41 protein-coding genes, 3 rRNA genes and 1 pseudogene (2 of these 45 only partly in view) are annotated in these 57,671 nt (G+C 67.9%); 29 read left to right on the top strand and 16 right to left on the bottom strand.

The window, feature by feature from the left end; all coding sequences use genetic code 11:
• On the top strand, positions 1-161 hold the 3' portion of the coding sequence (dapF, locus tag KFLA_RS23350; protein ID WP_041290421.1) for a diaminopimelate epimerase. 712 nt of this gene lie to the left of the window's left edge; 161 of the gene's 873 nt are visible here — the last part of the coding sequence; the start codon falls outside the window, past its left edge; the stop codon is at positions 159-161.
• 52 nt (positions 162-213) lie between these two features.
• The gene (hflX, locus tag KFLA_RS23345) at positions 214-1,704 is read left to right on the top strand and encodes a GTPase HflX (RefSeq protein WP_012922283.1); all 1,491 of its coding nucleotides are present in this window, start codon (positions 214-216) and stop codon (positions 1,702-1,704) included.
• Positions 1,705-1,773: 69 nt separating this feature from the next.
• On the opposite strand, the gene KFLA_RS23340 is transcribed toward hflX, so the two are convergent.
• A complete protein-coding gene (locus KFLA_RS23340; RefSeq protein ID WP_012922282.1) occupies positions 1,774-4,131 on the bottom strand; it encodes an immune inhibitor A domain-containing protein in 2,358 nt (785 codons plus the stop codon).
• Between the two features lie 249 nt (positions 4,132-4,380).
• Between KFLA_RS23340 and macS the strand changes: the two genes are divergently transcribed.
• Together macS and KFLA_RS23330 are read left to right on the top strand one after the other, a co-directional pair.
• A complete protein-coding gene (macS, locus tag KFLA_RS23335; RefSeq protein ID WP_012922281.1) occupies positions 4,381-5,520 on the top strand; it encodes a MacS family sensor histidine kinase in 1,140 nt (379 codons plus the stop codon).
• A gap of 121 nt (positions 5,521-5,641) precedes the next feature.
• A complete protein-coding gene (locus tag KFLA_RS23330) occupies positions 5,642-6,280 on the top strand; it encodes a response regulator (RefSeq protein WP_012922280.1) in 639 nt (212 codons plus the stop codon).
• Positions 6,281-6,391: 111 nt separating this feature from the next.
• On the opposite strand, the gene KFLA_RS23325 is transcribed toward KFLA_RS23330, so the two are convergent.
• On the bottom strand, positions 6,392-7,576 hold the full coding sequence (locus KFLA_RS23325; protein WP_012922279.1) for a S8 family peptidase: 1,185 nt from the start codon (positions 7,574-7,576) through the stop codon (positions 6,392-6,394).
• A gap of 281 nt (positions 7,577-7,857) precedes the next feature.
• Between KFLA_RS23325 and secD the strand changes: the two genes are divergently transcribed.
• From secD to ligD, 3 genes are all read left to right on the top strand, one after another.
• On the top strand, positions 7,858-10,155 hold the full coding sequence (gene secD / locus KFLA_RS23320) for a protein translocase subunit SecD (protein ID WP_012922278.1): 2,298 nt from the start codon (positions 7,858-7,860) through the stop codon (positions 10,153-10,155).
• Positions 10,156-10,440: 285 nt separating this feature from the next.
• Positions 10,441-12,435 carry an ATP-dependent DNA helicase gene (locus tag KFLA_RS23315; RefSeq protein WP_012922277.1) on the top strand — a complete coding sequence of 665 codons (1,995 nt, stop codon included), beginning with the start codon at positions 10,441-10,443 and terminating at the stop codon, positions 12,433-12,435.
• A gap of 63 nt (positions 12,436-12,498) precedes the next feature.
• A complete protein-coding gene (ligD, locus tag KFLA_RS23310; RefSeq protein WP_237706580.1) occupies positions 12,499-13,470 on the top strand; it encodes a non-homologous end-joining DNA ligase in 972 nt (323 codons plus the stop codon).
• Positions 13,471-13,558: 88 nt separating this feature from the next.
• Here ligD and KFLA_RS23305 read toward each other — a convergent pair whose 3' ends face one another.
• The 3 genes from KFLA_RS23305 to lexA form a co-directional block, all read right to left on the bottom strand.
• Positions 13,559-15,343, bottom strand: a complete 1,785-nt coding sequence (locus KFLA_RS23305) for a thiamine pyrophosphate-requiring protein (RefSeq protein ID WP_012922275.1) — start codon at positions 15,341-15,343, stop codon at positions 13,559-13,561.
• 179 nt (positions 15,344-15,522) lie between these two features.
• Positions 15,523-16,035, bottom strand: coding sequence for a glutathione peroxidase (locus tag KFLA_RS23300; RefSeq protein ID WP_012922274.1), 513 nt, complete (start codon positions 16,033-16,035; stop codon positions 15,523-15,525).
• A gap of 48 nt (positions 16,036-16,083) precedes the next feature.
• The gene (gene lexA / locus KFLA_RS23295) at positions 16,084-16,872 is read right to left on the bottom strand and encodes a transcriptional repressor LexA (protein WP_012922273.1); all 789 of its coding nucleotides are present in this window, start codon (positions 16,870-16,872) and stop codon (positions 16,084-16,086) included.
• A 470-nt stretch (positions 16,873-17,342) separates the two neighbouring features.
• On the opposite strand from lexA, the gene KFLA_RS23290 reads away from it, so the two are divergent.
• Complete coding sequence (locus KFLA_RS23290) at positions 17,343-17,822, top strand: LysM peptidoglycan-binding domain-containing protein (protein WP_237706579.1); 480 nt, start codon at positions 17,343-17,345, stop codon at positions 17,820-17,822.
• Between the two features lie 89 nt (positions 17,823-17,911).
• Here the strand turns inward: KFLA_RS23290 and KFLA_RS23285 are convergent, their stop codons facing one another.
• The gene (locus KFLA_RS23285) at positions 17,912-18,862 is read right to left on the bottom strand and encodes a nucleoside hydrolase (protein WP_012922271.1); all 951 of its coding nucleotides are present in this window, start codon (positions 18,860-18,862) and stop codon (positions 17,912-17,914) included.
• Between the two features lie 111 nt (positions 18,863-18,973).
• Here KFLA_RS23285 and KFLA_RS23280 point away from each other — a divergent pair, with 111 nt between their 5' ends.
• From KFLA_RS23280 to KFLA_RS23265, 4 genes are all read left to right on the top strand, one after another.
• Positions 18,974-20,863, top strand: a complete 1,890-nt coding sequence (locus KFLA_RS23280; RefSeq protein ID WP_237706578.1) for a glycerophosphodiester phosphodiesterase — start codon at positions 18,974-18,976, stop codon at positions 20,861-20,863.
• Positions 20,864-21,224: 361 nt separating this feature from the next.
• Positions 21,225-21,719, top strand: a complete 495-nt coding sequence (nrdR, locus tag KFLA_RS23275; RefSeq protein WP_012922269.1) for a transcriptional regulator NrdR — start codon at positions 21,225-21,227, stop codon at positions 21,717-21,719.
• Between the two features lie 115 nt (positions 21,720-21,834).
• On the top strand, positions 21,835-24,717 hold the full coding sequence (locus KFLA_RS23270) for a vitamin B12-dependent ribonucleotide reductase (protein WP_012922268.1): 2,883 nt from the start codon (positions 21,835-21,837) through the stop codon (positions 24,715-24,717).
• A gap of 215 nt (positions 24,718-24,932) precedes the next feature.
• Positions 24,933-25,394 carry a VOC family protein gene (locus KFLA_RS23265; RefSeq protein ID WP_012922267.1) on the top strand — a complete coding sequence of 154 codons (462 nt, stop codon included), beginning with the start codon at positions 24,933-24,935 and terminating at the stop codon, positions 25,392-25,394.
• A gap of 247 nt (positions 25,395-25,641) precedes the next feature.
• On the opposite strand, the gene KFLA_RS23260 is transcribed toward KFLA_RS23265, so the two are convergent.
• On the bottom strand, positions 25,642-27,102 hold the full coding sequence (locus KFLA_RS23260) for a P-loop ATPase, Sll1717 family (protein ID WP_041289457.1): 1,461 nt from the start codon (positions 27,100-27,102) through the stop codon (positions 25,642-25,644).
• A gap of 771 nt (positions 27,103-27,873) precedes the next feature.
• Here KFLA_RS23260 and KFLA_RS23255 point away from each other — a divergent pair.
• Together KFLA_RS23255 and KFLA_RS23250 are read left to right on the top strand one after the other, a co-directional pair.
• Positions 27,874-28,107, top strand: coding sequence for a hypothetical protein (locus KFLA_RS23255; protein ID WP_012922265.1), 234 nt, complete (start codon positions 27,874-27,876; stop codon positions 28,105-28,107).
• 117 nt (positions 28,108-28,224) lie between these two features.
• A complete protein-coding gene (locus KFLA_RS23250; protein ID WP_012922264.1) occupies positions 28,225-30,306 on the top strand; it encodes a glycoside hydrolase family 3 protein in 2,082 nt (693 codons plus the stop codon).
• 175 nt (positions 30,307-30,481) lie between these two features.
• Here the strand turns inward: KFLA_RS23250 and KFLA_RS23245 are convergent, their stop codons facing one another.
• The gene (locus KFLA_RS23245) at positions 30,482-31,306 is read right to left on the bottom strand and encodes an aldo/keto reductase (RefSeq protein ID WP_012922263.1); all 825 of its coding nucleotides are present in this window, start codon (positions 31,304-31,306) and stop codon (positions 30,482-30,484) included.
• A gap of 131 nt (positions 31,307-31,437) precedes the next feature.
• Here KFLA_RS23245 and KFLA_RS23240 point away from each other — a divergent pair, with 131 nt between their 5' ends.
• A complete protein-coding gene (locus tag KFLA_RS23240; protein WP_012922262.1) occupies positions 31,438-32,067 on the top strand; it encodes a hypothetical protein in 630 nt (209 codons plus the stop codon).
• Positions 32,068-32,150: 83 nt separating this feature from the next.
• Here the strand turns inward: KFLA_RS23240 and KFLA_RS23235 are convergent, their stop codons facing one another.
• Positions 32,151-32,561, bottom strand: coding sequence for a hypothetical protein (locus KFLA_RS23235; protein ID WP_148256715.1), 411 nt, complete (start codon positions 32,559-32,561; stop codon positions 32,151-32,153).
• A 263-nt stretch (positions 32,562-32,824) separates the two neighbouring features.
• Between KFLA_RS23235 and KFLA_RS35885 the strand changes: the two genes are divergently transcribed.
• Entirely contained in the window at positions 32,825-33,772 is a 948-nt protein-coding gene (locus KFLA_RS35885; RefSeq protein WP_012922260.1) for a hypothetical protein, read from the top strand.
• A gap of 150 nt (positions 33,773-33,922) precedes the next feature.
• Here the strand turns inward: KFLA_RS35885 and KFLA_RS38430 are convergent, their stop codons facing one another.
• The gene (locus KFLA_RS38430) at positions 33,923-34,210 is read right to left on the bottom strand and encodes a hypothetical protein (protein WP_237706577.1); all 288 of its coding nucleotides are present in this window, start codon (positions 34,208-34,210) and stop codon (positions 33,923-33,925) included.
• Positions 34,211-34,349: 139 nt separating this feature from the next.
• Between KFLA_RS38430 and KFLA_RS23220 the strand changes: the two genes are divergently transcribed.
• From KFLA_RS23220 to rrf, 8 genes and pseudogenes are all read left to right on the top strand, one after another.
• Complete coding sequence (locus KFLA_RS23220) at positions 34,350-34,718, top strand: helix-turn-helix domain-containing protein (RefSeq protein WP_012922258.1); 369 nt, start codon at positions 34,350-34,352, stop codon at positions 34,716-34,718.
• Between the two features lie 25 nt (positions 34,719-34,743).
• Complete coding sequence (locus KFLA_RS23215; RefSeq protein ID WP_012922257.1) at positions 34,744-34,947, top strand: KTSC domain-containing protein; 204 nt, start codon at positions 34,744-34,746, stop codon at positions 34,945-34,947.
• A 100-nt stretch (positions 34,948-35,047) separates the two neighbouring features.
• Positions 35,048-35,275 (top strand): hypothetical protein, encoded by a 228-nt coding sequence (locus KFLA_RS23210; RefSeq protein WP_012922256.1) that lies wholly within the window; start codon positions 35,048-35,050, stop codon positions 35,273-35,275.
• Positions 35,276-35,452: 177 nt separating this feature from the next.
• Positions 35,453-35,884: pseudogene (locus KFLA_RS39725) on the top strand (serine hydrolase domain-containing protein); the annotation flags it as partial.
• 217 nt (positions 35,885-36,101) lie between these two features.
• The gene (locus tag KFLA_RS38095) at positions 36,102-36,560 is read left to right on the top strand and encodes a serine hydrolase (RefSeq protein WP_049797418.1); all 459 of its coding nucleotides are present in this window, start codon (positions 36,102-36,104) and stop codon (positions 36,558-36,560) included.
• 1,020 nt (positions 36,561-37,580) lie between these two features.
• Positions 37,581-39,097: ribosomal RNA gene (locus tag KFLA_RS23200) — 16S ribosomal RNA — on the top strand.
• A gap of 475 nt (positions 39,098-39,572) precedes the next feature.
• A 23S ribosomal RNA gene (locus tag KFLA_RS23195) occupies positions 39,573-42,696 on the top strand.
• A 141-nt stretch (positions 42,697-42,837) separates the two neighbouring features.
• Positions 42,838-42,955: ribosomal RNA gene (rrf, locus tag KFLA_RS23190) — 5S ribosomal RNA — on the top strand.
• The 16S, 23S and 5S rRNA genes sit together here, the layout of an rRNA operon.
• A gap of 1,468 nt (positions 42,956-44,423) precedes the next feature.
• Here rrf and KFLA_RS23185 read toward each other — a convergent pair.
• The 6 genes from KFLA_RS23185 to KFLA_RS23160 all read right to left on the bottom strand — a co-directional run bounded on the left by KFLA_RS23185 (position 44,424) and on the right by KFLA_RS23160 (position 52,689).
• Complete coding sequence (locus tag KFLA_RS23185) at positions 44,424-45,086, bottom strand: hypothetical protein (RefSeq protein ID WP_012922254.1); 663 nt, start codon at positions 45,084-45,086, stop codon at positions 44,424-44,426.
• A 529-nt stretch (positions 45,087-45,615) separates the two neighbouring features.
• Positions 45,616-48,885 (bottom strand): coiled-coil domain-containing protein, encoded by a 3,270-nt coding sequence (locus tag KFLA_RS23180; protein WP_012922253.1) that lies wholly within the window; start codon positions 48,883-48,885, stop codon positions 45,616-45,618.
• A complete protein-coding gene (locus tag KFLA_RS23175; protein ID WP_012922252.1) occupies positions 48,882-49,535 on the bottom strand; it encodes a hypothetical protein in 654 nt (217 codons plus the stop codon). Before KFLA_RS23175 ends, KFLA_RS23180 begins: the two co-directional genes overlap by 4 nt.
• Positions 49,532-50,305, bottom strand: a complete 774-nt coding sequence (locus tag KFLA_RS23170; protein WP_012922251.1) for a hypothetical protein — start codon at positions 50,303-50,305, stop codon at positions 49,532-49,534. The genes KFLA_RS23175 and KFLA_RS23170 overlap by 4 nt, the downstream gene beginning before the upstream one ends.
• The gene (locus KFLA_RS23165; RefSeq protein ID WP_012922250.1) at positions 50,302-51,492 is read right to left on the bottom strand and encodes a hypothetical protein; all 1,191 of its coding nucleotides are present in this window, start codon (positions 51,490-51,492) and stop codon (positions 50,302-50,304) included. Before KFLA_RS23165 ends, KFLA_RS23170 begins: the two co-directional genes overlap by 4 nt.
• A 177-nt stretch (positions 51,493-51,669) precedes the next feature.
• Positions 51,670-52,689, bottom strand: a complete 1,020-nt coding sequence (locus KFLA_RS23160) for a LacI family DNA-binding transcriptional regulator (protein WP_012922249.1) — start codon at positions 52,687-52,689, stop codon at positions 51,670-51,672.
• A 124-nt stretch (positions 52,690-52,813) separates the two neighbouring features.
• Between KFLA_RS23160 and KFLA_RS23155 the strand changes: the two genes are divergently transcribed.
• The 5 genes in view from KFLA_RS23155 to KFLA_RS23135 are tightly spaced (at most 34 nt apart) and all read left to right on the top strand, a layout consistent with a single transcriptional unit that may run on beyond the window.
• Positions 52,814-54,409, top strand: coding sequence for a glycoside hydrolase family 13 protein (locus KFLA_RS23155; RefSeq protein WP_012922248.1), 1,596 nt, complete (start codon positions 52,814-52,816; stop codon positions 54,407-54,409).
• 3 nt (positions 54,410-54,412) lie between these two features.
• The gene (locus tag KFLA_RS23150) at positions 54,413-55,777 is read left to right on the top strand and encodes an extracellular solute-binding protein (RefSeq protein ID WP_012922247.1); all 1,365 of its coding nucleotides are present in this window, start codon (positions 54,413-54,415) and stop codon (positions 55,775-55,777) included.
• Positions 55,778-55,780: 3 nt separating this feature from the next.
• A complete protein-coding gene (locus KFLA_RS23145) occupies positions 55,781-56,734 on the top strand; it encodes a carbohydrate ABC transporter permease (protein ID WP_012922246.1) in 954 nt (317 codons plus the stop codon).
• The gene (locus KFLA_RS23140; RefSeq protein ID WP_012922245.1) at positions 56,731-57,606 is read left to right on the top strand and encodes a carbohydrate ABC transporter permease; all 876 of its coding nucleotides are present in this window, start codon (positions 56,731-56,733) and stop codon (positions 57,604-57,606) included. The genes KFLA_RS23145 and KFLA_RS23140 overlap by 4 nt, the downstream gene beginning before the upstream one ends.
• Positions 57,607-57,640: 34 nt before the next feature.
• A protein-coding gene (locus KFLA_RS23135; RefSeq protein ID WP_012922244.1) for a CBM35 domain-containing protein crosses the window boundary here: on the top strand, positions 57,641-57,671 show its 5' end (the start). It continues 2,849 nt past the right edge of the window; only the first 31 of its 2,880 coding nucleotides appear in the window; its start codon is at positions 57,641-57,643; the stop codon falls past the right edge of the window.

Genomic DNA, 57,671 nt, shown 5'->3' with positions numbered 1-57,671 from the left:
TCACGTACCGGGTCGGCGTACTCGGGGGAGAGGTCTCGGTGACCTGGCGCGCGGACAACCACGTGGAGCTGACCGGCCCCGCCGTGGTGCACGCACGCGGCGAGTTCGACCGCGCCTGGCTGCCCTCGGGACGGGAATTCGGCACGCCACCGGGTCGTTGAACAGTGAAACCGGGTCGCCTGTGTCGGCGACCCGTGCCACGATGGAAGGTATATGACGACCCATTCGAACGCATACGAAGAGACCGAAGACGTCGACCTCGACCTGATCCAGGACGACGCGCTCGACGACGAGGACACTTCGTCGACGGGTTACGACAGCGAGCTCGGCACCGAGGGGCTGGAGCTGGAGGAACGCCAGGCGCTGCGGCGCGTGGTGGGCATGTCGACCGAGCTGACCGACATCAGCGAGGTCGAGTACCGCAAGCTCCTGCTCGAGCGCGTGCTGCTGGTGGGCGTGTGGACGGAGGGCAGCGCCGAGGACGCGGAGAACTCGCTGGCCGAGCTGAAGCTGCTCGCCGAGACCGCGGGGTCGGAGGTGCTGGACGGCGTGATCCAGCGCCGCAAGAAGCCCGACCCGGCCACCTTCATCGGTTCCGGCAAGGTGTCCGACCTGCGCAACCTGGTCGCCTCGCTGGGCGCCGACACGGTGATCGCCGACGGCGAGCTCGCGCCCGCCCAGTTGCGCAACCTGGAGGACAAGCTCAAGGTCAAGGTGGTCGACCGGACCGCGCTGATCCTGGACATCTTCGCCCAGCACGCGAAGAGCAAGGAAGGCAAGGCCCAGGTCGAGCTGGCCCAGCTGCAGTACATGAAGCAGCGGCTGCGTGGTTGGGGTGGCAACCTGTCCCGCCAGGCCGGTGGCCGCGTCGGTGCGGCCGGTGGCGGTATCGGCGGCCGTGGTCCCGGTGAGACCAAGATCGAGACCGACCGGCGCCGGATCAACACCAAGATCTCCAAGCTGCGCCGCGAGCTCAAAGAGATGAAGGGCACCCGGACCACGATGCGGCAGGAGCGCCGCCGGCACTCGGTGCCGTCGGTGGCGATCGCCGGCTACACCAACGCCGGCAAGTCGTCGCTGCTGAACGCGATCACCGGCGCCGGGGTGCTGGTCGAGAACGCGCTGTTCGCGACCCTGGACCCGACCACGCGCAAGACCACCACGGCCGACGGCCGGGTCTACACCTTCACCGACACCGTCGGGTTCGTCCGGCACCTGCCGCACGACATCGTCGAGGCGTTCCGCTCGACGCTGGAGGAGGTCGCCGACGCGGATCTGCTGCTGCACGTGGTGGACGGCTCACACCCGGACCCGCTGGCCCAGATCCAGGCCGTGCGCGAGGTGCTGCACGAGATCGGCGCCACCGACGTCCCGGAGATCATCGTGATCAACAAGGGCGACGTGGCCGACCCGATGGCTCTGGCCCCGATCCTGCACCGGGAGACCGGCGCGATCGTGGTCTCGGCCCGGACCGGCGAGGGCATCGACAAGTTGCGGGCGCAGGTCGAGGCCGCGCTGCCCCAGCCGCACATCACGGTCGACGCCCTGCTGCCCTACGACCGGGGCGACCTGGTCTCCCGGGTGCACTCGGAGGGCTCGGTCGACACCCTCGAGCACACCGGCGACGGGACCAGGCTGACCGCCCGGGTCCACCCGCAACTGGCCGGCGAGCTCGCGCCGTACCAGGTGGCCGCGGCGAACTGACGCCACCGCCTTCGACAGCGAACGGCCCCCGGGCAATCTCCCCGGGGGCCGTTCGGCGTGGTCGGCGGATCAGTTGCGCGCCGCGACCCTGACCTTCATCGTGGTGCCGTTACGCTCCAGCACGCTGATGTTGACCTTGTTGTTCGGCACCTTCACACCCGCGCTCGGCTGCTCCGGGAACCAGTACTGCCTGCTGTCGTTGAACGTCCGTACGCCGTCCTGGCCACGGATGTAGCTCGGCTGGCCGTTCACGTGCAGCGTGAACGAGTCGGCCTTCTCCAGCCCGAACGGAGCGTCGTAGCCGGCGACCCGCGGCCGCCAGATCTGACCGTCGAGGCGGTTGATCGGCTCCGGGTGGGAGTCGACCGGCAGCACCAGACCCTCGCCCGGGTGGACGTTGGTGTTGTTGTCGCGCTGCGAGGTGTCCCAGTACCAGATGAGCAGACCGTCCTGGTACGGGAAGTGCTCCACCTTGTCCGGCAGCGCGGCGCCGAAGCCGAAGTTGTACGGCCCGGTGCGCAGGTGCTTGTCGTAGGAGATGTAGTTGATGTGCGACGCCAGGTAGTAGTTGTCGTGCAGCGTCGTCAGCGTCGACCCGACCGAGCTGAAGCCGTTCAGCGTCCAGCCCTCCGGGCTCGTCTCGGCGCCGGACTCGAGCACGGTGGTGGTGCCCGACGTCACCTTGATCGCGTCGGCGTGGAAGCCGAAGCCGCCGGTGTTGTTGTCGGTGGTGTAGCGGAACTGCAGCCCGATCGTCTTGCCCGCGTACGCCGACAGGTCGAAGGTGGCCGGCACCCAGCCGTTGCTCTTGCCGTCGATGCCGTTGCCCTCGGCCGCCTTGGTGATGCTGCCGGCGATCGGCTTGTAGCCGGTGCCGTCGTTCACCTCGACGTAGGCGTAGTCGCACGCGGTGGTGCCGCAGTCCTCGATGTCCCAGTTGGCCTGGAAGGTGAGGCTCGCCGGACCGGCGGGCAGGGTGACCTGACGGTTCATCGTGTGGGTGAACTCGTCGCCCTCACCGCTCCACCACGACTTGGTGCCGACGGCCGGCGGCTGCAGGTTCCGGGTCACCGGCTTCTTCGGCAGCGTGACCACCAAGCCCTGTGCCTTGGCCGAGTTGTACTCGTGCGGGCCGAGCTCGAGGGTCTTGTTCTGGCCGGCGCGGACGATCTCGTAGTCCAGCCAGCCCAGCTGCAGCTTGTCCCAGGCGCCGAGGTCCGCGGCCTGCTCGCCGATGCCACCGTCACTGGGCTTGCCGACCCGGCTCTGCGCCATCAGCGTCCACCAGTTCACGTGGTTCTCGACCGGCGGGCCCGAGGTGTCGTAGTGGTCCGGCAGACCGAGGTCGTGGCCGTACTCGTGCGCGAAGACGCTGATCCCGCCGTTCTCGGGCTGGATCGTGTAGTCGCCGACCCACAGACCGGTGTCACCGAGCTGCGCGCCGCCGGCCGGGTTGTTGGCCGGGCCACCGGCCAGACCGACGTACCAGCGGTGCGACCAGATCGCGTCCTCACCCTGGTGCGGGTCACCGTCGGCCTGGTCGCCACCGGAGTGCACGATCTGGAAGTGGTCGAGGTAACCGTCGGACTCGTTGAAGTTGCCGTCACCGTCGAAGTCGTAGCGGTCCCACTGGTCGAACGTCTTCAGCTCGGCGGTGATCTGTGCCGTGGTCCGGCCGGCCGCCTTCTGGTCGGCGACCCACTGGTTCACCGCGTCCCGGACCAGGGCCCAGGTGTTGTTGCAGACGTTGCTCGCGCACGGGTACCCGTTGGACCGGCCGTAGCGGGCCTCGTTGTACTGCACCTTCACCCAGTCGGTGACCGTGCCGGCGACCGAGTAGCGGCCCGAGGACTGCTTCTCGTAGTACTTCTTCACCGAGTTGCCGGTGCCGAAGTACATGTCCTGGTAGTGCTGGCGGTTGTAGTCGGCCTGCCAGACGGTCGAGTTGTCGACCGAGCGGTCCGGCGCCGGGATCGCGTTGTGCAGCGGCCCCTCGAAGGTGGTCGGCCCGGGCACGTTCGGAGCGGTGTCCTGGTCGGGGTAGCTCGGGTGGCGCTCGTTGCCGAACTCCGCGAGCACGACGAAGATCCGGTCGGTCTTCTCCCGGGACAGCTCGACGTACTGGTCGACCTTGGCCTTGGTGACCCGCTTGCCCTTCGCGGTGGCGGTCTTCTTGCCCAGCTTGACCACGGTGCTGGCGCCGCGCTTCTCGGCCTTGGCCGAGCCGTTCAGCACCTTGGTGAGGGCCTCCTGGCGCAGCTCCCGGCGCTTGTCCTCCAGCGGGCTGGGCAGCTCGTCGGACTGCGAGACGTCGTTCGCCGTGACGGCTGGTTGCTGCGGCGGTGCGGCGGAACCGGACGAGGCGGCGCTCAGTCCGATCGTCGCGGCCAGGGCCAGGCTGAACAGCCCGGCGGATACTTTGCGCACGATTCCCCTCCTGCGTGTGAAAGGTCCGCTACGCGTGGTTTGTGACGTGACGCAGCGTGACCGTGTGCTCCCCCGAGCGTGTGACTTCTGCGCGAGAGTACGGGCAAAATCGGCAGCGAAGAAGTGGTTCTGATCAAATCCTCGGACACGGGCGGGGAATCATGCGCGTTGGCCCCGAGTAGTACCACTCACCCCACTGGAGTACGACGACGCAGCGTCGCGGCCCGGCGGATTGGCACACTGTCCGGCATGGACCTGGACCGGCGCGGCGGTGACTCCGCGGACCTGCTGCTGCCGTTGTGGCGGGCGCTGATCGTGTTCCGGGTGATCACCTGGGGATTCGCCTGCTTCGGCGTCTGGACCCGGTGGACCGGCATCCACAACCCGTCCGGCGCGGTGCTGCAGCTGGCGATCATGGGGGTCTGGACCGTGGTCGCCTCGATCGGCTACAGCCGGCACTGGGGCCGCCGCAACACCCGACTAGCGGTCGCCGACCTGGTCGTCACCGTCGGCTGCATGTACGCGACGCTGCTCGCCCAACCCCTGCTGGACATCCGCGCCGGCGCGTCGGTGCTCACCTCGGTGTGGGCGGCCGGTCCGGTGATCGCGCTGGCGATCTCGCGCGGCCGCGACGGCGGGCTGATCGGCGCCGCGACCATCAGCCTCGCGCTGCTGTCCCTGCGCGGGGTGGACAACACGGCGAAGATCCTCAGCAACGTGCAGCTGCTGCTGGTCGCCGGCCTGGTCGTCGGGTACGCCGCCACCACGATGCGGCGGGCGAACGTCCGGCTCCGCGAGGCGATCGCGGCCGAGAGCGCGACCGCGGAACGGCTGCGGCTGAGCCGGTCGATCCACGACGGCGTCCTGCAGGTGCTGGCCCAGGTCCAGCGGCGTGGCAACGCGATCGGTGGTGAGGCGGTCGAGCTGGCCTCGCTCGCCGCCGAGCAGGAGGTCGCGCTGCGGTCGCTGATGGCCGCCCGGCCGGTCACCGAGCAGCGCGGACAGGCCGATCTCTGCGGCGCCTTGTTGCCGCTGGCCACGACTCGGACGGACGTGGTGGTGCCCGCGGCGCCGGTGCTGCTGCCGGTCGGCGTGGTCGACGAACTGGTGGCCGCGGTGAAGGAGGCGCTCAGCAACGTCGGCAAGCACGCGGGCCCGGGAGCCCGGTGCTGGGTGGTCGTCGAGGACCTCGGTGCGGACGTCGTGGTGTCCGTCCGCGACGATGGTGCCGGCACCACCCAGGAGCGGCTCGAGGCGGCCCATGCCGCGGGGCACCTGGGGGTCAGCCAGTCGATCCAGGGCCGGATCGCGGACCTCGGCGGCAGCGTCACGGTCCGGACCGCGCCCGGCGAGGGAACCGAGTGGGAGATGACGGTGAGCAGGGCGTAATGACAGTACTTTTGGCCGGGCCTCCGGCGCCGGCGTGGTCATGGGGCTGGAACTCCCGGCCTTCCCTCGTCGCTCCGGTCGCTTCGCTCCCTTCACTCCTCAGTCCAGGCCGGGAGGCCCCATGACGCGGGTGATGATCGTGGACGACCACCCGATGTGGCGTGAGGGGGTCGCCCGGGACCTGGGCAGCCGCGGGTACGACGTCTGCGCGACGGCCTCCGACGTGGCCGGCGCGATCGGGATCGCGCTGGCGACGCGGCCGGACGTGGTGGTGATGGACCTGCAGCTCGGCGACGGCTCCGGGGTCGACGCCACCCGGGAGATCACCGCCGCCCTGCCGGACACCCGGGTGCTCGTGCTGTCGGCCAGTGCCGAGCAGAGCGACGTCCTGGCGGCGGTGAAGAACGGTGCGTCGGGCTATCTGGTGAAGTCGGCGTCGCTGGACGAGTTCGACGACGCGGTACGGCGTACGGCCGAAGGCGACGCGGTGTTCTCGGCCGGGCTGGCCGGGTTGCTGCTGGGGGAGTACCGGCGGCTCGGAGCCGGACCGGAGGTTCCGCAGCTCACCGAGCGGGAGACAGAGGTACTGCGGCTGGTCGCGCGCGGGCTGACTGCCAAGCAGATCGCGCAGCGGCTCGTGCTGTCGCACCGGACGGTCGAGAACCACGTGCAGAACACGCTGCGCAAACTCCAGCTGCACAACCGCGCCGAGCTGGTCCGCTACGCCATCGAGAACGGGATCGACACAGAGGACAGCTAGGCATGTCTCGCCCGCCTGCTGCGCGGCACTGGGAGACACGCCCAGAACCGCAGCGCCGCCGTACCGGCTCTGGTGGAAGTCCGGTACGGCGGCTGCCTGGGTAGCTGGGTCCTACAGGCCGTTGGTGAAGAGCAGGCGGTTCACCGTGCCGCCGGTGCCGCCGCCGCTGACCACGTTCGGCGTCGCGGAGCTCTCGAGGTACGACTTGACCGTGGCCGGTGTGGCCGACGGGCTGGTCTGCAGGTAGAGCGCGGCGACCCCGGCCACGTGCGGCGTGGCCATCGAGGTGCCGTTGTAGGAGCCGGTGGTGTTGCCCGGCAGCGTGGACACGATGGCCGAGCCCGGCGCGTACACGTCGACGCAGGAGCCGGTGCTCGAGTACGACGCCCGCGCGTCGGTGCTGGTGCTGGCCGCGGTGACCAGGGCGGTCTCGATCTTGCGCGGCAGCAGGTGGCAGGAGTTCGCGCCGGTGTTGCCCGCCGAGGTGGCCAGGAACACGCCGGAGCTGATCATCCGGCGCAGCGAGTTCTCCAGCGTGGTGTTCGCGGTGAAGTTCCACGAGGTGTTCGCGACGGCCGGCTTGATCGCGTTGCGGGTCACCCAGTCGACGGCGGCGATCGCGGCGGACGCCGTACCACCGCCGCTGCAGTTCAGCCACTTGACGCCGTGCAGCCGGACGTTCTTGGCCACGCCGTACGAGCTGGAGCCGATGGTGCCGGCGACGTGCGTGCCGTGGCCGTTGCAGTCGGTGTTGTTGCTGTCCAGGCCGTTGAAGTCGAAGGTCGCCCGGCCGCCGAAGTTCGGGTGGCTCGGGTCGACGCCGGAGTCGATGATGTAGGCGTGCACGCCGGTGCCGGTCCGGGTGTAGGTGTACGAGCGCGACAGTGGCAGGTTGCGCTGGTCGATCCGGTCGATGCCCCACGACGGCGGGTTGGTCTGGGTGGCGTCCAGCGCGTTCGCGACGTAGACGTCCTCGGAGATGGCGACCACGTCCGGATGCTTCTGCAGCGCGGCCAGCTGGGCGGGGGTCAGCTTGGCGCTGAACCCGTTGACGGCGCTGCTGAACTGCCGCTGCGGGGCGATGCCGAGCGAGCTCCTCAGCCGGACGCCCTGCTTCAGCTCGACGATGTAGGTGTCCTTGACGGCGCTCACTCCCGGTTCGGCGGCAGCGCGCTGGACCGCGATGATCCGGCCGCTGGGCTCGGGGGTGGGCGCGGCACCGGCCGCGCCGGCAGTGGTCAGGGCGATCGCCGGCACGATGGCGGCGGCCAGGGACAGGCGGAGACGTCGACGCACGGTTCCTCCTCAGGGAACAGTTCACCCACCGGGCGGAGGGGTGATCACGCTTAGTCCGTGGGCGGTCACGGAGCGAGTGGAGCAGAAGTTAGGCCGTGGTCGCCTGAGGCGTCAATGAATTCTGGTGCGCGCTGATGCCATGGCACTGGGCTGCCGTCGGGGCGAACGCTTGTTTGGTGCCCCATACTGGGCGGCGTCCGTACACTGTGCGTTCCACGCACCGTGGTCCGCTCTGTGTCACGACGCCCGTACCGCGGGTGCCCACCTCCCGGAGGCTTGTAGTGAACCGGTCGTCCCTGGTCCGCGCTCTGTTCGCGTTCCTCGTCCTGGCGGCGTCGACGTACGTCGTACTGACCGCGCGGCCGGAGCTCGGTCTGGATCTGCGCGGTGGAACGCAGATCGTGCTCGAAACCAGCGACTCGCCGACGGTCAAGGCGGACCAGAATTCGACGGACAAGGCGCTCGAGGTGCTCCGCCGCCGGATCGACGCGCTCGGTGTCACCGAGCCGAGCGTGACCAGGCAGGGGGAGCGGCGGATCATCGTCGAGCTGCCCGGCGTGCAGGACCCGCGCGAGGCGGCCGAGGTGATCGGCAAGACCGCCCAGCTGAGCTTCCACGAGGTGCTCGACCAGGTCGCCGCGAAGCCGGCCAAGCCCGCGGCCGGCGATCTCTACCTGCCGAGCGACGACGGCGGTGTGCTGAAGCTCGGCAAGCCGGCGATGACCGGAGACATGGTCGGTGGTGCCGAGGCTGTGCTCGACACCCAGCAGATGGCGCAGGGCTGGATCGTCCAGCTGAACTTCAAGGATGACGGCGGCAAGATCTGGTCCCAGATCACCGGCAAGGCCGCCTGCCAGCCGGTCGGCGCCCCACAGCGCTCGGTCGCGATCGTGCTCGACAACGAGGTGCTCACCGCGCCACAGGTCGACCCGACCGGCGGCAGCACGCTGTGCAACGTCGGCCTGCCCGGCAGCAACAGCACCATCACCGGCAACTTCACCGAGGAGCAGGCCAAGGACCTGTCCGCGCTGATCTCCGGCGGCGCGCTGCCGCTGCCGGTCGACATCATCGACCAGCGCACGGTCGGCCCCTCGCTCGGCAAGGACGCGATCCAGGCCAGCGCCTGGGCCGGCGTCATCGGCGTCGCGCTGACCGCGCTGTTCATCGTGCTGGTCTACCGCCTGGTCGGTCTGATGGCCGTGATCGGCCTGCTCGCCTACGCGGGCATGTCGTACGCCGCGCTGACGGTGATCGGCGCGACCCTGACCCTGCCCGGCCTGGCAGGTTTCGTGCTCGCCATCGGTATGGCCGTCGACGCGAACGTCCTGGTCTTCGAGCGAGCCCGCGAGGACTACATCGCCGGCCGGACCGACGGCCTGCGACGCTCCCTGCGCAGCGGCTTCGGCAACGCGCTGTCCGCGATCGCCGACTCCAACATCACCACGCTGCTCGCGGCCGGGTTGCTCTTCTTCCTCGCCGCCGGACCGGTCCGCGGCTTCGGTGTCACGCTGAGCGTCGGTGTGATCGCCTCGATGCTCTCCGCACTGGTCGTCACCCGGGTGTTCGCCGAGTTCTTCGTCTCCCGCAAGTTCGTGCTGAACCGGCCGAGCATCAGCGGCATCGCCGGTCACGGCCGGGTCCGGACCTGGCTGGAGGCGAAGCAACCGGCGCTGATGAAGCACAGCCGCCGCTGGCTGCTGATCACCCTGGCCGCCATCGTGATCAGCGTCGCCGGTGTGGCGATCCGCGGCCTGAACCTCGGCATCGAGTTCACCGGTGGCCGGCTGATCGAGGTGAGCACCACCCAGCCGGTCAGCCCCGACCAGGCCCGCGCGGCGGTCGCCGAAGCCGGCTACCCGAACGCGGTGGTGCAGGCCTCCGGCACCGACGACATCACCGTGCGGACCGGCACCATCAGCAACGACGAGGCGGAGAAGATCCGCGAGTCGATCGGCCGGATCGGCGGCGGCTCCGAGGTCATCCGCAACGAGAGCATCGGCCCGTCGCTGGGCAACGAGTTGCGGAACAAGGCGCTGATCGCGCTCGGCGTCGCCCTGCTGGCGCAGTTGGCGTACCTGGCGATCCGGTTCCGCTGGACCTTCGGCGCGGGCGCGGTGCTGGCCCTGCTGCAGAACGTCGCGGTCGTGGTCGGCGTCTTCGCCTGGACCGGCAAACCGGTCGACGGCATCTTCCTGGCCGCGATGCTGACCATCATCGGGTACACCGTGAACGACTCGGTGGTCGTCTTCGACCGGATCCGGGAGACCCGCAACGCGCGCTCCACCGAGAACCTCGGCCCGGTCATCGACACCGCGATCGTGAACGTGCTGCCGCGAACCATCAACACCGGTATCTCGACGTTGTTCATCCTGGCCGCGCTGCTGTTCCTCGGCGGCGACTCACTGGCAGACTTCGCCCTCGCCCTGCTGCTCGGCATCGTGGTCGGCACCTACTCCTCGAACCTCACCGCGGCCCCGCTGCTGGTCGAACTCGAGAAGCGCTACCCCGCCCCGCCGCCCCGCCCCAAGCGCGTCCAGCAGGACCGCGACGCCGCGCCCGACCGCGGCGCGGTCGTCTAGCCGACCGGCGAGCCGTCGGCTCCACCGGCGGCTCGCTGGTTCGTCGTCGTCGGGTCCACCGGCGGCTCGCTGGTTCGGTGTCGTCGGGCTCACCGGCGCTGTCGGGCTCACGGCGGCTCGCCGCCTCGGTGCCCTCGAGCCCGCCGGCGGCTCGCCGCCCTGGCGCTTTCCTTCATCGCCCTGTCCCGTCCGCGCAGCGGGCGGGACAGGGCGAAGTACTTTCCCGGGGTCTGTCCACAGCTCCTGAAGCCGTCGGAGATTTCTGTCCGCCGACCCGGCTAGGGTGTGGCGGTGGGTGTTGATGTGCGGGAGTTGCTGGAGGCCGCGGTCTCCGGGTTGAACGGTCAGACACGACCGGGCCAGGTCCAGATGGCCGAGGCGGTGGACCAGTCGATGCACGACGGGTCCCACCTGCTGATCCAGGCCGGCACCGGCACCGGCAAGTCGCTCGGCTACCTGGTCCCGGCCCTGGTGCACGCCGTGGAGAACCGCCGCGTCGTCGTCTCGACGGCGACCCTGGCACTGCAGTCCCAGCTGGTCGACCGCGACGTGCCGGCCCTGCTCGACGCCACCGAGAAGCTGCTGCCCCGCCGCCCGTCGTACGCGATCCAAAAGGGCCGCAACAACTATGCCTGCCTGCACCGGATCCGCGAGGGCGCGCCGGACGAGGACGGCATGCTGGTCGACGTCCCGCCCGCCGGCCCGATCGGCCAGCAGGTGGTCGAGCTGCGCGAGTGGGCCGAGCAGCAGCTGACCGACGGCGAGGCCGGCGACCGCGACCACGCTCCCTCGCACCAGTACCAGGCCTGGCAGCAGGTGGCGATCGCCGCCCGGGAGTGCCTCGGCGCGCAGAAGTGCCCGTACGGCGAGCAGTGCTTCGCCGAGAAGGCCAAGGAGCAGGCCCGCAAGGCCGACATCGTGATCACCAACCACGCGTTGCTGTCGATCGACGCGTTCGAGAACCGCACGGTGCTGCCCGAGCACGACGTGGTGATCGTCGACGAGGCGCACGAGCTGCCGGCCCGGGTCACCGGCGCGGCCGGCGACGAGTTGTCCCCGCAGATGGTCGAGCGGGCGGCGAAGCGGGCCCGCCGGTTCGTCGACGACGACCACGCCGACGACCTGATCGACGCTTCCGACGCGCTGCGGGCCGCGCTCGACCAGTCCCGCGAGGGCCGGATCGAGGCCGCCAACGCGCCGGTGCTGGAGGCCGCCGCGATGGTCCGTGACGCGGCCCGCGCGGTCTACTCCGACCTGAACAAGAAGTCCGACGACAAGGACGACGACCCCGACGGTGCCAAGCGGCAGTCCAAGGGCGCGGTGAAGGAGATCTTCGACGTCGCCGAACGGGTCGCCGCGCTGAACGCGCTCGACGTGGTCTGGCTGGTGGACCGCGACCGGTTCGGCAAGGAGTTGCGGATCGCGCCGCTGACCGTTGCCGGCCTGCTGCGCGAGCTGGTGCTCAAGGACCGGACGGCGGTGCTCACCTCGGCGACGCTGACGCTCGGCGGCGACTTCGACGCGATCGCCCGCCAGGTCGGCCTGCGCCCGGCCGACAAGCTCGCCGACGACGACGAGATGCCGTCGCTGGACGACGACTCCGAGACCGGGCCGCTGCCGTGGCGCGGGCTGGACGTCGGCTCCCCGTTCGAGTACGAGAAGCAGGCGATCCTGTACGTCGCCAAGCACCTGCCGCCGCCGCACCGTGACGGCCTCGGACCGCGGCAGTTCGAGGAGATCGTCGACCTGGTCACGGCCGCCGGCGGGCGCACGCTCGGGTTGTTCTCCTCCCGCCGGGCGGCCGAGGCGGCGACCGCGGCGGTGCGCGAGGCGACCGACCTGAAGATCCTCTGTCAGGGCGACGCGCACCTGGGCGAGCTGTCCCGCGAGTTCATCGAGGACCCGGAGACCTCGCTGTTCGGCACGTTGTCGCTGTGGCAGGGGCTGGACGTGCCGGGCTCGACCTGCAACCTGGTGATCATCGACAGGATCCCGTTCCCGCGCCCGGACGAGCCGTTGATGGCGGCGCGGCAGCGCGCCGTCGACGAAGCGGGTGGCAACGGCTTCATGGCGGTCGCCGCGACGCACGCCGCGCTGCTGCTGGCCCAGGGCGCCGGCCGGCTGATCCGCCGCACCACCGATCGCGGCATCGTCGCGATCCTGGACCCGCGCATCGTCACCGCTCGCTACGGCGGTTTCCTGCGCGCCTCCTTGCCTCCGATGTGGCCGACGGCCGATCGTGAGAAGGTGCTCGGCGCCCTGAAACGACTCCAAGACTGAGGCCATGTCTGCGTCCCTGTTCGTCCATGCCACGCGCTGTGCCGCGCCCGGACGGGCGAGCGCGTGAGTCCCTCGACCGTGCCGCCGGTGCTGCCGATGATGGCCGCGCTCGGGGTGATGCCGACCGGCGCGGACTGGGCGTACGAGTTGAAGTGGGACGGCATCCGGGTGATCGCCGAGGTGGACGCCGACGGCTGCCGGCTCTGGTCGCGCAACAGCCGGGACGTCTCCGGCGGCTATCCCGAGCTCTTGGGCCTGGCCGAGGCGCCGGGGCTGCAACTGCCCGCGGTGCTGGACGGGGAGATCGTCACCCTCGACGAGAACGGCGCCCCGTCGTTCGGGCTGCTGCAGCGGCGCATGCACGTCCGCGATCCGCGCCAGCTGGCCCAGCTGGTCGTCCAGGTCCCGGTGTCGGTGCGCGTCTTCGACATTCTCCGGTTCGACGGCAAGTCCTTGCTCGAGGCAACGTACGACGAGCGCCGGGCGCTGCTCGAGTCGCTCGACATCGACGACCCGTTCTGGGAGGTGCCGCAGGCGTATCCCGACGGTGAGCAAGCGCTCGACCTGTCGGCGTCCACCGGCCTGGAAGGTGTGGTCGCCAAACGCCGCAAGTCGCGTTACCTGCCGGGCAAGCGCAGCTCCGACTGGATCAAGGTGAAGCCGGTCCTGACCCGCGACGTCGTGCTGTGCGGCTGGCATCCGGGGGAGGGCAACCGGGCCGGCCGGATCGGTTCGCTCTACTGCGGCGCGTACGCCGAGCCCGGCGGCGACCTGGTCCTGATCGGCAAGGTCGGCTCCGGCCTCGACTTCGCCATGCTCGACCTGCTCGGCGCGGAGCTGGCCGGCCTGGAGATCGACCGGCCGCCCTTCGACGCCTCCTCCATCCCCGGCACCGACCGGCGCGCTGCGCACTGGCTCGACCCGCTGCTGGTCGCCGAGGTCACCTACTCCGGCTGGGCCGCGGATGGCCGCCTTCGCCACCCGGTCTGGCGCGGCCTCCGCCTCGACATCGATCCCGAGTCGGTGCTCGTCTGACGGCCTGACTTCCTGGGCGGCCGGCGTCACTGCCTAGCAGCCTGCTGCGCGCGCTCGGCACGACACCTCGGCGCACCGAAGGCGTGCCCTAGTCGAGGTAGTTCTCGGTGGCGACCTGCCGGAGCACGTGCTGCCGGGCCCCGCTGCCGTCGTCCTCCTGGTCGAGACCCGCATGCACCTTGTCCAGCTTCTCCTGCGGCAGGTACGGCGGAAGCAGCGGTACCCCCGGATCGACCAGCGCCTCGATCACCGTCGGCCGGTCGGCGGTCAACGCCGCTTGCCAAGCCGGCCGGATCTGATCGGTTTGCTCGACCTTCAGACCGCGCAGCCCGAGCAGCTCGGCGTACGCCGCGTACGGGAACTCCGGCACCCGCTGGGACGCGGGGTAGCGGCCGTCGCCCTCCATCTCCCGCTGCTCCCAGGAAACCTCGTTCAGGTCCTGGTTGTGCAGGACGAGAACGACGAACCGCGGGTCCGCCCACTGACGCCACTGGTCGGCGAGCGTGATCAGTTCGAGCAGGCCGTTCATCTGCATTGCGCCGTCGCCGACGAGTGCCACCACCGGCTGGTCGGGCGCGTCGAGCTTTGCGGCGATGCCGTAGGGCAGCGCGCACCCCATCGTCGCCAGGTAGCTGGACAGATGAGCCGGTACGCCGACCGGCAGCACCAGGTGCCGCGCGTACCAGTACGTCGCAGACCCGACGTCGACGGCGACCCGTGCGTCGGCGGGCAGCAGGTCGGACAGTTCGCGGACCACGCGTTCGGGATTGACCGGGTCGGCCGGGGAGTCGGCTCGCTCGGCCGAGATGTCGTGCCACTTGCTGACGCTCTCGGTGATCTGCCCGGCCCAGCTCCGGTCGTCGGTGCGCCGAAGCAGCGGGATCAGCGCGCGCAGCGAGGCGACGGTGTCCCCGACGACGGCGACGTCCACCGGGTACTTGCTGCCGACGATGCGTGCGTCGATGTCGATCTGCACCGCTTTGGCCTGGCCGGGCTGCGGGTAGAACTCGGTCCACGGGTCGTTGCAGCCGACGATGAGAAGGGTGTCGCAGCCGTTCAGCAGTTCGGCGCTCGCGGTGGTGCCGAGATGGCCCATCACGCCGGTGTGCCAGGAGATGCGCTCGTCCAGCAGTGGTTTGCCCAGCAGCGAGGTCGTGACTCCGGCGCCGAGCAGGTCCACGACCTCGGCGATCTCGTCGGCGGCTCCGGCGGCACCACGCCCGACCAGCAGCGCCACCTTGCGTCCGGCCTGCAGAACCTTCGCCGCCTCCCGCAGGGCGTCCTGGTCCGGCTCGATCCGCGGCGGCTGTCCTGTCGTCGCGGACGACGGCACGACGCCGTGGCTGTGTGGAAGGTCGTCGGCGGCCGGAGCCCGCTGGACGTCGTGCGGCAGGATCAGGCAGGTCGGCGTACTGGTGGCGATGGCGGTTCGGAACGCGTTGTCGAGCGCCATCGGCAGCTGTTCGGGCTGGAAGACGGTCTGCAGGTACTGACCGCAGACGTCCTTGAACAACGCATGCAGGTCGACTTCCTGGAGATAGCCGCTGCCGAGCGCCGTCGAGACGACCTGGCCGACCAAGGCGACCACGGGACGCCGGTCGAGCTTCGCGTCGTACAGGCCGTTGAGCAGGTGGATCGCCCCGGGACCCTGGGTGGAAACGCAGACGCCCGGCTGTCCGGTGTACTTCGCGTGGCCGGTCGCCATCAGCGCGGCCAGTTCCTCGTGCCGGGTTTGCACGAAGGCCGGGTCCCCGCCGGCTCGGTGGAACGCGGCCAGCAGCGGGTCGATCCCGTCTCCGGTGTACCCGAAGACGCGGGGGACACCCCAGGTTCGCAACCGTTCGACGACGACGTCGGCGACCAGGCGGGTCATCGCGACTCAGCGCCTCGGCCGGATGTGCGCACGGAACTCGTCATCTGGACCTCCTCCGGGGACACGCGCTCGGTGCCCTGAGGTCCCTGCGGTCAAACGGCTGCCGGCCGATGGGCTGCTCAGCCATCGATCCGGCGCGCTGCGGTTGACGACTTTCGCTGGTCGCGGGCAATTCCCGGTCAGTCGCCGGAATCGCGCCTGCTCGGGGCCGGAACCGCGAGCGCCGCCTCGATCTTGCCGGCGAGCTTTTCCGGCGTGTTCGCCGGCGCGTACCGGGCGATCACCTGGCCGTCGCGACCGATCAGGAATTTGGTGAAGTTCCACTTGATCCGCCCGCCGAGCAGTCCACCGGCCTCGCGCTTGAGCCAGTTGTACAGCGGCAGCGTCTTCGACCCGTTCACGTCGATCTTGGCGAACATCGGAAACGTCACGTGGTAGATCGTCGAGCAGAAGTTCGCGATCTCGTTCTCGTCACCGGGCTCCTGGTGGCCGAACTGGTCGCAGGGAAAGCCGAGCACTGAGAAGCCTTGTTTGCGGTACGTCTTGTAGAGCTTCTGCAGACCGCTGTACTGCGGCGTCTGGCTGCACTGCGAGGCGGTGTTCACCACCAGGAGCACCTGGTCGCGGAAGTCGGCAAGAGACTGTTCATTGCCTTCGATCCGTTGGGCACTGAAGTCATAGACAGTCGTCATAATTCCATGCTGACACGACACGCCGGAGTTCGCGCGTCGTCTGACATGTCAGACTCGGCGCAGAACTGTTACGACCTTTCCGAGAATGGTGGCGTCGTGGCCGTCGATCGGCTCGAAGGCCGGGTTGTGCGGCAGCAGCCAGATCTCGTTCTCGGTCTTCTTGAAGGTCTTGACGGTCGCTTCGCCGTCGATCATGGCAGCGACGATGTCACCGTTCTCCGCGTTCGGCTGCTGGCGAACCACGACCCAGTCGCCGTCGCAGATCGCGGCCTCGATCATCGATTCCCCCTTGACCCGCAGCATGAACAGCGTGCCTTCGCCGACCATTGCCTTGGGCAACGGGAAGACCTCCTCGATGTCCTGCTCGGCCAGGATCGGGCCACCGGCGGCGATCCGGCCGACCACCGGCACGTACGCCGCGGCCGGGTGCGCGTCGCCGGCCCCGGTCTCGTCGTACGCCGTCTGTCGTACCGCGCCGACCGAGCCGCGCCGCGCCGCCGCGTCGGCCACCTCGCCCGGATAGCGGACCTCGATCGCGCGCGGCCGGTTCGGGTCGCGGCGAAGCAGGCCCTTCTGCTCGAGCACGCGCAGCTGGTGCGACACCGACGACGAGCTGGTCAGGCCGACCCGCTCGCCGATCTCACGCATCGAGGGCGGGTAGCCGCGGCTGTCCACCGAGTCGCGGATGACGTCCAGCACCCGACGCTGCCGCGGGGTCAGGCCGGTCGCGTCGGCCGGGCCGTCGGGCAGCTCGGACACGGACGGGGCGGCTGTGTCCCGGGTACGCGCCGCGCTCCGGCGCTCGTCCTTGCTGGAACCGCTCGGCGTCCTGGCCATCGGTGGTTACTCCTCGGGTCGGGCCGGCGGCGGAGCACGGCCTTGCTTTGTCGACTGCCCTGACGTTAGACCGAATTCTGAGATTCTTCAAACATCTGTTCGAAGGCGTGTCGGTTCGCACGTTTGTTCGTGTGTCGGGTTATAGAGCTCGGCTCGGGCCGGGAATTTCTCCGGCGTGTCCGGGTTGCAACAGTTGCGCACCGAGCGGCTGGCGGTTAATCATTCGTACAGGCGTTCGATCGAACAGGTGTTCGGGTCGGTCGCCGCAGACCGCGGACAGCAGCTCCGGGCAGTACTCGCCGGAAACTGTCGGAGGCGGCCGGTAGACAGAGATCGACAGCGCAGCACGAGATCTGGACCAGGGTCTGGAGGATCCGATGAGCACAGCGGCTCCGGCAACGGAAGCACCGACCACGCGTGCCCCGAAGGTGGGCGTGCCCGCGGTCGGCCGACACCCCGTGCCTCCTGTCGTGGCGGACCCCGGCCCGCAGGCTCCGGGTCGTCGCCGAATCGCCGGGACGACGACCGACCGGCTGAACGTTCGGGCCTGCGCCGGTCCGGACGTCGGCCGTCCCGCGCAGGCCCGGGTCCACCAGCCGGCCGGGCGTCGCGCGGCCGCTCGCCGCCACGAGGCGGCCGAGATCGAGCCTTCGGCGCTGCAGTTGACCCGCCGCGGCCGGGCCGTGCTGACCGCCTTCTCGATCCTGGTCTTCGGTGCGGCCGTCGCCGTGCTGGGGCTGCGCGTGGCCGGCGTTCTGGAGCCCGAGCAGCAGTTCACCCGCACGGTTCAGGTCGAGGTCGGCGCCGGTGACACCCTCTGGTCGATCGCCCGATCCACCAATCCCGGCGGAGACCCGGCCGCCGTCGTCGAGCAGATCGCCGACCTGAACGATCTCCGCACCGCCGCCGACGTGATCCCGGGACGAATCATCGAGGTCCCCGTCCGCTGACCTCGCGCCCGCCTGCGCGACGAGACCGAAGGCTGCGGCGACGTTCTGTCCATCCGGCGAGGATCGCGAGGTCCCGGCGCTCTGGTCGTCTACTTGACCGTCGACAACCAGAGATCGGCGTAGCGCCGGCCGTCCACCGCAGTGGCAACCTTCACGACCGTGGGCGACGCCCCGTGCGGATCCGACGTCAGGTCACCGGACCAATCGCGGGTGTCGACGATCGTCCGACCGCGCGACCAGCTCCCCGCCAGTTCGACCCGCAGCGGGAACGGCTGCGTCGTCAGGCCCTCCGGATCGATCACCGCGCACACCGCACCGCCGTCGCCGATGCTCGCCGCGTCGGCCCGGTACAACGCGCTCCGCTTCTCGATCAGCCGCCGGGCCAGGTCCGCCGACGGTGACCCGCCCAGCCCGCGCGCCTCGTCGAGCGTGATCGGTACGCCGTAGAAGACGTCCAGCCCGTACATCGTCACCGGTACACCGAGCTCGCCGGCCGCCGCGAGCACGATCGCGGCCGCCTCCGGGTCGGTCCAGATGTTGAACTCCGCCGACGCCGTCGCGTTGCCGATCCCGGCGGCCCCACCCATGAACACGATCTCCCGCAGCCCTTCGGCTGCCTCCGGATAGGTCCGCAGCAGCAGCGCGATGTTGGTCATCGGCGCCAGCGGGACCAAGGTGATCAGCTCGCCGCTCTCCGCGGCCTCTGCCAGCACGTCCCGCAACAGCTCGACCGCGTGCCGGCTGTCCGGCGTACGGGTGGACTTCGGCCAGTCGACGTCGCCGAGGCCGTCCACTCCGTGCACGTGGGGTGCGGCCCGCACTGGCTGGAGCAGGGGGAGTGCCGCACCGCGGCCGACCGGCACGTCGGGGCGCCCGGCCGCGTCGAGCACGGTCAGCGTGTTCACGACGACCTCGTTCAGTCCGACGTTGCCGCCGACGCAGGTCACGGCCTTGAGGTCGAGGTCGGGGTGCCGCGCGGCGAGCAGCAGGGCGCAGGCGTCGTCGAGCCCGGTGTCGACGTCCAGAATGACCGGCTTCATGCCGCCATCCTCACGCATCGGCGGAGTCACCGGCCCGGTCCACCGCGCGTTGGTGGTCAATTCATCACCGGCTCTAGTGCTGTTCGCGTGGCTTTCCTACGGTCGGTGACCATGAAGCTCACTTCACGCCGTCCTCGTGCAGTGCTGGCCGCCCTCGCCGCGAGCGCCACTGTCACCGCCGTCCTCAGTACGCCGAACGCCGTCGCCGAGCCGCTGCGCACCGACGCCATCGACCAGGCTGCCGCCGTCCCAGCGTCGGCGCAGGCTGAGACCCCCACCGTCGAGGAGACCTTCGACGGAACCGCGCTGCCGACCGGCTGGAACGCCGTCGACGGCAGCTGGAAGGTCCAGGACGGCCGCCTGGTCGGCACGTCCACGTCCTCCGGCCAGCTGAGCCGGATCACCTTCGGCACTCCGCTCACCGACTTCCGGATCGAGAGCCGCCTGCGCTTCGAGTCGGCCCTGGACGGCGGCCGCTGGGTCGCGCTCGGCCTCGACGTCGCGGCCGGTGGCGCGGTGCCGTGGTCCATCGCGACCTTGCGCAACGGATCGACGACCGCGAACGGCCTGGAGTTCGCTCAACGCACCACATCGAACACCTGGAACGTCACCGACACCGCGGCCGCACCGGTCCAGGTCGGCGTCGGCAAGCAGGTCTCCGTCGCCGTCGAGGTCCGCGGCACCCGCGCCACCTGGTACGTCGAAGGCCGTGAAGCGCTCCGCACCACGATGGTCAACCGCAGCACGACCGGCGGTCAGGCGTTGCTCGTCAACGGCGCGACCGTGTCGTTCGACGACCTCAAGGTGACTCCGCTCCCCAAGGAGTCGTTCATCCGCAAGGCGGGCGACCCGCTGCGGGTGTGGGCCCACCGCGGTGGATCCAGCGCCGCGCCGGAGAACACCGCGGCCTCAGACGAGGTGGCCCGCCGGGCGCGGGCCGAGTGGATCGAGAACGACGTCCAGCCGACCAAGGACGGCGTACCGGTGATCCTGCACGACGCCACCGTCGACCGGACCACCGACGGCACCGGCGCCATCCGTAGCCTGACCGCCGCGCAGGTCGCCGGCCTGGACGCCGGCTCGTGGTTCGCTCCGGCCTTCGCCGGCCAGCGGGTCCCGACGCTGGGCGAGCAGCTGGACGGGCTGAAGTCCCGCGGCGGAAACCTGCTGCTGGAGGTGAAGGGCGTACACACGCGGGAGTCGGTCGCCCGGATCGTCACCGAGATCCGCACCCGGGCGATGACCAGCCGCGTCTTCATCCAGAGCTTCGAGCCGGAGCACCTGCGCTGGATGCACGAGCTGGCCCCGGAGCTGCCGCTCGGCCTGCTGCGCAGCACCCTGGACCCCGATCCGGTCGCGATCGCCAAGGACCTCGGTCTGTCGGCGTACAACCCCTCGGACGCGGCGTTCCGGACCCGGCCCGGCATCGTCGCCGAGCTGCACGCGGCCGGCGTCTCCGTGAACGTCTGGACGGTCGACGACGCCGCGCGCTGGGAAGCGCTGGAGAAGGCGGGCGTCGACGGCATCATCACGAACCGCCCGGCCGAGCTGTACGGCTGGAACACCGCGTTCCTCCAGCGGGCCAAGCCTGTCGTGCTCAGCCCCGCCGCCGGCCAGAAGGTCGACCGGGCCCAGCAGCTGCGGGTCGCCGTGAACGCGGGTCAGCCGGTCACGATCGCCCTGGACGGCAAGCCGGTCGAGAACGGCGCCGCCCTGGACACCACGTCACTGCCGGCTGGTGAGCACGTCATCACCGCCCAGGCCGGGACCGGCGTCGCGGTCGAGTCACGCTTCACCATCGTCGCGACGCCGACCGGTCTGGCCCACCTCGTCCTGACCTCCGGTGCGTCCCAGTCGGCCGTGTCGACCATGACAACCCTGCTCGGCCGCCGCCAGTACGCCGTCCTCGCGGTGTACGCCGGGACGCCGGCCGCGTCGGGTCTGACCGCCGTCCGGCGCGCGCAGATCGTCGCCGAGGCGAAAGCTCTCGCCGCAGGCTGACCGCGCCACCACAAGCCGCCGCTGCCCCGTGCTCGTCGCGGGGGAGCGGCGGCTTTCGCATGCCCGGATCCGGCCCCGGGAGGGCGCGTCGCAGGCGGTAGTTTGCGCCTCCGCGAGGCCTCCGCTATGGCGCCACGCGGGAGTACACGGGGCCGCGTGGGTGTTGGAACAAAGAGACGCGCGCGAGATTCCACCGTTGTTGCAAACTGTCGGAGCAGCGACGTAGCATCCCTAGATGTAGTGGTTACACGGGTGTAATTTTCCACAGGTAGTGGTTGGTTACCCACAAGTCGTACACAGGTTGTCCCCAGGTCGATCCACAGAGTCGCCATGTCAGCGGCTACGGGAGGAGTGATTCGTCGTGCACTGTCCGTACTGCCGGCACAGCGATTCCCGCGTGGTCGACAGCCGGGTCGCCGAGGACGGCGGAGCGATCCGCCGCCGGCGCCAGTGCCCGGTCTGCGAGAAGCGGTTCACCACCGTCGAGCAGATGCAGCTGACGGTCGTGAAGCGCTCCGGCGCGACCGAGCCGTTCAGCCGGGAGAAGGTCATCCGGGGCGTGAGCAAGGCCTGCAAGGGCCGGCCGGTGGACGTGGACGCGCTGGCCCGGCTGGGCCAGCAGGTGGAGGACGCGCTGAAGGGCGGCGGCTCGCCGGAGGTGCCGGCCCACGAGGTCGGCCTGGCGATCCTGGGCCCGCTGCGCGAGCTCGACGAGGTGGCGTACCTGCGCTTCGCGAGCGTCTACCGCCAGTTCGAGTCCGCCGACGACTTCGAGACCGAGATCGCGCTGCTCCGGGCCGAGAAGGAGCCCCAGGGCACCGAGCCCGCGCCGAAGAGCGCGGCACCACAGACGTAACGGGGAACCAGCAGCACCGGCAGGACCGCAGTACGGCAGCACCAGCGGCGAAGCAGCACCCAACGGGGCGGTCCCGACAGACCGCGGCAGTGCAGACACAGGGCGAGGAGCAACCATGACAGAGACGGTGACCGGCCACTCGGGGCCGACCAAGAGGTCGGCGGCCGGGTTCCGCGGGCGGAAGAACGTGCCCGCGGGACTCACCATCGAGCGCATCTTCACGACCGAGGGTGTTCACCCCTACGACGAGGTGACGTGGGAGCGTCGCGACGTCGTGCAGCAGAACTGGAAGACCGGTGAGACCGTCTTCGAGCAGCGCGGGGTCGAGTTCCCCGACTACTGGAGCGTGAACGCGTCCACGATCGTCACCACCAAGTACTTCCGCGGCGCGGTCGGGCACGACAACCGCGAGTGGAGCCTCAAGCAGCTGCTCGACCGGGTCGTGAAGACCTACCGCAAGGCCGGTGAGCAGCACGGCTACTTCGCCACCGCCGCCGACGCCGAGGTGTTCGAGCACGAGCTCACCTGGATGCTGCTGCACCAGTACTTCAGCTTCAACTCGCCGGTCTGGTTCAACGTCGGTACGTCCTCGCCGCAGCAGGTGTCGGCCTGCTTCATCCTCGCCGTCGACGACTCGATGGACTCGATCCTGAACTGGTACAAGGAAGAGGGCCTGATCTTCAAGGGCGGCTCCGGCGCCGGCCTGAACCTGTCCCGGATCCGCTCGTCCAAGGAGCTGCTGCAGTCCTCCGGCGGCACCGCGTCCGGCCCGGTCAGCTTCATGCGCGGAGCGGACGCGTCGGCGGGCACGATCAAGTCCGGCGGCGCCACCCGGCGGGCGGCCAAGATGGTCGTGCTCGACGTCGACCACCCCGACATCGAGGAGTTCGTCGAGACCAAGATGCGCGAGGAGGACAAGATCCGCGTCCTGCGCGACGCCGGCTACGACATGGACCTCGGCGGCCGCGACATCACCTCGGTGCAGTACCAGAACGCGAACAACTCCGTCCGGGTCACCGACGAGTTCATGCGCGCGGTCGAGGAGAAGGGCGAGTTCGGCCTGCGCGCCCGGCTCGACGGCTCGGTGATCGAGACCGTCGACGCCCGCGAGCTGTTCGACAAGATCAGCCACGCCGCCTGGGCCTGCGCCGACCCGGGGCTGCAGTACGACGACACGATCAACGACTGGCACACCACCCCGGAGACGGGCCGGATCACCGCGTCGAACCCGTGCTCGGAGTACATGCACCTGGACAACTCGTCCTGCAACCTGGCGTCGCTGAACCTGATGAAGTTCCTGCGCGACGACGACCTGTTCGACTCGGAGAAGTTCGTCAAGGCCGTCGAGCTGATCATCACCGCGATGGACATCTCGATCTGCTTCGCCGACTTCCCGACCGAGGCGATCGGCGAGACCACCCGCGCCTACCGCCAGCTCGGCATCGGCTACGCCAACCTCGGCGCGCTGCTGATGGCGACCGGGCACGCCTACGACTCCGACGGTGGTCGCGCACTGGCGGGCGCTATCACCTCGCTGATGACCGGTACGTCGTACAAGCGGTCCGCCGAGCTGGCCGGCATCGTCGGCCCGTACGACGGTTTCGAGCGGAACAAGGACGCGCACACCCGGGTGATGCGCAAGCACGCCGCGGCCAACGACGCGATCCGGACCATTCACGAGATCGACAAGGACGTCCAGAAGGCCGCCACCGCGGCGTGGCAGGACGTGCTGACGCTCGGTGCGAAGAACGGCTGGCGCAACGCGCAGGCCTCGGTGCTCGCGCCGACCGGCACCATCGGCTTCATGATGGACTGCGACACCACCGGCATCGAGCCGGACTTCTCGCTGGTCAAGTTCAAGAAGCTGGTCGGCGGCGGCTCGATGCAGATCGTCAACCAGACGGTGCCGCGCGCGCTGCGGCTGCACGGCTACACCGAGGAGACGATCGAGGCGATCGTCGAGTACATCTCCGAGCACGGCCACGTCGTCGACGCGCCGGGCCTCAAGCCCGAGCACTACGAGATCTTCGACACCGCGATGGGCGAGCGGGCGATCAAGCCGATGGGCCACGTCCGGATGATGGCGGCCGCGCAGCCGTTCCTGTCCGGCGCCATCTCCAAGACCGTCAACCTGCCGGAGACGGCGACCGTCGAGGAAATCGCCGACGTCTACTTCCAGGGCTGGAAGCTCGGCCTGAAGGCGCTCGCGGTCTACCGCGACAACTGCAAGGTCGGTCAGCCGCTGGCGGACGCGAAGGCGAAGAAGGCCACCGAGGCCGTCGCCGAGCCGGTCGTCGAGAAGGTCATCGAGTACCGGCCGACGCGCAAGCGTCTGCCGAAGTCGCGGCCGTCGCGGACCACGTCGTTCAGCGTCGGCGGCGCCGAGGGTTACATGACCGCGGGCTCGTACCCCGACGACGGCCTGGGCGAGGTCTTCCTCAAGATGGGCAAGCAGGGCTCGACCCTGGCCGGCGTGATGGACGCCTTCTCGATCGCGATCTCGATCGCGCTGCAGCACGGTGTGCCGCTGGAGACCTACGTCCAGAAGTTCACCAACCTGAAGTTCGAGCCGGCCGGTCTGACCGACGACCCGGACGTGCGGATGGCGCAGTCGATCATGGACTACATCTTCCGCCGGCTGGCGCTCGACTACCTGCCGTTCGACGAGCGGGCCGCGCTGGGCATCTACTCCGCCGACGAGCGCTCCCGCCAGCTCGACACCGGCTCCTACGAGCCGGCCCCGGTCGAGGTGTCGGAGGCCGAGTCGCTGAAGTCCGTCGAGCCGGTCGCCGAGAAGACCGAGCTCAAGGACGCCTCGGTCGAGGCCGCGGCGGCCAAGCCGGTCACCTCCGAGGTCCGCACCACCGCCGAGATGTTCGAACTGATCACCGGCACCTCGGTCGACGCCCCGCTCTGCTTCACCTGCGGCACCAAGATGCGCCCGAGCGGTTCCTGCTACGTCTGCGAAGGCTGCGGCAGCACCTCCGGCTGCAGCTGACCCCTGAGTGATCGCGCCACGGCCCCCGGGAACTTCCCACTTCCCCCGGGGGCCGCAGCGCGTGCGGGCCCGGTTGCGCGGGCCTGGGTGTGCGGGCCTGGGTGTGCGGGCCTGGCGTTCGCCGTACTGCTGGAATCGGCGACCGCTGTACGCTGTCGGCTCCGCCGCCTCCGGCACGGTGCGCGGCTGACCGGTCGCGACAGCTGGAGGCTTCAATGCAGCCCAACCGCTCGATGCCGGCGCCGACGGTCGTTCCGGTGCTGATCTATCCCGAGGTGCGCGCGGCGGTGGACTGGCTGGGCAAGGCTTTCGGCTTCGTCGAGCGGGTCCGGGTCGGCGAGGACCACCGGGCCCAGTTGGGGTTCGGGGACGGTGCCGTGGTCGTTGCGGACGTTCGGCACGACAGGCGGCCGCCGCGCTCCGATGAGATCACGCATTCGGTGATGGTCCGGGTCGAGGACGCCCACGCGCACTGCGAGCAGGCCCGTCGCCACGGCGCCCGCATCACGATGGAGCCGACCGACTTCCCGTACGGCGAACGCCAGTACAGCGCCGAAGACCTCGCCGGCCACCACTGGACTTTTTCGCAGACTCTCGCCGACGTCGCCCCGGAGGATTGGGGCGGCACATCAGTCAACCCGGACTGGAGTGACCGGGTCAGACGGGGACCCGCGTAAGCCATTCCCCTCGTCCGCTCACCGTGGACGCCTCGCTGGCCGGTAGACGATGTCTGAATCGCTGCCAAACCTGCATCAGTCGCCGAGATTGTAGTACGCCGGTCCAGGCGCCTTTGCAAGCACCATAATAGTGGTCCTGACCGACGTGGAATATGGGCCGCACCTCGGGTGTGGATTGTGCAGACTCATCATTCGTCGGCGATTGCAAGCATGCATCCTCGCCAACCCGCACGTTTTACAGCGGCTGCTACCAGGGCAGGTTCAGTCCAAGAGTCAGAGCGTTATGGAGTATGAATGGCCCCCGCACATCAAGTTCGGCCAACGATCGGCGATGATAGAAGCGAACATAGCCCTCCTGGCCGATGTTTGCTATCGCGCCTGCTAAGTATAGCTGCTGTAACTGCTCATCGATGGATGCTTCAGCCTCGCTGGAAGCGGAGCGGATAAGCGTCGAGTAGTCCTCCCGCGTGAATTGCCGCTGAGGCAGCCGGGAGAGCAAGCCAACTGTGGTTTGCCCAGTTTGGCCGGGAATCATCCCAACCACTTCGTTGGCTATCTCGCCGGTGAAATAGTTCTTGCAGTACGCATTAACACCCGCTCGTACGCGGCCGATGTCCAGTTCCTGTTGTTCGTAAAGGTCTCGCTGGATGTTCTTCATCAGCATGATCATGTCGCGAGGGGTTCCTCTGGTCAGCTCCATAAGGTACCGGTGCATTTCAATCTGCCTTGCATTTCTACGCTGTCCTACCTCCATGTACGCAGGGAAGTAGCTGTCGACCAGGTAGTCGACCTTCGTCTTCCGCGTTGCCGAGGCTTTCCGTTCGAGAAGATCCCACAGCGAGGAGTCCTCTGGTGTGTCGAGACCATACGCCCAGTCGAGCTCGACGCCCCAGACCTGACGGATTTTGTTGGAGTCCGGGATAGGGATCTTCAGGAAAACGTCGCTGCGGCAGAGCAGGCAGATTCGGACCGGCGATGCAGCTTCCCGTAGCCGGCGATGCGCAGCGGTGCATGAGCGCAGTAGTCCCGCGAGCTGCCGCCAATAGGCATCGGTGCCGATTTCTGCGCTGTCCAAACCGTCCAAAGCAACTAGGTGGAGATTGTCGGTGCGGGCGTCGCATACTATTTGGACAAGAAGGTCACGCAGTTGAATCAGGTTAACCTGGCGTGCTCCACTACTCTCAGTAGAGTATTCGTAAACCTTAGGTGCGGTAAACTTGTGTTGCTTTCGCCGAACTTCCTTGAGCACGCTACGAAAATCACCGGAGGCCAGGCCGGTTGAGCGGAGGTCTCGATGCAATTGCACAATGTCGGGATCGCCCTGGGTGGACGCACTCTCGTCCTTCATCAGCGAGTCGAACAATCGGCACCACAGCCATGTTGACCAGGCGATCTCGGTGAGTTCACTACCGGACTTCGAGATCTCCGTATCAGACTGCAACGCCCCGCGGAGCTCACCGATATCCTCACGATGCACGAACTCTCTGTGCTGATCGCCTTGAGAGAGCCGAAGGTACTCGATGTAGCTCGACTTGCCGACCCCCTTGGGACCAATGAGAAGGTAGGCGTCTCCCTCTCTCACTAGTCTCACGGCATCCCGCACGTCCACAAAGCTCTTGAGGAAAAGGTCCGGTCTCTTCAGGGCTTCGTCCTCGGCAGCAGCCTCTCCGAAGTAGAGGCTTTTGAAGGGGGGCCTGTGGTTCGGCAATTGTCCTCCGTACATGAGTGCCTGAGTACCGCTGGTTATCATGCCAGCATGCGGACGCCTGAGCTAGGCTAGAACAGCCCCCGGTCAGCAGGTTCGTTGCTCGCCCTTCCTGGGCCGCTCAAGGCAGAACATGCTGACGCGACCGTTGGCGCTGTCTACGTCACTGTTGGGCCGATCGACTGGCGGTTCCGCGAATCTCGCTCAGCACTGACAGACTGCCCGCATGAGTACAGAGTGTGAGTGAACCTCCTGTCCCAGGCCGCCGCCGGGCCGCTGATCGGATCGGCCTGTTCGCTTCCGACCTGTCCCGTTCCAGCCGGAAACTACCGGACCCTCGCGTTGTAACGCGTGCCTCACCGCGCTTGCGTCGGCGGTATTGGTGCAACTTGCTACTGGCCTTGCCTTCGTATTCGAACCCGCCCGCGAACTGAGTAGGCCAGCGCCACCAGGCAACTCTTGATTTTGCGGCTCAGCGCGGCGGCCATCTGCATCGATTGTGTGGGGCGCGACGACCGTCATCCCAAACTGAGCTGACCGGGTCGGACCTGGGATCTCGTCCAACCTGATCCGTCTCCACCGGGAGCCGCCCGTGCCCGTCTCGACCACCCGTGCCAACGCCGTGCTTGCCGCCGGCGTACTGGGCGCTACGTTGCTGCAGGCTGCACCTGCCCACACGAACACTCTGGCGAACTGCACGCCAATCCCTCCCGCGAACTGCCGAACTCTCGGCTCAGCGCGGCGGCGTACTGCACCGACGGAGAATGGCTCGCAGTGCACGACGATCAGGCGGACGGGTACAGCGCTCGCGCGAGCATCCAGCTCTACCAGAGCAGCGTCGGCTCCTGGTACGACGCGCACGAGTGCTTCGACGACACGACGACGGCCAACTACCAGGGCTGGACCTTCTGCAACTTCTCGGTCGCGGACGGGACGCTGGTGCGCATCCGGATGGGTCGCAGCCCAACGGCGTCGACTCGCACCCGGTCAGGCTCCTTCACCACCTGACCCGCAGTCGGTCGGTGCCGTTGAGCGCAGCGCTGCGGCCAAGTTCTTGACGTCGGCTGGAGATGACCAGAGTGTGACGGAGAGCGCTCTATCTCCTACTCGCCCGAGGAGCACACCATGCGTTTGAGCGAACCACCTCGTCGCAGCTGGACGCGCCGCGCGCTGCTCGCCGCCGTGCCGGTCACCCTGGTGCTGACCGTCGCCCCGGTCAGCTCCAGCGGCGTACCGCCCGCAACCGGCGGCGCCCCGGCCAGCAGCGTGTCCGCTGGCAGCGCCTCGACCGCCGGCGCCGCGGCGTACGCGACCGACCAGGCGGGCCGGACCCTGATCCGCAACACCGGCCAGGCCTATCTCAAGGCCGGATTGCCGGTGCGGTACCGGGTCGAGGACCTGCTGCGCCGGATGACCTTGGAGGAGAAGGTCGGTCAGATGGCGCAGGCGGAGCGCGCCGCCGTCACCGACAATCCCTCGCAGATCACCAGCTTGCGGCTCGGTTCGCTGCTGTCCGGCGGCGGCTCGGTCCCGACTCCGAACACCCCGCAGGCCTGGGCCGACATGGTGGACCGCTTCCAGTCCTACGCCCTCCAGACCCGCCTGCAGATCCCGCTCCTGTACGGCGTCGACGCCGTGCACGGGCACGCGAACTTGCTCGGGGCAACGGTCTTCCCGCACAACATCGGACTCGGCTCGACCAGGGATCCCCAGCTGGTCGAGCGGATCGCGCACGTCGTCGCCAAGGAGACCCGCGCCACCGGGCCGCAGTGGAACTTCGCGCCCTGCGTCTGCGTGGCCCGCGACACCCGGTGGGGACGCACGTACGAGAGCTTCTCCGAGCACCCCGGCCTGGTCACGCGGTTCGCCTCCAGCATCGAGGGGTTCCAGGGCCGGCACACCAGCGACCTCAAGGACGCCGACCGGGTGCTCGCCAGTACGAAGCACTACGCGGGTGACGGCGACACCGAGTTCGGCTCGGCCGCCGGCGACTACACGATCGACCAGGGCGTGACGGTGACGAACCGCCGCGACTTCGCCCGGATCGACCTGGCGCCGTACGTGCCCGCCGTACGCCGGTACGACACCGGCACCGTGATGCCGTCGTTCTCCAGCGTCGACTGGACCGAGGACGGCATCGGCAACCCGATCAAGATGCACGCCAACCGGGAGCTGATCACCGGCGTACTCAAGGGCCGGCTCGGGTTCGACGGGTTCGTCATCTCCGACTGGGAGGGCATCCACCAGTTGCCGGGGGACTGGCCGACCCAGGTCCGCACCGGGGTCAACGCGGGGATCGACATGTTCATGGAGCCGAACTCGTCACCGGCCTTCATCACGACGTTGCTCGAGGAGGTCCGGGCCGGGCGCGTCTCGCAGGCGCGCGTCGACGACGCGGTCCGGCGGATCCTGACCAAGAAGTTCCAGCTCGGCCTGTTCGAGCGCCCCTACACGAACCGGACCCACCTGGCCGACGTCGGATCGGCCGAGCACCGCGCGCTCGCACGGGAGGCCGTCGCCAGGTCCCAGGTCCTGCTGAAGAACTCGGGCGGTCTGCTGCCGCTGAAGAAGAACGCCAAGGTGTACGTCGCCGGCCGCAACGCCGACGACATCGGCAACCAGGCCGGCGGCTGGACCCTCAGCTGGCAGGGTGCGCCGGGTCGCGACCGGCTGCCCGGCAACACGATCCTGGAAGGCATCCAGCAGGTCGCTCCCGGAGCTCAGATCACCTACAGCAGGGACGGTTCCGCCCCGACGGCCGGCAGCGACGTCGCTGTCGTCGCGGTCGGCGAGACGCCGTACGCCGAAGGCTTCGGTGACGTCGGCGGTCCGGCCTGGGCCTGGGACCCCGAGGACGCCGGCGTACCGCGCGAGCCGAAGAGTCTCGACCTGCAGCCGGGGGACCGAGCCGTGGTGGACAAGGTCTGCAGCGCTGTCGCGAAGTGCGTCGTGCTGGTGGTGTCCGGCCGGCCGCAGGTGATCCCGCCGGCGCAGCTCGGCAAGATCGATGCCCTGGTGGCGTCGTGGTTGCCGGGCTCGCAGGGTGAGGGCGTCGCCGACGTGCTGTTCGGCAGGCGCCCGTTCACCGGCAAGCTGTCGCACACCTGGCCACGCTCGGCCGACCAGGAACCGATCAACGTCGGCGACCGCAACTACAACCCGCTCTACCCGTTCGGTTGGGGCCTGCGAACCCACACGCACCGCTGACTGTGTGGCAGGGCTGGTCTTCGCTCGGATCAGCCCTGCCGCCGACCTCGGGCATGTCTGCCGGTTCCCCCGCCAACCGCGCGGAGCTGGGAGACGCGCCGGCGACGCTCGGCGTCAGGCCGAGGATGCGGCGACGGCCCGCGGACCGTGGCGCTGACCGTCGGCGACGGCCGCTCTAGTGCCCGAACGTATCGGAGTCCGCTGGGGTGGACCCGGTGCCGTCGAGTGCGGACAACGTGGCCATCTGGTCGTCGGTGAGCTCGAAGTCGAAGACGGCGAGGTTCTGCGCTTGGCGCTCGGGGTTGGACGACTTGGGGATCGGGACGACATCCAGCTGCACCTCCCAGCGCAGTACGACCTGGGCCGGCGTCTTGCCGTGCTCTTCGGCGATCCGGACGACGTCGGGGCGGTCCAGCAGGTCGCTGCCCTTGCCCAGCGGGCTCCAGGCCTCGGTCACGATGTTGTGCCGGGCGTGGAACTCACGGTCCTGCTGCTTGGCCCAGATCGGGCTCAGCTGGATCTGGTCGACCTCCGGCGCAACGCCGGTCTCGTCGATCAGGCGCTGGAGGTGGGCCGGCTTGAAGTTCGACGTACCGATCGCGCGGACCAGCCCGGCCTCGCGCAGCTCGATCAGCCCGCGCCAGGCGTCGACGTACTGGTCCTGGTCCGGGTTCGGCCAGTGGATGAGCAGGAGGTCGAGGTAGTCGAGCCCCAGCCTCTCCGCGCTCGCCTCGAACGCCGTCCGGACGCCGTCGACGCTGTGCCAGCGCTTGTTGAACTTCGAGGTCACGAACAGCTCGTCGCGCGGCGCACCCTTCAGTGCCCGGCCGACGCCGACCTCGTTGTGGTAGTTCTCCGCGGTGTCGATCAGCCGGTAGCCCAAGTCGAGGGCCCGGCCGACGGCACGCTCGGCGTCGTCGTCGGTCATCCGCGCGGTGCCGAGGCCCAGCCGCGGCAGGGCGGTTCCGTGACTCAACGTGACGGTCGGAACAGGACTCATCGAAACATCTCTCCTCGACTGTCGGCTGCGTGCCACGGTATCCACCCGCCAGGCCGAGAAACTGTCGGCTTGCTGGGTGATGATGAGTTCGGGTCTTCGAGGCAGGCCCTGCGGACGCGAGGGGGTTGGGCTTGAAGAACCGACTGATCACGCTGGTCGACCTCGGCCTGGACAGCTCGTTCGACGCGTCGATGACGTTCGTCCAGGGCATCGTCGGCAACGTCAACGCCGGCTGGAACGACCCGATCATCGACGTGAACTTCGTCCGCACCCGCGACCACGAGACGGCGTTCTCGGCGCTCACCACCCCGTCGACCGTGCTGCACGTGATGGCGCACGGTGACCACAGCGAGGAGCCGTCGTTCCTGTCCGCCGACGGTCAGACCCAGGTGTCGCTGAGCGCGCTCGCCGACTGGTTCCTCGACCGGCAGTGGGGCATCGCGAGCGGCGTGGTCATCGCCGACGGCTGCAAGACCGGCATCGGCAAGTGGCAGCGGGCGATCCGCGACTGTCTGCAGGACGACATCACCTACATCGGCACCAGCACGGTCGTCGGCTGGTACGAGGCGACCGTCTTCTGTTCGGCCTTCTACGGCGCCCTGATCCGCAACCGCGGCCTCGGCAAGAGCCCGGCCGAGCAGGGCTGGGACGCCGCCAACCGTGCGATCAGCGCCTACGAGACCCTGACCGACGCCCGCTGCCCCTACAAGCCGGTCCTGCTCACGCCGTCGCGTCGAGCTCTCCGCTCCTTCACCGGCTGACGTAGCCCGCATCCCCACGTCCTGCCCCCATGGCGGCCAGAGCCTGCGTTCGGGGCCGATCGTCGGCCGGAGGGGTCCAGGCGTCAGTCCGAGAAGCTGCCGCTCAGGTTCGCGGTGTTGCTGGTGCCGCCGGAACTCGCGCCGCTGGTCTGCGTCACCAACTTGCCGTTCACCGTGGCAGTCGCAGTCAACGTCCCACCCCGATGCTGCATCGCCAGTTCCCATCCATGCCGCCCCGTCCCGTACGGCACCGCAACCGTCTTCCGCCAGGGCAGCTTCACCGCCTTCTCCTGGCTGACCTTCCCGTCGAGGGTGAATGTGAGGCCGACGCTGGCCGTCCCGGTCACTTCGAGCACCATCACATGCTGTTTCGGCGCGGCGCTTGCTGAGGCCGTCGAACTGGCCTCGAACGGACCGGCCTCCGACGGACTCGAACCTGCCGGCGTCGTACCGGCTGGTGTGCCGGATTCCCCGCACGCGGTGAGGAGCCCCATGGCCAGCAGTGCAGCCGCAAGTCTTCGACTCATGGTGACCAGTCAACCGCCGAATGGTGCAGCCACCAACTGAAGACAGCTTCCTGCCACCGCTCGTGCCGAGCGTCAGCCGTCTCAAGGAGTAATCGCCGACACGCAGAGCAGTCGCTACGGTGCGTCTACCGTGTGAGACTTTCTGTGCCTCTGACCGACCGTACAGAACCAACAGCGGGGACTCCGACCAGCCGGCTCGCCGGCCGTAGCCGCGTTGAAGGAATTCCCGGATGAAGCTCGACAAGATCACGCTCCTGCTGGCCGCCTTGGTGGTCGCATTTCTGTACCTGTTGGCGCTCGTGCTCAACCTGCCGGGTTGGCTCGCCGTCATGGTCTCCGTCCTTCTGCTGATCGCCGTAGCCCTGCTGTACAAAGAACCTGTCACCAAGCCCGCCCCCGCTGCGGCGCCACCGTCACCCGCCCCACCGACGCCGGCGCGTCACTCGCACGGCCCCGACCACGACCCCGTGTTCTCCCTCCCGCCGACCCGCACCATCGCCGACGTACGGCTCCCTTCGGCGTCGCCGGACTTCCAGTTCAGCTTCTCCGCGGTTGTCCACTGGTCGACCGTGCTGTCCGGCTCCCGGCACGCCGACCTCGGCAGCGTCGCGGTCGACGCCCTCCTGAACCGGGCCAAGGCGCTCACTGCCGGTCAGCAACCGACCGAGCAAGCCCTCAACCAGCATCGCCTCGCCGCCCTGCTCGGCGAACCCGACCTCGACGACCGCGGCCAGGTCCGGACCTGGGCCACCGAGGTCCGCCTCCGCCTCCCGGACGCCGACAGCAAACACCTCCAGGTCCTCGCCGCCCTGCACCGCCGCGAGCAGACCACTCTGCTGGAACGCCGGATGGAACGCGACGAACGCGCCTACCTCCGCGACGAGGTCCTGGCCACGCCCGGTTCCGCCGCCGTCTGGTGGCTGGTCAACAACCCCGGCCAGGTCGAGAAGGCCGTCGAACTCCTGGAGACCCTCTCCCAGCTGTCCGCGATGGCCAACAACGACGAACTCCCGTCCGAACACCCCAGCCTGACCACCGGCGACAGCTCCATCGCCGAACTGGCCACCACCCTCAACCACCACACCACCCCCTCCACCGACCACGCCGCGGACCACCCCAACGGCACCTACCGCGAACAGTTTTTCGCCGACAAACCATCAACCGCCGACCAAGGCTGATCGCTCCCAAGGTGGTCGCCTGACAGGCGCGGCCGTCCGTCGTGACCTATCGGTCGACCGCCGGCGGCTGATTGCCAACGACAAGGAACTGCGGCTGGTGTAGTCCGGTGAAGCCGTTGCCAGGCAGGGATGGCGACGGCTTCACCGGAGTCAGGGGTCGAGCCAGTGGATGGTGGTGGCGCCATGGTGGCCGTGGATGCTGAGGAGGGCGGGAATACCGTCCTGCCAGACGGTTGTGGTGGGGTATTGGCCGCACCAGCGCAGGGCGACGGTGCCGTCGGACCACTCGATGCCTTCGGCCACGACGCCGGTTCCGCTGATGCCGGAGACGTCGACGTGGCGGACGAGTTGGAAGCGTCGGGCTTTGCTCTTGGTCCGGACCCTCAGGTAGCGGCGTCGGATCAAGGTGGCGGCGGCTTGGCCGGGCGTCTCGTTCATGCGCCAAGTCAACGCGCCGCGGTTCCGGCCCACCATGAACCGAACCGGTATCCACAGGGAACAGATTGGGCACTCCGCAGAGGCGCGATCCTCATACATTTCTTGGCAGAGAGTGTCCGACTGCGAAGGAGTGAGCCGAATGACAGTCATCGACGAGTGGACCGGCAGGCACGCGCACGCCCTGCGGGCAGCGCTCCGGCTGACCAACGAGGCGTTCGCCGAGTACCTCGGAGTGGCACCGCGCACGATCTCCAAGTGGCGGGAGCGGCCCGAGATGGTGCCCAGCCCGCATCTGCAGGAAGCTCTCGACACCGCGCTCGCGAGGGCACCGGCCGAGGCGCTCACCCGGTTCGCGGCCAATCTCGGGGAGCCCGAGCAGCGCGTCACCCTCGACCAGGCGGCCCTCGGTCAGCTCAACGCGGCGGTGACGGATCTGGCCCGGCTACTGTCCCGGATCGAGTTCGCAGGGTTTGAGGTGGCCGGGATCGAGCAGTCTTCGAGACAGTGAGCACGGCGTACGGAAGGAGCTGGGGATGCGGCGACGGCTGGTGAACTCGTCGAGTGTGCGGTCGGTCGGATGGAAGGACGACACCCTCGAGGTGGAGTACGTGAACGGATCGGTCTACCAGTACTTCGAGGTCCCGCAGTTCACGTTCGCCGGGCTGCTGGCGGCCGAGAGCATCGGGCAGTTCGTGAACACGCGGATCAAGCCGTACTACGAGTTCCGCGAGCTCTGAGGTCGCCGACGAGCCGGCTCGTACCGCTGGGGTTTTCGCAACGTCGCAGGCGGGCACCAGATGAACGATCCACGGGGGTGCGCTCAGCCAGGAGGTGGACATGCGCACTCGTAGAGCCTCTACGACCGGTTCCCGCGTCATCACGATCGTCGTACTGGTATGGCTGTTGATCGGTCTCGCCGCCGCAGCGCAGCGAAACTACTTCGGAGGTTCTGATGCCACCTGCGCGAAGGTGGGGACCACGTTGGTCACCATCGTCGCCGGGCCGCTGAACTACATCGGCGCCAACCCGAAGGTGGACTGCGAAGCTCCGCAGCCGTCCAAGTGACGTCACGGGAACCTCAGCACTGAGCACGCACCGGCCACGGATACCTCGGTAACCGTGGCCGGTGCTCGCGAGCCCGTTGCGGCATGCTCCGAAGCAGCCAACGGGCAGGAGTTGGCTGTGGGTGCCTAGACCGACGTACTCCATGACCAGATTGCCGCCGAGCTCGAGCACTTCGCGGTGCCGGGCATCAGCTGGGCGGTGATCGACAGCGGCGAGATCGTTGCGACCGGCGGAGCGGGAGTCGTCAAGTCCGGTGGCACGGCCGCGATGTCGCCGTGCATGCTCTTGCAAGCGTGCTCGATCAGCAAACCGGTCGAGCTCTTCGCGATGGCGCTGGTCGACCGAGGTCTGCTCGATCTCGATGAGAACGTGAACCGGCGGCTGACCTCGTGGCGGGTCCCACCGGCCGGCAGCTGGCAGCTAGTGGTGACGTTGCGCCAACTGGCAACTCACAGCGCCGGCCTCACCGTCCATGATTCCCCGGGCTACCCGCATGATGCGGTACTGCCGACCGTCGCGCAGATCCCCGCCGGAGTACGCCCCGCGCACACCTTCGGCGTACGTGTCGGCACTGTGCCGGGGGTGCAGTTCCGGTACTCCGGCGGCGGGACGATCGTGGCTGCAGCAACTCCTGGAGGACGTCACCGGTACGCCGTTCCGGCAGCTGGCGCGCGCTTGTCCTCGATCCGCTGGAGATGTCGGACAGCGACTACGCCCAGCCGTTGCCCGTCGAACGGAAAGACCAGGCCGCAACCGCCCATGACGAAGCGAGACGGCCCGTCGAAGGTCGATGGCACATCTATCCAGAGCTGGCCGCGGCCGGGTTGTGGACGACGCCGACGGATCTCTGCAAGTTCGCCTGGCTGTCCAGGCGGCGTACGCCGATGCGGATGGCGCACTGTTGTCGCCCGCCTCGGGTCGAGCGCTGCTGACGCCGCAGATCCCGGCGAGCGAGCGGATCGGCGGGCTGGATCATCTCGGGCTCGGATTGTTGCTCGGCGCGGATGGGGTGCGCTTCGGGCACAGTGGCGGGAAGCTCGGGTTCGAGTGTCACCTTCTGATCGACCGCGAGGCCGGTACGGGGGCCGCGGTGATGACGAACGGCGAGAACGGCATGCGGGTGATCCAGCTGGCGTCGACTGCAGGGCGGACTCCTACGGCTGGGACCACTCCGAACCGGTGGAGGAGCGCGAGCCTCCTGAGGAGTTGGTGCTGGATGGGCTCGTGGGGGAGCTATCGGCTGCGGGAGGGCTGCGACTTTGACGTCACCTGCGCCGGCGGCTGACTGGCGGTCACGTTCGCACGCCAGCAGCCGATGACGTTTCACTGAAGGATCGCCAGACCTTCGGGACACCGGTAGCGGAGGCCGTACTGCGGATCGAGGGCGGCGACTGCTCTTCGCGCAGAACGGTGCCGAGGCCGGGAGCGTGCGGCTCAGCTCAGTCACCGAGTTGGACTGGCCCGGGAATAGCTCGCGGCAGGGGAGGGTTACACCTGATGCCGCCCGGTACATGACCCCCGGGCCTCACACTCAGCCGCTACGAGCGGCCACTCGCCGAGAGGCGTCTGCTGGGCGGTGCGGTACTCGGTGGGGTGGGGGACGAGCGATCGTCCCTCACCCCACCGCCGTCTCACTCGGACTTGTGTCCTTGAACGAGTGGGGCATCATGGAAGTGGAGCTCGCGGAGACGCGAGTGCCGGCCCTGCGGAGACGCGGGTGACTGCTGTGACCAGAGGGACGACGCCGGCTTCGCGACGGTACGGCCGAGGGGTGCACTGCAGGGTTCCGGACCAGGTCCAGACCCCGATTTGCATCTTCACCGCGAATGTCAGTAATGTTCTTCTTGTTGGAGCGAGTGCGGGACGCGAAAGCGGCCGGACGCTCCGACAAACTCCCTGAAGGTCCTAGGAGCCGAAACACGCCCCAAGCGGGTTTCGGTCACTGAGACACGCAGAGAGACTGGGACGAAAGAGGCCGATTTGACCGGCCCCGGACGAAACAGTAAAGTTAGACGAGTTGCCCCGGAGCTTCGAGCGAAAGCAAGAAGCGCGGTGTGCGCCCGATTCTTGAGAACTCAACAGCGTGCCGAAAGTCAATGCCGAAATATGCATTAACCCCGTACACAGGCATTGGATGACTCTCCTACCCCTGGTCTCTCCGAGATTTTGGGTGCTGGGTTGTCTGTTGTCTGTGACGGATTCCTTTGAAAACATTGATTCAAGTCAGTTTGATTGTTTCTGATTCGAAGGATCTACTCAAAGTAGTCTGTTTTCCACGGCTTTTGTTGTGGTTGACATATAGATTTCAACGGAGAGTTTGATCCTGGCTCAGGACGAACGCTGGCGGCGTGCTTAACACATGCAAGTCGAGCGGTAAGGCCCCTTCGGGGGTACACGAGCGGCGAACGGGTGAGTAACACGTGAGCAACCTACCCTCAACTCTGGGATAAGCCTCGGAAACGGGGTCTAATACCGGATATCACCTCTTACTTCATGGTTTGGGGTTGAAAGTTCTGGCGGTTGGGGATGGGCTCGCGGCCTATCAGCTTGTTGGTGGGGTAATGGCCTACCAAGGCGTCGACGGGTAGCCGGCCTGAGAGGGCGACCGGCCACACTGGGACTGAGACACGGCCCAGACTCCTACGGGAGGCAGCAGTGGGGAATATTGCGCAATGGGCGAAAGCCTGACGCAGCAACGCCGCGTGAGGGATGACGGCCTTCGGGTTGTAAACCTCTTTCAGCAGGGACGAAGCGAGAGTGACGGTACCTGCAGAAGAAGGACCGGCCAACTACGTGCCAGCAGCCGCGGTAATACGTAGGGTCCGAGCGTTGTCCGGAATTATTGGGCGTAAAGGGCTCGTAGGCGGTTCGTCACGTCGGGAGTGAAAACTCGGAGCTTAACTCCGAGCCTGCTTCCGATACGGGCAGACTAGAGGTAGGCAGGGGAGAGCGGAACTCCTGGTGTAGCGGTGGAATGCGCAGATATCAGGAAGAACACCGGTGGCGAAGGCGGCTCTCTGGGCCTTACCTGACGCTGAGGAGCGAAAGCGTGGGTAGCGAACAGGATTAGATACCCTGGTAGTCCACGCCGTAAACGTTGGGCGCTAGGTGTGGGGGACATTCCACGTCCTCCGTGCCGCAGCTAACGCATTAAGCGCCCCGCCTGGGGAGTACGGCCGCAAGGCTAAAACTCAAAGGAATTGACGGGGGCCCGCACAAGCGGCGGAGCATGCGGATTAATTCGATGCAACGCGAAGAACCTTACTGGTTTGACATAATAGGGAAATCCTCCAGAGATGGGGGGTCCGTAAGGGTCCTATACAGGTGGTGCATGGCTGTCGTCAGCTCGTGTCGTGAGATGTTGGGTTAAGTCCCGCAACGAGCGCAACCCTCGTCCTATGTTGCCAGCACGTTATGGTGGGGACTCATAGGAGACTGCCGGGGTCAACTCGGAGGAAGGTGGGGATGACGTCAAGTCATCATGCCCCTTATGTCCAGGGCTTCACGCATGCTACAATGGCCGGTACAAAGGGCTGCGAAACTGCAAAGTGGAGCGAATCCCAAAAAGCCGGTCTCAGTGCGGAGTGGGGTCTGCAACTCGACCCCATGAAGTCGGAGTCGCTAGTAATCGCAGATCAGCAACGCTGCGGTGAATACGTTCCCGGGCCTTGTACACACCGCCCGTCACGTCATGAAAGTCGGCAACACCCGAAGCCGGTGGCCTAACCCTTGTGGAGGGAGCCGTCGAAGGTGGGGCTGGCGATTAGGACGAAGTCGTAACAAGGTAGCCGTACCGGAAGGTGCGGCTGGATCACCTCCTTTCTAAGGAGCACTTGGCAGCCATGGCCCGCGAGGGTGTGGTTGTCTACTCATCGTTTCTCAGGCGTCTGTCCTGGGGCGATGGTGCTTCGGACTGTGGAACATTGACCATTAGATGTGCAGCGATGGCCGGCTGGTTAGTACTACCTCTTCTTTGTGATGGGGTGTGGAACGCTGGTTGGTCGGAGTGAATCGTCGAGGCGCGCTGTTGGGTCCTGAGGAATCGGGCCGTCCTGGTGACAGGTTGGTTTGGTTTCTTTGGGTCACTGTCCCACCCGGGATGTGTTGTGGGTGGGGGTGTGGCTGGGGCCGGTCTTCATCAAACCGCTGGTGATGGTGTTTCTGCTGGGTGTTGTTGCCCTGGTGGGGATGGTGTCCGAGGTAGGTGGTGGTTGTGGCTGGTGTTCCTGCCCGTATTTTGAGAACTGTATAGTGGACGCGAGCATCTTTGTAGCAAATGTATTGTTCTTATGTTGTGTGACAAGCTACTAAGGGCAATCGGTGGATGTCTAGGCACCAAGAGCCGATGAAGGACGTAGGAGCCTGCGATAAGCCCCGGGGAGTTGGCAACCAAGCTGTGATCCGGGGGTGTCCGAATGGGGAAACCCAGCTGGCACTCTAAAGCCAGTTACCAGTTCCTGAACACATAGGGTTCTGGAGGGAACGCGGGGAAGTGAAACATCTCAGTACCCGCAGGAAGAGAAAACAAAAGTGATTCCGTGAGTAGTGGCGAGCGAAAGCGGATGAGGCTAAACCATGTGCGTGTGATAGCCGGCGTGCGTTGCGTATGTGGGGTTGTGGGAGCATTCAGACTCTAATGCCGTGGAGTCAGGGAGTTATAAATCACTGTTGAAGTCGAATCTTCTGGAATGTTGAGCCGTAGTGGGTAATGGCCCCGTAGGCGTAAGACAGTGACTTCCGAGTGTTTTCCCGAGTAGCACGGGACTCTTGAAATCCCGTGTGAATCTGGCGGGACCACCCGCTAAGCCTAAATACTTCTTGGTGACCGATAGCGGACTAGTACCGTGAGGGAAAGATGAAAAGTACCCCGGGAGGGGAGTGAAATAGTACCTGAAACCGATTGCCTACAATCCGTCGGAGCGCTCACTTGTGGGTGTGACGGCGTGCCTTTTGAAGAATGAGCCTGCGAGTTAGTGGTATGTGGCGAGGTTAACCCGTGTGGGGTAGCCGTAGCGAAAGCGAGTCTGAATAGGGCGTTTGAGTCGCATGCTCTAGACCCGAAGCGGAGTGATCTATCCATGGGCAGGTTGAAGCGCGGGTAAGACCGCGTGGAGGACCGAACCCACCAGGGTTGAAAACCTGGGGGATGACCTGTGGATAGGGGTGAAAGGCCAATCAAACTCCGTGATAGCTGGTTCTCCCCGAAATGCATATAGGTGCAGCGTCGCGTGTTTCTTACCGGAGGTAGAGCACTGGATGGTCTAGGGGGCTTACCGGCTTACCGAAATCAGCCAAACTCCGAATGCCGGTAAGTGAGAGCGCGGCAGTGAGACTGCGGGGGATAAGCTCCGTAGTCGAGAGGGAAACAGCCCAGATCACCAGCTAAGGCCCCTAAGCGATTGCTAAGTGGAAAAGGATGTGGAGTTGCCCAGACAACCAGGAGGTTGGCTTAGAAGCAGCCACCCTTGAAAGAGTGCGTAATAGCTCACTGGTCAAGTGATTCCGCGCCGACAATGTAGCGGGGCTCAAGCAATCCGCCGAAGCTGTGGCATTCATATTTGTACTCGGCACCGACTTGATCGGTGTCCAGGTGTGTGGATGGGTAGGGGAGCGTCGTGCAGCGTGTGAAGCAGCAGAGTGATCTAGTTGTGGATGCTGCACGAGTGAGAATGCAGGCATGAGTAGCGAATGACGGGTGAGAAACCCGTCCGCCGGATGATCAAGGGTTCCAGGGTCAAGCTAATCTGCCCTGGGTAAGTCGGGACCTAAGGCGAGGCCGACAGGCGTAGTCGATGGACAACGGGTTGATATTCCCGTACCGGCATTAACACGACCCGACCGAACCTGGTGATGCTAAGACCGTGAAGCCATGATGTCTTCGGACGGATTGGTGGAGCTGTTGACCCTAACTGGTATTAGGTGCACTAAGGAGTGACGCAGGAGGGCAGTCCAACCGCGGCGATGGTAGGCGCAAGCTGATCCGCGGGCAAGGTGGTAGGGCGAGGCATAGGCAAATCCGTGTCTCATGAAGCCTGAGAGCCGAGGCGGACCCGTTTAGGGGAAGTGGATGATCCCATGCTGCCAAGAAAAACTTCGTAGTGAGTGTTAGAGCCGCCCGTACCCCAAACCGACACAGGTGATCAGGTAGAGAATACCAAGGCGATCGAGTGAACCATGGTTAAGGAACTCGGCAAAATGCCCCCGTAACTTCGGGAGAAGGGGGGCCGGATGCGTTACTCCACTTGCTGGAGGAAGCGTTGATGGCCGCAGAGACCAGGCCCAAGCGACTGTTTACTAAAAACACAGGTCCGTGCGAAGAAGTAATTCGATGTATACGGACTGACGCCTGCCCGGTGCTGGAACGTTAAGGGGACAGGTTAGCTGGTTTAGGCCGGCGAAGCTTTGAACTTAAGCGCCAGTAAACGGCGGTGGTAACTATAACCATCCTAAGGTAGCGAAATTCCTTGTCGGGTAAGTTCCGACCTGCACGAATGGCGTAACGACTTGGGCGCTGTCTCAACCATGGACTCGGCGAAATTGCATTACGAGTAAAGATGCTCGTTACGCGCAGCAGGACGGAAAGACCCCGGGACCTTTACTACAACTTGGTATTGGTGGTCGGTACAACTTGTGTAGGATAGGTGGGAGACTGTGAAACTCGGACGCCAGTTCGGGTGGAGTCATCGTTGAAATACCACTCTGGTTGTTCTGGCTGTCTAACTTCGGTCCATTATCTGGATCAGGGACAGTGCCTGGTGGGTAGTTTGACTGGGGCGGTCGCCTCCTAAAAGGTAACGGAGGCGCTCAAAGGTTCCCTCAGCCTGGTTGGCAATCAGGTGTCGAGTGTAAGTGCACAAGGGAGCTTGACTGTGAGACAGACATGTCGAGCAGGGACGAAAGTCGGAACTAGTGATCCGGCGGTGGCATGTGGGAGCACCGTCGCTCAACGGATAAAAGGTACCCCGGGGATAACAGGCTGATCATCCCCAAGAGTCCATATCGACGGGATGGTTTGGCACCTCGATGTCGGCTCGTCGCATCCTGGGGCTGGAGTAGGTCCCAAGGGTTGGGCTGTTCGCCCATTAAAGCGGCACGCGAGCTGGGTTTAGAACGTCGTGAGACAGTTCGGTCCCTATCCGCTGCGCGCGCAGGAGACTTGAGAAGGGCTGCCCCTAGTACGAGAGGACCGGGGTGGACGAACCTCTGGTGTGCCAGTTGTTCCGCCAGGAGCACGGCTGGTTGGCTACGTTCGGGAGTGATAACCGCTGAAAGCATCTAAGCGGGAAGCACGCTTCAAGATGAGGTCTCCCACCGAGTTAATCGGGTAAGGCCCCCAGTAGACCACTGGGTTGATAGGCCAGAAGTGGAAGCGCCGCAAGGTGTGGAGCTGACTGGTACTAATAGGCCGAGGGCTTGTCTCAACACCACCCCTCGGGGTGGTCGGCACGAGACCATTACTGCTGCGAAACAATGTTCGCGTCCACTATACGGTTCCCGGAATACGGTCAACCCCCAGCCCTCTTGTGGTCTGTGTGTGTGGTTGGTTGATATTTCTATAGAGTTACGGTGACCATAGCGTCGGGGAAACACCCAGTCTCCATTCCGAACCTGGAAGTTAAGCCCTTCAGCGCCGATGGTACTGCGATCGGGAGATCGTGGGAGAGTAGGACGTCGCCGGACATTCACACTGTTAAGGGCCACCCACACGGGTGGCCCTTAACATTTGTCCCAGTACTTCGAGCGGTCGGCCCAGGCGGTCGGCCGCTCTTCTGCGTTCTGGTCAGCCGGGGTTCGTGGCCCTCGGGTTTGCCCTCGATGACCTGCTCGATGGCTCGGCGGGCCCGTCCCGCGCGCGTTCGGGAGTTGGCTACGGGGAGCTGCACGGGGTCGTGCGGGGTGAGGCCGGCATACCGTCGTCGCTGATCCCGGTCATGCGGCCACCTGCGGTCATTCGCCGGCGGCAACGGCGGCTGCGCAGGTTGGTGCGCGCGAGCTGCCGGCCTATAGAGCGGGCGGCTGATGTGTAGCTGTGCCGCTCGAGGCGACGCCGGTGGTCGGCAGATCGCTGTCCTGGTTGCTGCCGGCTGAGCTCGGCGAATCGCACCGATCGGCGAATCGCACCGACTCGCTCCTCGGGTCGCCGGGTCGCTGCCGTCTGGGGGAAATGGAGCTGGAGCAGAGATGATCGCTGGTGCGGGCCGTTGACACTCTGGAACCCGCGGATATCGCGGTCAGGTTCCTCGGTCCGTGTGCGCGGGGGGCTCGTCGCTCAGACGGGACTGTCGCTGTCGCGGCGGGCCCAATGCATCGCGTTGAGCGTCTGTTGTACGTCGCGTTTAGCTTTTGCCGGTGCCGACCCCCGACCAGGCCGGTCAACGTCACCATGCACCAGAGCTCGGTGGGCGGGCCTTGTCCGAGCTGGTTGGGAGACCTGAGCCCCGGCTGCTCCGTCAGGGCGCCAGCGGTCTAGGTGGTCCGATGCGCTTGTCCAGCACAGGCGCCGACTTGTCCAGCACCAAGCGCCGATTGGCCTCGTCGAGGTCTTCGTTGCTGGGGCCGGGTTCGCTCAGCAAGGTTCAACTGGGTTGGGCCGCACGTTGAGCCGAGTGCAGCGTGAGCTCGGTATATCGGCATGGTCGTGCTCTTGCTCGACGCGCCGATCGCCGCCCCCTCCCCGTGAAGCAGCAGGACGGGATTCCCCTCGCCCGTACTCATGGTCCGCGCCCGTACTCGTGGTCGGTATCGCCGCGACGCACGATCCGCTCTGCGACGCTTGTTGAGATGGTCGCGCTCGTTCCCCGGCTCACTGGCCGGGCACGGCTCGGCACGATGGACGCTTGGGGCGTCTTCTCGACACGCGAGCGACATCACCAGCGGCATGGACGCAGCGCCGCGTCTCGTCGCAGGGCACACCATCGCCACCCGGCGGTTCGGACGACTTGTCGAGTTGCGCCGACTCTCCTGTCGAGCTGCGCCGACTCTGCTGGAGTTCTCGACGCCCGGAACGGGTCGTCCGGCGGCGCGGTCGGGTCGAGCCAGTTGCCGAACTGACTTCCGAAGGGCCGGGGCGAGCTGTTTCTGACCTTCAGCCGATGGCTGCCTTCGGTGTAGCGCGCAGCGTTCGAGGTTCGGGGCGGCGTACGTTGGGTCAGTGTTGTTCTAGGTCTTCGGGCGTGATTCCTACCAGGGCGGCTGCGGCGCAGATGTGGACGGGGGAGAGGTCGACAGGGTCGACGGGGGCCTGGAGGAGGGTGCCTCGTTCGAAGGGGGTGAGGCCGATGTCGATGCCGTGGGCGCCGGCGACGAGGCCGCGGACATAGGTGAGCCAGCCCATGGTGGGGATGCCTCGGCGGAAGAGGCCGGCTGCGGTGGCTAGTTCGGTGTCGGCGATGCTGGCCCACTCCGGTTCCCAGATCGTGACTACCGCTCGGAGGACCTGAGCGAAGCGGTCCGGCAGGGCCAGGGCGTCTTCGTCGGTCCAGTGGAGGGTGAGTTGGTCGGAGGCTGTCGTCAGAGTGCTGCCCATGGAGAGGTCGAAGAGCCAGGGGAGCTCGCCGGTGCTCTGGAGATGCAGTCTGGTCGTGCTGGATCCGTTGGAGAGGACCTTGGTGGTCGCCTCGACCATCTCCTGCAGCGGCGTCGTGCCGTCCGCCTCGAGGACGTGGTAACCCCAACGCTCGTCCTGGGTCCAGGCGTGGACGTCAGGGAAGGCTACGGCGACTGCGGTGAGTGTCCGGCCGACCCGCAGTGCGCGGTGCTCGACGGACTCGTCACGGTGGGCCCACTGGGCGCGAAGTAGCCAGGATGCCATCTCACGCCCTCCGTTCGGTGACCGGCTGGAGTTGTCCCACGGACGGTACGCCGCGCGAAGAGGGATTGGCCAGATGTGAGCGGTGGAAGCGGGCGACATCCCCGGTCTGCGAACCCGTCACCCCTCCAGTGTGAACGATGGCCGGGTCGTCGCGGTCCACCGGGGTGCCTTTTACGGAGCATCCCGCCTAAAAACCCCGCTTGCAGAGTCGCTCCACCGCGGTTGGCCCGTGCTGGGCCCCTTTGAGGAGGACCAGATCGCCGTGCGCCTGAGTGCATGAAGTGTCGGCCACGCGATGCTCCGGCGTGAAGCTTGGTGCCAGTCGCTGGCATCAAGCTCGCGTGGTGAGCGGGCGACGGACCCGGTGGCGGTGGCCCAGGTGCCGGTGGACGCCGCGCGCGTTTCCATCGCCCAGACCGGCGAAGGCCCGTGCGGAACCATCGGCGTGACCGCTAGAGGCCCGTCCGGGTCCACCGGCCGGCACCGATAGAGGCTCAGGCCGATCCACCTCGATGTTCCTCGCGGCGGGTCAGGCCGTGTCGAGGGTGGGAGTGGGGAGGTCGAGGGTCGGGGCTGGGCCGCGGTAGGACTCGAGCCAGGTGCGGAGCAGTTCTACCCGGGCGGCGTTCTCTTCGTTGCCCTTGACGACCGGTGACTGGTTGTACGGCATCGTGTCGGAGCTGCGGCGCAGCTTGACGTACAGCCGGGACGACGCCAGGGCGTAGCGCTCCATGTCGTCCTGGAGGGCGCCGATGACGGTGATGTTGCGGTCCCGACCGATCTGCTCGAACAGGGCGACCGCTTCGCGGCGGTGCTGGGAACCGAGGTTGCGGCCCAGTTCGTCCAGGATCAGCAGCAGCGGCCGGTCGCTGCCACCGGCGAGCGCGGCGGCGCAGACCAGCTTGACCGCCTTCTCGTCCATCTGCGCGGTGTTGCCCTTGACGTTGAACGCCGAGAACGGGCCGCCCTCCGAGCGCCGCCACTTCGGTGTGACGGTCCAGCGCCACGGCTTGTCGGGCTCCGACGGCGGGTCGGGCTCCGGGTACTCCAGCTTCGCGCCGTAGCCGCCGTACTGCTGGTCGAGGCGGTCGAACTCCGCCGATACTAGGCGCAGGCGCGACTTGATGCCGTCGGCAAGGGAGGCGCGGTGGGCGCGGGCGGTGCTCTCGGCCTCGCCGAGTCCTTCGCGAGCGCGTTCCAGCGCGGCGTGGCGCTCGGCGCGCTGGTTCGCGATCTGCTGTTGCTGGAGGCTGTCGAACGTCTCGTGCTGCGCGAGATGGCTGGCGAGTGTCCGGTGCAGTGCGGGAACCAGGCCGACGCGGATGCCGAGCGTGCCGTTGGACCAGCCGTCCGGGCCGTTCAGGATCTCCCACAGCTCGGAGGGGATCTCCTCGCGGGAGCGCGCGTTCGGGAAGCAGCGGCGGATGACGTCGTCGAGCTGGGTCGCGGCCTGGTGGTTCCAGTCGGCGGTGGTCCGGCGCTGGGCGTCGATCGGCAGCGCCAGCAGGAACTCGGACGCCTCCTCGACGGTGCCGCCCCAGGCCGTCGTGCGAGATACCAGGTCGAGCGCGGTCTGCTCCTCGAGCAGGACCAGCCGACGGGCGGACAGCTCGTCGAGCAAGCGGTTGTGCTCACGTCGGGTGGCTTCCAGGTTTTTCAGGCGCTCGTCGCGGACGAGCTGCTGGCCGGCAGCTGCCTCGGCGGACTCCTTGGCGGCCTGGAGCTGCGGTGCGAGCGCGTCCCGGTCAGTCGCGTGGCGGTCGTTCTCTTCGCGGAGTGCCAGGATTTGCTCCTGGAGACTCGACGCCGTGCCGAGCGCGCGAGCGGCCGCAGTACGACGCTCGGCCTGCTCGACGCGGGCCCGAGCCTGCTCCAACGCGGCCGAAGCCGCGGCGCGGGCCTCGATCGCTGAGTCCAGCCGGCGCCGGGCCGCCTCGATGCGGGCGGTCCGGCCGGTGATCGGTTCGTCGTGCTGCCCGACCGAGACCACGCCGGCGGCCTCGTCGATGAGCTCCTTCGCGGCCCGGGACGCCAGCGCTTCGAAGAACGCGTCGAGCTGGAACCGCTTGTCCGCCGACGACGGCCCCCGCCCTGGGCCCGCTTGCGCGGAATCAGTCGAGGACGTGCCGGCAGAAGTGGAGACCTTGTCAGCCGCAGCTGACGCGGTGCCGGCCGACTTCGAGACGATGTCGGCAGAAGCATCGAAGGAGGTGCTCGCTGACCCCGCGGGACGGTTCGCCAGGACGAGCAGGAACCCCGCGTACCCCGCCTCGGTCAGGGCTGCCGCTGCGAGGGCGGCGTCGTCGGCGTCGACGACCACGGCCTCGTGGTACGGCGCGAGTCGCGGCTCCCACTCGGCACGGTCGCCGGCGGGCAGCTCGGTGATGTCGGTCAGCGCGCCGCAGGCGATGCCCGCGTTTTCCAGCACCTGCTGCTGCGGCGCAGAGACGGTCTGGCCGCTCTCAGCCTCACGCAGCTCGGCGGTGGCCTGGTCGACGGCCATCCGGGCGGCGTGGTCGCGGCCGATGTGCTCCTCCAGTACGGCGCGAGCCTCGTCCTGCTCGGCCAGGGCGACGTCCAGCTCACGCCCGTCGGCCGAACGGCCGGCATCAACCAGGCGGCGGTGCTCCTGGCCCAGGCGCTCCAACTGCTCGCGAACCGACCGCTGAGCCAAGTCGAGCTCGCGGTCGCGGGCGTCGAGCTTGTCGCGCTCCTGCCGAGTCAGCTGGACGTCGCGCAGCAGGTTCTCTTCGCTGCCGAACGCGTCGATCTCGGTGTCGACCGCCTCGCGCCGGGCCTCCTGCTCAGCGACCCGCTCGTCCAGCTGGGCGAGCTCCTGCAGGATCTCGCCGTTGCGGGCGTCTCCGTCGACCAGATGCCGGGCACATCGCGCGCGCCAGGACTCCTTCGCGGCGGAGAGTGCCTCCCGGGCCGCGGCCCGCTGCAGGATGCCGGCCTCGACGGTCGCCATTTCCTGCTCCCACCGCTGCAGGTCGGCGGCCGCCTGCTTGGTCGCCTCGCGCTGGGTGTGCTCGGCGGAGCGATGTGCTTGCTCCTGCTCCAGCTCGTGGTCGAGGCCGGTGAGGGTCGCGATCGCGTTGAAGATTCGGGCGGGACCGAGCTCGTTGAGCGGCTCGGCCAGCAGGTTGGCGGTCGGGCTGGAGCGGACCGAGGTCGACAGGAAGGAGACGCAGCGAACTTGGCCGCCGTACAGGACCTGGGACAGCTTGTTCGCGTGGAAGTCGGTGCGGCCGTTGGAGTGCGGCAGCGCGGCCCACAACGCGTCGGCGCCGGCCGCGCGCTCGGCCTCGGTTGCGCCGTACGGGACGTGCAGGCCGTTCTTCCAGCGCAGGTCCAGGTACGACGCCTTGCGGTTGATCCGGATCCAGACGGTGATCGCGGCGGCCTCGATCTCGGCCAGGTCGGTCAGGTCCGGGTCGGAGAACACGCCGACGATGTAGCCGCGGTCGACGTTGGACCAGTTGCCTTCCTGGCCGGCGGCCTCGGCGGTGAACAGCAGCTCGGCGGCACCCGGCGCGCCGCTGGTCAGACGCCACTGGTCATCGGCGTGCAGCAGCGACAACGCGGCGATCCAGGACGACTTGCCGGCGCCGTTGGAGTCGGTCGGGCCCTGCCCGGCGACGGTGACCAGGCCCTGGCCGACCATCGGGATCGGGTGCGTCGACAGCCGGGACAGGTCGACGACCTGGACGCCGAGCAGCACCTTCGAGCCGAGGATGTCGAACGGGCCGTCCGTCGACCCGTCCGCAGCCCGTCCGGCTCCTGCTGGTGTGCTCATGCCGCTCCTTCTTCTCCGGTGAGTCCTTTGCGCGCGCGGATGGCCTCCGCGATCGGGCTGGCCGGGGCGGCCGCGAGGATCAGCTGGTCCTGCAGGCGCCGCCGCGCGGCCGGGGTGAGACGTTGCAGTTGCGGGCCGGGGATGTAGCTCGGTCCGCCCGAGTGGTCGCCGGACAGCTGGACCAGGCCGGCGGCGCGGAGCCGCTGCAGGGCGAGGCGCCGGTCTTCCCCGCTGATCCTGGTGGTGCGCAGTTCGTCGACGGTGGTGGGGCGGGCCGACTTCCAGCTGTCGCCGGTCAGGATGCCTTCGCTGCGGGGGATCGCGACCGAGTGCACGAGGACCAGGACGAGGACGGCGCGGTCGACGGCCGAGAGGGGTTGCCAGCCCTGGGCGGTGAGAGTCGCGGCGACGTCGTCGGCGTAGCCGGAGGTCCAGTGGGTGCCGTCGACCTTGACCAGGGTGCGGCCGATGAGGGTCAGCATCTTCTGCACCTGGCGGCGCAGGGTGACGTCGCGGAGGCCGGGGAGCTGGACTTCGGCGACCGGGTTGGCGGCGTACTGGACCGCGCTGAACGCCGCGAGCACCTCGTCGCGGGAGCGATCGCTGAGGTCCTGCAGGATCGGGTCGAAGAGCGCGTGCTGCTCGGTCATCCGGACTGCTCCGTACTCCGTGCCGGGGCGGAGGGCGCAGGCGAGGTCGAGGTGAGGGACGGCGAGGGGTCAGGGGTCGGGCCCGGCGCACCGTCCGCCGGCGGCGCAGCAGGGGAAGGCAAAGCGGAGGCGGCGGCCTGATCGGACGACGGAGCCGGACCGTCCGCTGAGGCGGCTACCGGCAGCGGATCCGGCGTCGGCTCGGGCGCGCGCGCGACCAGTACGGCGGGAGGCGGGTCCGGGAGAACTCTGCAAATCTCCCGCAGGGTCGCCAGGTCGCTGGGGCTCCAGGTGATGGTCCGGGGACCGAGGCGGACTTCGCCTGCCTTTTCGTTCCAGAGCAGCCAGTGGGTGGCGTGCAGCCGACGCAGGCTGCCGATGATCAGGGTCAGGTCGCTGGACTGCTCGGCGCGGCCGCGCATCCCGGCGTACACGGCCTTGACCTGGGCGAGCGTGCCGGTGACGCCAGGCCAGGTCGACGCGTCCCGGTCGGTCCAGCAGCAGGCGACGCAGATGGCCAGGACGCGAGCCGTCTCGTTCGGCATCTCCACGGCGACGGGTGGCGCGCCGAGCTCCTCCAGTACGCCGTGACCTGCGCCGTCCGGCACTGTCGGCAGCATCCACAGGCCCGACCCGTCAGGCTCGACCGCGCGAGCCAGTCCGGCGACGGCGGGTGTGTCGGCCGGGACCTTCTGTGGGCCGCCCGACTGGACCTTCGCCCACCACAACGCGTTGTAGGCGCGCCCGTTCTCCACCACGTCGGCACTCATCGGCTGATCCGCCGGAACGTTCCTTCGGTCACCCACGGCGTCCCCGCCGACGGGTCGATCCGCATCCCGTCCGACCAGACCAGCTCGTAGTCCAGCTCGTCGTGGAGATGCGCCGCGGTCAGCTCGGCAAGGACCCGGCGCGCGGTGACCCAGTCGCCGGCGTTGTCGACCACGTCGCCGATGTCGACGCTGTCCCGCCCGGCCAGGATGCGCTCCGCCTCCGCGCGCAGATCCTCCCGGTCGGTCGCGGCGGCGGACTCGGGCGCCTCGACCTCCGCCGACGGGCGCGGCGGCGCCATCCGCGCGGTACCGGTACGGCGGCCGGTCTCGACCGCCTCCAGCATCGTTTCGGGGGAGAAGTCCGGCGCCGCGGCGTCGAAGAGCAGCCCATCCAGTACGCCGGCCAGCGTCTCCGTGTCACTGGTCCGGGTGAACGTCAGCCAGGTCTCGATCGGCAGCAGTCCCAGCGCCCGGGTCGTCCCGGCGCGCTCCACCAGCCGGCCCGCGGCCAGTTGCACAGCGTCGGCGTACGCCGCCAGCGCCATCCGCAGCTGGGTGCAGACCCGGTGCAGGCCGGGCCAGCGCTCGAGCACGATCCGGTGCACCTTCTCGGCCTGTTCGATCAGCCGCTCGTTGCCCCAGGCGAGCTGCGCGTTCTCCCGGAGCTGCGCGGTCGTGCTGGTGGAGACCAGGATGGCCAGCTCGTTGCCGAGCAGCCGGAACACCTTGGTCAGCCGCTCGACCGACGCCTGCCCTTCCTGCTCGGTGGCGCGCGGGTCGCTCACGCTGTGCGCCTCGAGGGTGAGCAGCTGGTGCAGCTCGCCCTGACCGCCCTGCACCGACATCCGGCGCAGGAACATCAGCATCACGTACGGCGCGAACGCCGCCCGGTGGCGCAGCTCGTTCGGCCGGTCGACGAGTTTGGTGATGGCGCCGTACTGCCGCAGCACCTCGAACCGGCGCACCACCACGTCGTGCGGGAAGGACCGGCAGGCCAGCGTCGCCTGCTCGACGGTCATGCCGTCGCTGCCTGCCTCGGCGAACGCGTCCAGGATCGCCTGGTCGACGTCGAGCAGCTCGGGGTCGACGATCATCGCCCCGGCCTCGCGGGCGAGCACGGCGAACACCTGCCGGTAGACCCGCAGTACCGCGGCTTCCGCCTCGGCGTCCAGCAACGTGGCGTCCATCGATCCTCCTCCCGTGGGCCGCCGGCCGGGAACCGCGATCGGCGACCAGACCCAGGACTCTAGCGACCGCCGCCGACCGACGAAAAACCGAGGGAGCGCGACCTGTGGACATCCCCGGCCGCCCAGGAACCCTCGGGACACGACTGCGCCCAGGGACCGGCGCGATCGGCAGCAGGGTCAGCGCGGCGCGGCGGTCGAGTCGCGGGTGATGAGGCGGACGCCCAGGGTGATCGGGTCGGCGGGATGCTCGCGGCGCTCGACGGCGGCCAGCAGCAACCGGACCGCGATCGCCGCCTTCTGCGGGATGTCCTGCGCGATCGTGGTCAGCTTCGGTGTGACGTAACGGCTCAGGTCGAGATCGTCGAAGCCGAGCACGGACACGTCGCCGGGCACCGAGCAGCCCGCCTCGGCGAGCCCTTCCATGATGCCGATCGCCAGGATGTCGGCCGTGGCGAAGACGGCGGTCGCCTCCGGGTGGGACTGCATCAGCCTCAGACCGAGGTCGCGGCCGCTGCCGTGCGTGGTCGTCTCGACGGTGACGATCCGCTCGATCCAGGTCAGTCCCGCCTCGGCGTACGCGGCGCGGAAGCCCTGGTAGCGCTGGTGCACCACGCCGACATCGGAGAAGGCCGGTCCCGCGAACACGATCTCGCGGTGCCCGAGGGCCAGCAGGTGCCGGGCAGCGAGCAGGGCGCCGGTGTGGTCGTCGGACCGTACACCGGTGGTCAGCGGGTTCGCCGAGTAGCTGTCGATCGCCAGCAGCGACACCTTGCCGACGGTCCTCGCGGTCAGCCGGTCGATCTCCTCGTCGAGGAAGCCGAGCAGGACCGCGCCGTCCAGGCTCCACGACTGCAGCGCCTCGGCCACCTCGGCCGGCTGGGAGATCCCGCGCAGCAGCAGGTGGTAGCCGCCCTTGCGCAGCTCGCGCTCGATCAGGCCGACGATCGCGACGTTGTGCGGGCTGATCATCAGGCTGTCCTCGTCGGCGGCCGGCACCAGCAGGCCGATCAGCTTCGACGACTTCGCCGCCAGGCTGCGCGCCGACGCGCTCGGCACGTAGCCGCGCTCGGCGACGATGCGCTGGATCCGCTCGATCGTCTCCGGGGAGACCCGCGCCCGCTTGCCGTTCACCACGTTCGACACCGTCATCATGCTGACCCCGGCCTCGTCGGCGATGTCCTTCAGCGTGACCCGCACCAGTTCTCCCTTCGCCCCGCCACGATATCGCCTCGCGGTGTTGACAGCCTCCCGTCGGCGACCGTACGGTCCCTGCAAGGTGGAGCGCTAAACCTACCATAAATCAAGGCGAGCGGAGCCGAGTGTGAGCGACGAGTCGTGGTGGCGGACCGCGGTGATCTACCAGATCTACCCGCGCAGCTTCGCCGACGGGAACGGCGACGGGACCGGTGATCTGGCCGGCGTCCGGTCCCGGCTGCCGTACCTGCGCAGCCTGGGCGTCGACGCGCTCTGGTTCACGCCGTGGTACCTCTCGCCGCTGGCCGACGGCGGGTACGACGTGGCCGACTACCGGGTGATCGACCCGGCGTTCGGCACGGTCGAGCAGGCCGAGCAGTTGATCGCGGAGGCCGCCACCCTGGGCATCCGCACGATCATCGACATCGTCCCGAACCACGTCTCCAGCGAGCACGCCTGGTTCCGGGCCGCGCTGGCCGCCGAGCCGGGTGCGCCGGAGCGGGAGCGGTTCTGGTTCCGCGGCGGTGAGGAAGTGCCGACGAACTGGGTCTCCAGCTTCTCCGGCGACACCTGGACCAGGACCAAGAACCCGGACGGTACGCCGGGGGAGTGGTACCTGCACCTGTTCACCCCCGAGCAACCCGACCTGAACTGGAACCACCCCGACGTACGCCGTGAGCACGAGCAGGTCCTGCGGTTCTGGTTCGACCGTGGCGTCGCCGGGATCCGGATCGACTCGGCCACCATGCCGGTGAAGGACCCGTCGTTGCCGCAGCTCGGGGAGACCGAGCAGCACCCGTACGTCGACCGTGACGGCGTGCACGACATCTACCGGGCCTGGCGGGCGGTCGCCGACTCCTACCACCCGCCGCGGGTGCTGGTCGGTGAGATCTGGCTCGCTGACGCCGAGCGGTTCGCCCGTTACCTGCGCCCCGACGAGATCCACACCGCGTTCAACTTCGAGCTGATGGCCCGGCCGTGGCACGCCGCGGAGCTGCGCGACTCGATCGTCAGCACGCTCGCCGCGCACGCGCCGGTCGAGGCCCCGGCCACCTGGGTCCTGTCCAACCACGACGTCACGCGCCCGGTCACCCGGTACGGGCGCGAGGACAGTTCGTTCTCCTTCGCCACCAAGCGGTTCGGCGTACCGACGGATCTGGGGCTGGGTACCCGGCGGGCGCGAGCGGCGGCGTTGCTGACGGCAGCGCTGCCGGGATCGCTCTACGTCTATCAGGGGGACGAGCTTGGGCTGCCCGAGGTCGAGGACCTGCCGCTGACCGCGCTGCAGGACCCGATCTTCCATCGGTCCGACGGCCACGACCCGGGGCGTGACGGGTGCCGGGTGCCGTTGCCGTGGACAACCACCGGCGCGAGCTTCGGCTTCAACAGTCAGGGCTTCGGTCCGTGGCTGCCGCAGCCGGCGGACTGGGCGACCAGGTCGGTGGAGGCGCAGGATAACGACCCGGACTCGATGCTCACCCTCTACCGGAGCGCCCTGCGGCTGCGCCGGTCCTTCGCGGAGTCGTTCGGCTGGCACGAGCTCGACACCGGCGACCTGATCGCGTTCACCCGCGGCGACGTGCTCTGCCTGGTGAACCTCGGAGCGGCGTCCGTGCCGCTGCCCCCGCAGTACGAAGTCCTGCTCGCCAGCGTGCCGCTCGACGCGGGTGAGCTGTCCACCGACGCCGCTGCCTGGCTCCGGCCGATCCACTCAGGAGTTTGACCCATGAAGAAGCTGATCACCTCGCTGGCGCTGACGGGGCTGCTCGCCGCCCTCACCGCGTGCTCCGGGGCAGACGACACCGACCAGACGGCCGACAGCGGTCCGGTGACCCTGAAGGTCGCTCGTGACCCCGGGCTGGACAAGGGCGCGGTCGCGGCCTTCGACGAGCGGGTCGCGCAGTTCGAGAAGGCCAACCCGGACATCGACGTGGTGCCGCAGGAGTACAACTGGACGGCGACCACGTTCACCGCCCAGCTGGCCGGCAACACGCTGCCCGATGTGTTCACCGTGCCGTTCACGGACGGCCGCGGCCTGATCGAGCGCAAGCAGATCGCCGACATCAGCGGTCTGGTCAGCGCCCTCCCGTACGCCGGCAAGTTCAGCGCCACCGTCACCAAGGCGGGGCAGGCCGACGACGGCAAGATGTGGGCGGTCCCGATCGCTGCCTACGGCCAGGCGCTGCACTACAACCGCACTCTGTTCAAGCAGGCCGGACTCGACCCGGACAAGCCGCCGGCGACCTGGGACGAACTGCGCAGCGCGGCGAAGCAGATCGCCGACACGACCGGTAAGGCCGGCTACGCCCAGCTGACCGCCGACAACACCGGCGGCTGGATCCTCACCACGCTGGACTACGCCTTCGGTGGCCGGGCGGAGAAGCTCGACGGTGACAAGGCGACGGCCGAGCTCGACACCCCGCAGATGACCGAGGTCCTCCGACTGTTGAAGTCGATGCGCTGGGATGACAACAGCATGGGGTCGAACTTCCTCTACGACTGGGGCAGCATCAACCAGGCGTTCGCGGCCGGCCAGATCGGCATGTACGTCTCCGGCGGCGGCAACTACGGCTCGCTGGTCACCCAGAACGCGCTCAAGCCGGCCGACTACGGCGTCACGGTCGTACCGCTCAAGGACAGCCCGGACGCCGGTGTGCTGGGCGGCGGCACGCTGGCGACGGTGAGTGCGAAGGCCAGTGAGCCGGTGAAGGCGGCCGCGGTGAAGTGGATCGACTTCTACTACTTGAAGAAGCTGGTTGACCAGCAGTCCGCCGTACTGGACGCGAAGACGATCGCTGCGTCGAAGCAGCCGGTCGGGGTGCCGCAGCTGCCGGTGTTCGACAAGGCGACCTACGACAAGTCGCTGAAGTGGGTCGCGCAGTACGTCAACGTGCCGCTGGCGCAGATGACGCCGTACACGGACAAGATGTTCGACCAGCCGCTGGTGACAGAGCCGTCCCGGTCGACCCAGGAGGTGTACAAGATCCTCGACCCGGTCGTGCAGTCGGTGCTGACCCAGAAGGACGCCGACATCGCCGACCTGCTGAAGAAGGCCGACGCAGAGGCGCAGGCCCTGCTGGACCGGAACTGACCGATGGCCGCAGAGATCCGTCCGGCGCCCCTGGTGATTCGCCGGACCGAGGCCGGCCGCCGCCGGACCCCCCTGAGCTGGGTCCGGGGCGGCGGGCTGAGCACTCTGGTGTTCCTGCTGCCGCTGCTGGTGGTGTTCGGGATCTTCTCCTGGTTCCCGATCGGCCGGGCGGTGTTGATGAGCTTCCAGGAGACCAATCTGGTCACTCCGGCGACGTTCGTCGGGCTGCAGAACTTCCGCGACGTGCTGGCCGACCCGCTGCTGTGGACCGCGGTCAAGAACACCCTGTACTTCGCAGCGCTGGCGTTGCTGTTCGGCTATCCCGTCCCGCTGCTGGCAGCGGTGCTGATGAGCGAGGTGCGCCGGTTCAAGGGGCTGTACAGCGCGCTGGCGTACCTGCCGGTGGTGATCCCGCCGGTGGTCGCGGTGCTGCTGTGGAAGTTCTTCTACGACGCGTCGCCGACCGGAGTGTTCAACACCATGCTCGGTTGGGTCGGCATCGGCCCCGTCGCCTGGCTGCAGGACTCCGGTACGGCGATGCCCGCGCTGGTGCTGGAGGCGACCTGGGCCGCCGCGGGTGGCACGGTGATCATCTACCTGGCCGCGCTGACCGGCGTCTCCACCGACCTGTACGAGGCGGCGGAGATCGACCGGGCGTCGATCTGGCGCAAGATCTGGCACGTCACGCTGCCGCAGCTGCGCGGCATCCTGCTGATCACCTTCATCCTGCAGATCGTCGGGACCGCGCAGGTGTTCCTGGAGCCGTTCCTGTTCACCGGCGGCGGTCCGGCCAACTCGACGACCACGATCCTGCTGCTGATCTACAACTACGCGTTCGCGAACAGCCTTGGCGGCGCCTACGGCTCGGCGACCGCGCTGAGCATCATGCTGGCGGTCGTACTCGGGCTGCTGTCCGCGCTCTACTTCCGGCTGACCCGCTCCTGGAGCACCTCATGAGCAGGGGCATCCTGTCCGGTTCCGACTGGCGCCGCCCGGGCATCCGTCGTACGGCGTACGGGGTGCACGGCGTGCTGCTGGTCCTGCTGTTCCTGGCGGGGCTGGGACCGATGCTGTGGCTCGCCAAGGCGGCGATCACGCCGACTCAGGACACGCTGCGGGCTCCGCTCGAGATCTTCCCGAACGGGGTCGACTGGGCCAACCTGTCGACCGCGTGGACCCGGGTGGAGATCGACAAGTACTTCTTCAACACCGTCGTGCTCGCGGCCGGGTCCTGGCTGGTCCAGTTGCTGGTGGCAACGACGGCCGGTTTCGCCCTCGCCGTCCTGCGGCCGCGGTACGGCAAGGTGCTGACCGGGGTGGTGCTGGCGACGCTGTTCGTGCCGTCGGTGGTGCTGCTCGTCCCGCTGTACCTGACGGTGGTCGACCCACCGTTGCTCAAGGCTTCACTGACCAACTCGTTCTGGGCGGTCTGGCTGCCGGCCGGGGCCAACGCGTTCAACATCCTGCTGGTCCAGCGGTTCTTCGCGAACCTGCCGCGGGAGGTGTTCGAGGCCGCCACGGTCGACGGCGCGGGGCCGTTCCGGCTGTTCTGGTCGGTGGTGCTGCCGATGTCGCGGCCGATTCTCGGAGTGGTCTCGGTGTTCGCCGTGATCGCCGCCTGGAAGGACTTTCTCTGGCCGTTGCTGGTGCTGCCCGATCCCGATCTGCAGCCGCTGTCGGTGCGGCTGCCCGCGTTGCAACGTTTCGTCGAGCTCGACGTGTTTCTCGCCGCGCTCGCGATCTCCACTGTCATCCCGGTCGCACTGTTCCTGGTGTTCCAGCGCCTCTTCCTGAAGTCCGGGGCGCTGGGTGGTGCGGTCAAGGGGTGAATCCGCCCAACCCGCTGCACAGAAGGGCTCACCCATGCCCAGATTCCGAAGCCTTGCCGCGCTTG

This window comes from Kribbella flavida DSM 17836, assembly GCF_000024345.1.
Lineage (GTDB): Bacteria > Actinomycetota > Actinomycetes > Propionibacteriales > Kribbellaceae > Kribbella > Kribbella flavida.
Note: the sequence above shows the minus strand (reverse complement) of the source record. Positions and strands in the feature narration are given on the sequence as shown.

Coding starts and splice junctions, on each gene's coding strand:
- KFLA_RS23300 (WP_012922274.1), bottom strand. CDS start 16,035: ATGACGACTGTCTATGACTTCAGTGCCCAACGGATCGAAGGCAATGAA.
- KFLA_RS23330 (WP_012922280.1), top strand. CDS start 5,642: ATGACGCGGGTGATGATCGTGGACGACCACCCGATGTGGCGTGAGGGG.
- KFLA_RS23165 (WP_012922250.1), bottom strand. CDS start 51,492: ATGGACGCCACGTTGCTGGACGCCGAGGCGGAAGCCGCGGTACTGCGG.
- KFLA_RS23150 (WP_012922247.1), top strand. CDS start 54,413: ATGAAGAAGCTGATCACCTCGCTGGCGCTGACGGGGCTGCTCGCCGCC.
- KFLA_RS23145 (WP_012922246.1), top strand. CDS start 55,781: ATGGCCGCAGAGATCCGTCCGGCGCCCCTGGTGATTCGCCGGACCGAG.
- macS (WP_012922281.1), top strand. CDS start 4,381: ATGGACCTGGACCGGCGCGGCGGTGACTCCGCGGACCTGCTGCTGCCG.
- KFLA_RS23185 (WP_012922254.1), bottom strand. CDS start 45,086: ATGGCATCCTGGCTACTTCGCGCCCAGTGGGCCCACCGTGACGAGTCC.
- KFLA_RS38430 (WP_237706577.1), bottom strand. CDS start 34,210: ATGAACGAGACGCCCGGCCAAGCCGCCGCCACCTTGATCCGACGCCGC.
- KFLA_RS23220 (WP_012922258.1), top strand. CDS start 34,350: ATGACAGTCATCGACGAGTGGACCGGCAGGCACGCGCACGCCCTGCGG.
- KFLA_RS23180 (WP_012922253.1), bottom strand. CDS start 48,885: ATGAGCACACCAGCAGGAGCCGGACGGGCTGCGGACGGGTCGACGGAC.
- KFLA_RS23285 (WP_012922271.1), bottom strand. CDS start 18,862: ATGAAGCCGGTCATTCTGGACGTCGACACCGGGCTCGACGACGCCTGC.
- KFLA_RS23215 (WP_012922257.1), top strand. CDS start 34,744: ATGCGGCGACGGCTGGTGAACTCGTCGAGTGTGCGGTCGGTCGGATGG.
- hflX (WP_012922283.1), top strand. CDS start 214: ATGACGACCCATTCGAACGCATACGAAGAGACCGAAGACGTCGACCTC.
- KFLA_RS23250 (WP_012922264.1), top strand. CDS start 28,225: ATGCGTTTGAGCGAACCACCTCGTCGCAGCTGGACGCGCCGCGCGCTG.
- KFLA_RS23245 (WP_012922263.1), bottom strand. CDS start 31,306: ATGAGTCCTGTTCCGACCGTCACGTTGAGTCACGGAACCGCCCTGCCG.
- KFLA_RS23210 (WP_012922256.1), top strand. CDS start 35,048: ATGCGCACTCGTAGAGCCTCTACGACCGGTTCCCGCGTCATCACGATC.
- KFLA_RS23265 (WP_012922267.1), top strand. CDS start 24,933: ATGCAGCCCAACCGCTCGATGCCGGCGCCGACGGTCGTTCCGGTGCTG.
- KFLA_RS23280 (WP_237706578.1), top strand. CDS start 18,974: ATGAAGCTCACTTCACGCCGTCCTCGTGCAGTGCTGGCCGCCCTCGCC.
- KFLA_RS23140 (WP_012922245.1), top strand. CDS start 56,731: ATGAGCAGGGGCATCCTGTCCGGTTCCGACTGGCGCCGCCCGGGCATC.
- KFLA_RS23175 (WP_012922252.1), bottom strand. CDS start 49,535: ATGACCGAGCAGCACGCGCTCTTCGACCCGATCCTGCAGGACCTCAGC.
- KFLA_RS23305 (WP_012922275.1), bottom strand. CDS start 15,343: ATGACCCGCCTGGTCGCCGACGTCGTCGTCGAACGGTTGCGAACCTGG.
- KFLA_RS23235 (WP_148256715.1), bottom strand. CDS start 32,561: ATGGGGCTCCTCACCGCGTGCGGGGAATCCGGCACACCAGCCGGTACG.
- KFLA_RS23270 (WP_012922268.1), top strand. CDS start 21,835: ATGACAGAGACGGTGACCGGCCACTCGGGGCCGACCAAGAGGTCGGCG.
- lexA (WP_012922273.1), bottom strand. CDS start 16,872: ATGGCCAGGACGCCGAGCGGTTCCAGCAAGGACGAGCGCCGGAGCGCG.
- KFLA_RS35885 (WP_012922260.1), top strand. CDS start 32,825: ATGAAGCTCGACAAGATCACGCTCCTGCTGGCCGCCTTGGTGGTCGCA.
- KFLA_RS23170 (WP_012922251.1), bottom strand. CDS start 50,305: ATGAGTGCCGACGTGGTGGAGAACGGGCGCGCCTACAACGCGTTGTGG.